The following is a 57,671-nucleotide window of genomic DNA, read 5'->3' on the forward strand; positions in this document are numbered from 1 at the left end:
CGCTCCATCGCTGCCCGGCCTTTGTGGATGGTTTCACCAAACTCCAGTAACGTCCCGTGCAGGGCATTAATTTGTGCGGTCCGGAACTTCACCAGTTGCATGCGGGTACGGTGCAGAACCAGTACCGACTGCTGTTCTTCTGTTTTTACGGCGATTTCTTTACCCGGCTGCTGAACCGCCATCCAGATAGCCCGGGCATCCATCACATCATTCTTATTGCCCATGACGAATGCCTTAACGAAGCGGGCCTGCAACAACCGGACTTTATGACCAAGTTTTGTCAGTTCCCGTGCCCAGTGCTGAGAACCTCCACAGGCCTCCATACCAATCAGGCATGGCTCACGGTTGCCGAAGAACGTCAGAAAATCCTGTCTACGCAACTGTTTATCAACCACTTCACCTGTGTGCTCATTGATGAAGTGAATCTGAATGACATGTTTTGCGATATCAACGCCAACCGGTGTATATTTCATTTGTGGAGTCTCCAGTCTGAGGGAGCTTTATGCATCCCGTATTGGGCACTATGATGCCGGAAATCTGCGAGGCTCCACACCTGCCAGTTTCACCCTTTTAACCATCATACTGCTCCGTGTTTAATTGTGTGGGATGCGTTCATTACATTTTCACTGGCTTCCGTCAGTGCCGAAAGGCGATGGGCACTGATGATTACCGTTCTTCCCTGTCCCCACTGACGCAGGTTATGCAGGATCTGGTGCTCTGTGCGTCCGTCCACCGCCGAAAGCGCATCATCAAGGATGAGGATTTCCGCGTTGACTAATAACGCTCGAGCAATGGAGATACGCTGTTTTTGCCCACCGGAAAGCATCACGCCGCGCTCGCCCACTTCTGTATCGTAACCTTGCGGTAGACGCAAAATATCGTCATGTACGCTGGCTAACCGCGCGACATGCTCAATCTCTTGCTGGGTGGCATTCGGGCAACCCAACGCGATGTTGTTCGCTACGGTGTCGGAAAAAAGGAACGGTGTCTGGCTAACTACCGCCAGGCGGCTACGCCAGCTATCGAGTTGTAACTTCGTCAGAGGAATATCATGAAAGCGAATATCCCCCTCGCTGACGTCGAAATGACGCTGAATGAGCGACAACAGGGTACTTTTGCCGGAACCAGTCGGCCCGCAGATACCCAGCATCTGACCGGGTTTCAGGGCGAAATTGACGTTTTCCAGCGCAGGATGGTCAGTCTGCGGATACGTGAACTGGTGAATATTTACATCCAGTTCGCCACGCCCTTCCGGCACGGGTTCGCTACCATCGTTCACCACCGGCGCTTCCGCCAGCATCGCGCGAATACGGCTGTATGCAGCACTACCACGTTCCACAATGTTAAACATCCATGCCAGCGCCAGCATTGGCCAAATCATCAGACCTAAATACATCATAAAACTGGTGAGCTGGCCCAGCGTTAAACTGCCCTGCACCACCATCCAACTACCGCCGCCAATCGCCAGCAAGTTCGCCATACCAATCGCGATATAGATGGTCGGGTCGAAACGAGCATCAATACGCGCCACCCGCATGTTTTTTTTGCCGGTATCTTCGGCATCCGCGGCAAATAACGCCGACTGGCGATCTTCCAGACCAAAGGCTTTGATCATGCGGATACTGGTGAGGCTTTCCTAGGTGCGGTCATTAAGACTAGAAAACGCCGCCTGTGCCAGCTTAAAGCGTTCATGCAAGGCATCGCCGTTGCGCTTGATCATGATCGCCATCACTGGCATCGGCAACAGGGCAAATAAGGTCAACTGCCAGCTAATTTGCGTAGACATCATAATCAACACAGCGCAGCCCATCACCAGTGAATCCACCAGCGTCAGCACCCCTTCTCCGGCTGCAAACACGACGCGAACGACGTCATTGGTCGCACGAGCCATGAGGTCACCCGTGCGATGACGCAGGTAAAACTCAGGATGCTGCCGGCTTAGCTGACGGTAATAATCTTCACGCAGTTCAACAGCCAGTTGATAAGACGCACCAAACAGCAATACCCGCCAGACGTAACGCAGGAAATAAACCACAACGGCAATCAGCACCATGGTGGCGATCCACATCAGGATCTGCCCGGTAGTAAAGTGTTGTTCTGTCACGCCATCGACAACAATACCAACCACTTTTGGCGGAACCAGTTGCAGCATCGCGATAATGACAAGCAAGGCGACAGCCCCGAGATAGCGACGCCATTCCCGACGGAAATACCAGCTTAATTGAGCAAATAATCGCACGCGTTGTGTCCTGACCTGATTCTGGATATTTATTCGATGGGTAAAGAAGTGGTGTATTTAATCTGTTCCATCGCGAAGCTGGAAGTGACGTCCGACAGCCCCGGCACGCTGTTTACCAGACGCTTATAAAACTCGTCGTAGCGTTTCATGTCGGCAACCTGGACGCGCATCAGATAATCGTATTCACCAGCCATGCGCCAGAACCCCAGCACTTCTGGCATTTCGGTAACCACCGTGACAAAGCGGCAATACCATTCGCTACTGTGATGTTGCGTTTTTATCAGCACAAAGGCGGTCAGGCCGAGGCCTATTTTTTCCGGATCCAGCAGGGCGACTTTGCCGATAAGGATACCGTCGTCCTCCAGCCGTTTCAGGCGCTTCCAGCAAGGGGTGGTTGTCAGATTAACGGCTTCAGCCAGTGCCTGCAAAGAGAGGGTGCAATCCTGCTGCAGTAAGGCCAGCAGCTTACGGTCAATTTTATCTAACATAGCCCTTCCACAGAGAATTTTTTTCTCTTTTAATTCTATTTTAAAGGTGAAATCACGACAATTTATTCTGTGCGGTTTAAACACCACGGCACAAAATGACAAATTCAACGCAAAAAAAACCGGGCAATTGCCCGGTGCTGGAAGGGATCTCATTATTCGGGGGAATAAGGTAGATGTGGATAGTCCAGTCAGTGCGTCAAATAGTGAGAGACAGCCTGATTTCGGCAATGTCCAATCACCGGTAAATGCGGGAGCTCCGCGCGCAGTTGCGGCATCGCATTGCCCATAATAAACCCGCTACCGACGCTGCCTAACATTTCGCGATCGTTCATCGCATCACCAAAGGCCATGCAATCGCGCAACGATAAACCTAGATGTTGGGTCAGCACCGTCAATGCAGCGCCTTTATTGCAGCCCACCGGCAGCACTTCGAGGCAATCCGTGGCGGAAAAACACAAATGTGCACGCTCGCCTAATGCTTCGTATAGCTGGATCTGCAAGCGTGTAAGATCGTCGTGATCGCCACAGAAGCAGATCTTGGTGACGCTGCCGAGTGGCATTTTTTTGACATCGATTATCTGATAACGAAAACCGCTATAGACAAATGCCTGCAACAACGCAGGGATCTCTTTCCCGGTAAACCAACCGTCGTCATTGAAGATATGCATGCTGGCTCGGGTATCCCATTGCTGATACAGCACCAGCTCCGCGACATCCGCAGGTAAATCATCACGATGTAAAAGTTCACCTTCCAGAGAATGCACGAGCGTTCCGTTGCCGGTAATCAAATATGCATCCAGCGATAGCGCCCCGAGAATATGCTGCATCTCCAGCGCATGACGCCCCGTGGCAAAAGTGAGGGTAATGTCGCGTTCACGCAGTCGCGCCAAAGTAGAGAGGGTTTTCTCACCTAAATGATGGTCAGGCATCAATAAAGTGCCATCCATATCAAATGCTGCCAGACGAGCCATTTCTTTCTCCACTCTGTGACACGGTTAATGGAGATTGAGTATCACCTGATATATACGGAAGTAATAGTGAATAGTTAAATAATATTGTTCCGGGTTTATATGCGATTGCTCAACCGTCTTAACCAGTATCAACGTCTGTGGCAACCTTCAGCCGGAAAGCCGCAAACCGTCACCGTCAGCGAACTGGCCGAACGCTGTTTTTGCAGCGAACGCCATGTTCGTACGCTGTTGCGTCAGGCACAGGAGGCGGGATGGCTGGAGTGGCAGGCGCAGTCAGGACGCGGAAAGCGCGGACATATTACGCTTTCTGGTCACGCCGGAATCGCTACGCAATGCGATGATGGAACAGGCACTGGAAACCGGAAAGCAGCAAGATGTGCTGGAGCTGGCGCAACTGGCCCCAGGTGAGCTACGCACTCTGTTACAGCCGTTTATGGGCGGACAATGGCAAAACGATACACCCACGTTGCGTATTCCCTACTATCGCCCGCTCGAACCGCTACAACCAGGCTTTTTGCCCGGCCGTGCCGAGCAGCATCTCGCCGGGCAGATATTTTCCGGCCTGACCCGCTTCGATAATAATACTCAGCGCCCGATTGGCGATTTAGCGCATCACTGGGAAACCTCTACTGACGGGTTACGCTGGGACTTTTATCTTCGTTCAACCCTACACTGGCATAACGGCGATGCAGTAAAAGCCTCACACTTACACCAGCGATTATTGATGCTGTTACAACTGCCAGCACTGGATCAATTATTTATTAGCGTGAAGCGTATTGAAGTCACCCATCCGCAGTGTCTGACCTTCTTTTTACATCGCCCCGATTACTGGCTTGCGCACCGGCTGGCGAGCTATTGCAGCCATCTGGCGCATCCGCAATTCCCACTGATCGGCACTGGTCCTTTTCGCTTAACACAATTCACAGCGGAGCTGGTGCGCCTGGAGAGCCATGATTATTACCATTTGCGTCATCCGCTGCTTAAAGCGGTTGAGTACTGGATAACTCCGCCGCTTTTCGAAAAAGATTTGGGAACCAGTTGTCGGCATCCCGTGCAAATCACCATCGGCAAACCGGAGGAGCTGCAACGGGTCAGCCAGGTCAGTAGTGGCATCAGTTTAGGTTTTTGCTATTTAACGTTGCGCAAAAGTCCCCGACTCTCCCTCTGGCAGGCGCGAAAAGTGATCTCCATTATTCATCAATCCGGTTTATTACAAACGTTAGAAGTCGGAGAAAACCTGATCACCGCCAGTCATGCATTACTGCCAGGCTGGACTATTCCGCACTGGCAAGTACCGGATGAAGTCAAACTACCGAAAACCTTGACGCTGGTTTATCACCTACCGATAGAACTTCATACCATGGCAGAACGCCTACAGGCGACACTGGCAGCGGAAGGCTGTGAACTCACAATTATTTTTCATAACGCAAAAAACTGGGACGACACGACCCTACTGGCACACGCAGACCTCATGATGGGCGACAGATTAATTGGCGAAGCACCGGAATATACTCTGGAGCAATGGCTACGTTGCGATCCACTATGGCCACATGTTTTCGACGCTCCAGCATATGCACATCTGCAATCGACGCTGGACGCGGTGCAAGTAATGCCTGATGAGGAAAACCGATTTAATGCCCTGAAAGCGGTTTTTAGCCAGTTAATGGCAGACGCGACGCTGACGCCGCTGTTCAACTATCACTATCGCATTAGTGCCCCTCCCGGCGTGAACGGTGTGCGACTGACACCGCGCGGCTGGTTTGAATTTACCGAAGCCTGGCTTCCCGCGCCGTCGCAATGAATAGCTGGTCCGGGTTAATCGCAGGCGTTACCATAACGCTTTTATTGTTCAAGCAGGATTATCTATGAAACGTGCTGTCGTTGTGTTCAGTGGAGGCCAGGATTCCACCACCTGTCTGGTGCAGGCATTACAACAATATGATGAAGTCCATTGCGTGACGTTCGATTACGGTCAGCGACATCGCGCAGAAATCGACGTGGCACGCGAACTGGCGCTGAAACTGGGAGCACGCGCGCATAAGGTTCTTGATGTAACGCTGCTCAACGAGCTGGCGGTCAGCAGCCTGACACGTGACAGCATTCCGGTGCCTGATTATGAACCTGAAGCCGATGGCATCCCGAATACGTTTGTCCCAGGGCGTAATATTTTGTTCCTGACGCTGGCGGCAATATATGCGTATCAGGTAAAAGCAGAAGCCGTAATTACCGGCGTCTGTGAAACGGATTTCTCCGGCTACCCGGATTGCCGCGATGAGTTTGTGAAAGCACTAAACCATGCCGTCAGTTTGGGCATGGCGAAAGATATTCGTTTTGAAACGCCGCTGATGTGGATTGATAAAGCGGAAACCTGGGCGCTGGCAGATTATTACGGCAAACTGGATTTAGTCCGTAACGAAACGTTGACCTGCTATAACGGCATTAAAGGCGACGGTTGCGGTCATTGTGCGGCATGTAATTTACGCGCCAACGGTTTGAATCATTATCTGGCCGATAAACCGACGGTGATGGCAGCGATGAAGCAGAAAACCGGGTTGAGGTAATTATTCCGGGTGTCGCCGGATGCGGCTTGAGCATCCGGCACCACAAAACGTTTACTTAACCATCTGCTCCAGCTTTTCGCGCAATTCCCCTTCCAGAGCTAATGCTTTCTGCGTTTTAAGATCAATACAAACAAACGTAATAAGCGCATCCGCTACCACCTGCCCTTCCGGCTCCAGTGTAATGACCTGGCTTAAGATGCCGCTTTTACCGTTTAATTGCTGCAACTGACTGGTAATAGTTAACAGGTCACTTAATACCGCTGGGCGACGATAGTTAATATTGATATTGACCACGACGAAGGCGATGTTATGGGCCGTCATCCACTGAAAACTGTCGCTATTTTCCAACCCATCCCAGCGGGCTTCTTCGAGAAATTCAAGGTAGCGGGCGTTGTTGACGTGCTGGTAAACGTCGAGATGATATCCACGAACTTTTATTTGTGTTTGCATAGCGCAATAACCTTACGTTGTTGTTATAAGTACAGAGGTCATAACTGGTATGACCTCTTCAGTCTGGCAAAAAATTGCCACTATGCAAATTAATTACAGGGTTAATACCGCCAGATTACGTTCCACCAGCGAATTGCCCATCCCCGGCACCTGCTTTAGATCCTCCACTGTTTTAAACGGACCGTACTCTTCGCGATAACTGACAATCGCCTGCGCTTTCTTCAGGCCAACGCCATTCATCGCGCGGGCTAGCTCTTCCGCGCTGGCATTATTAATGCTGACCCGGGTGCCTTCTTCGTCACTGGCTTTCGCCGGTACTGCTGCTTTACTTTGTGCTGCAGGAGCTTCCGCTTTGGTTTCTACCGCCGTCGGTTTCGCCACAGAAGCTGCCGCCAGCGCGCTATGAGACATTCCGGCACAGGCCAGGGACAGGGTAATGAGCAGTGCTTTAATTCCGTGTTTCATACTGTTTTCTCCTTGTTTGTTAACAGTGGAATCACCTTAACGGCAGTGAAAACAGTAAACAAATGGCAATGTTCAGAAATGGAAAAGGCCGCGAAAGCGACCTTTTTCTTGTTACAGCTGCAACGCATTTTTTTGCGAGGCGGCTTCAGGATTATTGCTGTTCCAGCGCATCGCCAATTTTGATTTTCGCCTCTTTACGCAGGTTACTCATCAGAGCTTCAAAGACGATTTGTGCGTTGTTCTGGGTGATACCCTGCACCATCGCTTTTTTCTGATCTTCCGGCATTGAACCTTGTTTCACTTCATCCAGCGCCAGCAGAACCACATTACCTTGCATATCGGTCGCCATACCGTAGCTCGGTTTGTCTTTCGCTGGCAGTGGCAGTGCAAACGCCGCCTGGCTAATCGGGTCACGACCGGAACGGCTTAAGGTTTTCGGCTCGCCAAATTTCAGACCGGCAGCCTGCATAGCTTCCGCACCTTTGCCGGCTTTCAAATCAACCAGCAGTTTCTCAGCATCCACTTTCGCCTGTTGTTCAGCTTTGTTGTGCTGAACCAGTGCCTTAACTTGTTCCTGAACATCTGCCAACGGTTTCACCGCTTCCGGTTTGTGCTCGCTGATGCGCAGCACGAATGCACGGTCGCCGTCTACGGTGATGATGTCAGAGTTGATGCCCGGCGCGCCGTTTTCACCTACCAGACCGCCGTTAAAGATAGCGTCGGCAACCGGCTTGAAGTTCAACTCTTCCGGCAGGTTATCTTTGCTGAACCAACCCGTCTGAGTGGCTTTAACGCCGGCAGCTTGCTCTGCACCGGCCAGAGACTCTGTGTCGTTGCTTGCCGCATCGCTCACTTTCTGCTGCAGCGCATAGTACGCATCGAGGGCTTTTTCGTGTTTCACTTTCGCCGCAATGTCGTCACGTACTTCGTCTAACGATTTCACTTTCGCTGGCTGAATGTCGTCCAGACGTACAATCAGGAAACCGACCGAAGATTTGATGACACCAGACAGTTGGCCTTTTTCTTTCAGACCAGCATTTTTCAGTTCGTCGGGGATAGTGGCATCTTCTAACCAACCCATATCGCCGCCGTTACGGGCAGAGATAATATCGGCAGATTTTTCTTTGGCTAATGCAGCAAAATCACCGCCTTTATTCAGCTCATCAAGTACCGCTTTCGCTTCATCTTCAGTTTTGGTCTGGATGATGCTGTAGCGGGTACGCTGCGGCTGGGTGAATTGATCCTGATGCTGATCGTAGTAGCTCTGGATATCCGCATCGCTAACCGGTTGCTGCATCGTTGCGGCATCCAGCTTGATGTAACTCACGCGGAATTGTTCCGGCGTCATGAAATTGTTTTTGTTTTGTTCGTAGTAGCTGGCAATCTCCTGTTCGGTCACAGGCTGCTTCGCCGCCAGCGCGTTAACATCGATAGTCGCCTCACGCACCACGCGTTGTTGCGCGACCAGTGCCGCCAGCTCGTCGGTTTCACCTTTCAGCATAAAATCGGTACCGGCAACACCGTTAATCAGCTGTTGGGTAGTGAGCTGGTTACGCAGCGCCTGGGCGTACTGATCGGCGGTCATCCCCATCTGGTTGAGGATACCGTTATAGCGGCTGTTATCAAATTTGCCGTCAACCTGGAAGGCTGGGGTCGCGAAAATCGCCTGTTTAACCTGCTCATCACTGATACCCAGTTTCAGCTCACGAGCGTACTGATCCAACAGCGCCTCGTCGATCAGACGATTCAGCACCTGTTGACGCAGGGTTTTCATATAGCCTTCATTCGCTGCCAGCTCGGAGTATTGATCGCCCAGCTGTTGCTGCATGCGATTACGCTCGCTGTTAAAGGCGTTCTCGAACTGCCCACGGCTGATTTCCTGGTCATTCACTTTTGCGGCGTAGTTATTGCCTCCGCCAATCAGGTAACCACTCACGCCGGTCAATATGAACGACACGATAATGATACCGAAAATAATCTTGAGCACGAGACTGTTTGCAGCCGTGCGTAAGCTGTCCATCATGGTGTAACAACACTCCGCTGTAGATGACTGTGTACCTCACGCAACGTATCGATGCGCGCAAAGGCCTATTGTGACAAGAAACGGGGGCAATTGTCAGCCCACAAGACGCAGAAAGTCACCGAATACAAATAAAAAAGGCACATCAGTAGATGCGCCCTTGAACTTCGTCACATCCCCACCGGGGACAACGCTTAGTTTACCGCGTCTTTCAGTGCTTTACCTGCACGGAAGCTCGGTACTTTAGCAGCAGCGATGGTGATCTCTTTACCGGTCTGCGGGTTGCGGCCAGTACGGGCAGCACGCTCTTTAACGGCAAAAGTACCAAAACCTACCAGTGCTACATCATCCCCTTCTTTCAGAGATTCAGTTACGGAAGCAATAATAGCATCTAACGCACGGCCAGCCGCAGCTTTAGAGATATCAGCCCCTGCAGCAATCTTGTCGATCAATTGAGATTTATTCACTCTTCTCTTCCTCTTTATAATTTATATCGCACTTGAATCCTTCAAGGTACGAACGCGCAGCAGTTATATCAGGCCAGCCATCCCCTTACAACACCCCTTAATAAGGGCAAGCCCGATCCGCCATCTAACTTAGCGAGACAAAAAAAGGCTGGCAAGCCCGAATTAGCCTGCCAGCCCTGTTTTTATTAGTGCATTTTGCGCGAGGTCACTATTTTGCAGTCACAACCTGCATGCCAGACGGTTCATTTTGCAGCGCCAGAGTCAGAACTTCCTCAATGCGCTTCACAGGATGAATGTCCAGATCGGCAATTACGTTGTCAGGAATCTCTTCCAGATCGCGTTTATTTTCGAACGGAATTAGCACTGTTTTAATCCCGCCGCGATGCGCTGCCAGGAGTTTTTCTTTCAAACCACCGATCGGCAGTACCTGACCACGCAGAGTGATCTCACCGGTCATTGCCACATCGGCACGAACCGGGTTACCGGTCAGGCAAGAAACCAGCGCGGTGCACATAGCAATACCGGCACTCGGACCATCTTTCGGCGTCGCACCTTCCGGTACGTGGACGTGGATGTCACGTTTTTCGTAAAAATCAGGGTTGATCCCCAGTTTTTCCGCACGCGCACGAACCACCGTTAACGCCGCCTGAATAGACTCCTGCATCACTTCGCCGAGCGAACCGGTATAGGTCAGTTTGCCTTTACCCGGAACACATGCGGTTTCAATGGTCAGCAAGTCACCGCCCACTTCCGTCCACGCCAGACCGGTTACCTGACCGACACAGTTTTCGTTATCAGCGCGACCATAGTCGAAACGCTGAACACCGAGGTAGTCATGCAGGTTATCGCCGTTAATTTCGATATGTTTTAATGACTTATCGAGCAGTAACTGCTTAACCGCTTTGCGGCACAGTTTGGAGATTTCACGCTCCAGACCACGCACGCCCGCCTCACGGGTGTAGTAACGAATAATGCCGATAATGGCGCTATCGTCGACGGTCAGCTCACCTTTTTTCAGTGCATTACGTTCAATCTGCTTCGGCAGCAGGTGACGTTTGGCGATGTTCAGTTTTTCATCTTCGGTATAACCGGAGAGGCGAATCACTTCCATACGATCCAGCAGCGGTGCCGGAATGTTCATGGAGTTCGACGTCGCGACAAACATCACGTCGCTGAGATCGTAATCCACTTCCAGGTAGTGGTCGCTGAACGCTACGTTCTGCTCTGGATCCAGCACTTCAAGCAGTGCAGAGGCCGGATCGCCTCGCATGTCAGAAGACATTTTGTCGATCTCATCGAGCAGGAACAGCGGGTTTTTCACGCCCACTTTCGCCATTTTCTGGATCAGTTTACCCGGCATAGAACCGATGTAAGTACGGCGGTGACCACGGATTTCCGCTTCATCACGCACGCCGCCCAGCGCCATACGGACATATTTACGCCCGGTGGCTTTGGCAATGGACTGACCAAGAGAGGTTTTACCTACCCCCGGCGGCCCTACCAGGCAGAGGATCGGTCCCTTGATTTTGTTGACACGGCTTTGAACCGCAAGGTACTCAAGGATGCGATCTTTCACGCGCTCCAGACCATAATGGTCGGTATCAAGGATTTCCTGCGCCTGACGCAGTCTTTTTTGACCTTGCTGCGCGCATTCCACGGTACCTGTACCATCCAGTCGATATAACCACGCACTACGGTCGCTTCTGCCGACATCGGAGACATCATTTTCAGCTTCTGCAACTCTGCTTCCGCTTTCTCTTTTGCCTCTTTCGGCATCTTCGCCGCGTCGATTTTGCGCTTCAGGGCTTCGTTTTCGTCCGGCGCGTCGTCCATTTCACCGAGTTCTTTCTGAATAGCTTTCATTTGCTCGTTCAGATAGTACTCACGCTGGGATTTCTCCATCTGCTTTTTAACGCGGTTGCGAATGCGTTTCTCAACCTGCAGCAGATCGATTTCCGATTCCATCATTGCCATCAGATATTCCAGACGTTCGTTAACGTCGGACATCTCCAGAACGGACTGTTTGTCAGCCAGTTTCAGTGGCATATGTGCAGCAATGGTATCCGCCAGACGCGCCGGATCGTCGATGCTATTCAGCGACGTCAGCACTTCTGGTGGGATTTTTTTGTTCAGCTTGATGTAGCCTTCGAACTGGCTGATTGCAGTACGCACCAGCACTTCCTGTTCCCGCTCATCAATGGTCGGCGACTCCAGATACTCCGCCTTCGCAGAAAAGTGTTCGCCATTGTCAGAGAGCGCAGAAATACGCGCGCGCTGTAACCCCTCGACCAGCACTTTGACGGTGCCGTCAGGCAGTTTCAGCATCTGCAATATAGAGGCCACGGTCCCGACGGTGAAAAGATCGTTTACACCCGGCTCATCCGTTGAAGCTTCTTTCTGCGCGACCAGCATAATTTTTTTATCATGGTCCATCGCCGCTTCCAGACAACGGATAGATTTTTCCCGCCCGACAAATAAGGGAATGACCATGTGCGGATAAACCACCACATCGCGCAGCGGCAATACGGGGATTTCAATGCGTTCAGAACGCTCAGGATTCATAGAGCTCTCTCTTAGTTTAATTTCCGCCAGGTAATCAGATGACACGACTGTGCTTCACGCCATCTATTAACATGTACGTCAGTATATGGGGATGTTTCCCCCACATTCAACGCCGAGAATAGAGGAAAAATTAAAGGGGAGATAAAATCCCCCCTTTTTGGTTAACTAATTGTATGGGAATGGTTAATTATTCACCAGATGCCTGTTGCGCTTCCGGCTTACCATAAATCAGCAACGGTTTGCTTTGACCATCAATTACCGACTCGTCGATAACCACTTTTTCGACATCTTCCATGGACGGCAGATCGTACATGGTATCGAGCAGTGCGGCTTCTACGATGGAACGCAGGCCACGGGCACCGGTTTTACGCGCCATCGCTTTCTTAGCGATAGCATCCAGCGCCTCGTCACGGAATTCCAGATCCACGCCTTCCAGATTAAACAGCGCCTGATACTGCTTGGTCAGGGCGTTTTTCGGCTCTTTGAGGATCTGAATCAGAGCTTCTTCGCTCAGTTCATTCAACGTTGCGACAACCGGCAGACGACCAATAAACTCAGGGATAAGACCAAACTTGATCAGATCTTCCGGTTCAACCTGCGCCAGCAGCTCGCCTTCGCTTGCTTTGTCGGACTTCGCTTTTACCGTCGCGCCAAAACCAATGCCGGAGCCGGTTTCTACACGGTGGGAAATCACTTTATCCAGACCGGCAAACGCACCGCCACAAATAAACAGGATCTTGGAGGTATCAACCTGCAAAAATTCCTGCTGCGGATGCTTACGCCCGCCCTGCGGTGGAACGGCAGCAACAGTACCTTCGATCAGTTTCAACAGTGCCTGCTGTACGCCTTCACCGGAAACGTCACGGGTAATAGACGGGTTGTCCGACTTACGAGAAATCTTGTCGATTTCATCGATGTAGACAATACCACGCTGTGCTTTCTGGACATCGTAGTCGCATTTCTGCAACAGCTTCTGAATGATGTTTTCAACGTCTTCACCCACATAACCGGCTTCGGTCAGTGTAGTCGCGTCGGCCATGGTGAACGGAACATCCAGCAGGCGCGCCAGCGTTTCAGCCAGCAGCGTTTTACCGGAACCGGTCGGACCGATCAGCAGAATGTTACTTTTGCCCAACTCGACACCATTGCTGGTATCGCCGTTGCGCAGACGTTTGTAATGGTTGTATACCGCGACCGCCAGCACTTTTTTCGCCTGTTCCTGGCCGATAACGTAATCGTCCAGGTGGTTGCGAATTTCATGCGGCGTCGGTAGCGCACTGCGTTCACGATGCGGTGCAACTTCTTTAATCTCTTCGCGAATGATGTCGTTACATAAATCAACACATTCGTCGCAGATATACACGGATGGACCGGCAATCAGCTTGCGCACTTCATGCTGGCTTTTGCCGCAAAAAGAGCAATACAGCAATTTGCCTGAGCCATCTTTGCGTTTATCTGTCATGGGTCAAAACCTCTTCTTTGTTCTTTGTGCCGCACACGACGACGCAAATGCCATTCTCAGGCGCAAGCCGCTTACAGCGTTGTGCCGCCCTGGATAAGTATAGCGGCACAGTTGCGCCTCTGGCATCAATTACGATGGGTCAGAATCGAATCGACCAGACCGTATTCCACCGCTTCAGGGGCGGAAAGGAAGCGATCGCGCTCGGTATCACGTTCAATCTGTTCTAATGATTGACCCGTATGAAGCGCCATAAGTTCATTCATGCGCCCTTTAACTTTCAGAATTTCACGGGCATGAATTTCGATATCGGTCGCCTGGCCCTGGTAGCCGCCCAACGGTTGGTGAATCATCACGCGCGAATTCGGCAGGCAAAAACGTTTACCTTTTGCCCCTGCGGTCAGCAAGAAAGCGCCCATCGAGGCCGCCTGGCCCATACAGATGGTGCTGACATCAGGCTTGATAAACTGCATGGTGTCATAGATAGACATCCCGGCAGTGATCACCCCGCCTGGGGAGTTAATGTACAGATAGATATCTTTTTCTGGGTTTTCCGCTTCCAGGAACAGCATCTGCGCCACAATCAGGTTAGCCATGTGGTCTTCAACCTGGCCAGTCAGAAAAATGACGCGTTCCTTAAGTAGACGAGAATAGATATCAAAAGAGCGCTCACCGCGTGAGGTCTGTTCAATGACCATCGGCACCAGCGCCATATGGGGTGCAAAGTTATCTCGTTCGCCGCTGTATGACATTTCCGTCTCCTGGATAAAATTGAAAAAACCTGCTGTACCGATTGTAACCTTATGGACGGATTATCAGCTAGTCCCTGTGTTATGGGTACGGCATCACCATATTTCAAGCATAACAATCTTTTGTTGTTACGCTAACACCGAAAGAGGCTTTTCGCACGGTTCCATGCAAAATTCATGACAAAAAAAGCCCACCACCTGGCGGTGACGGGCCTTTGTGCGAATTTAGCGCGTTATGCTGCGTAAATTACGCCTGCTGGTTCATCAGCTCGTTGAAAGTGGTTTCTTTTTCAGTCACTTTCGCTTTCGCCAGTACAGCTTCAACAGCCTGTTCTTCCAGAGCAACATTGCGCATGTTGTCCATCAGTTCTTTGTTTTTGCTGTAGAACTCGATAACTTCTTTCGGATCTTCGTACGCAGAAGCCATCTCTTCGATCAGGCCTTTCACGCGCTCTTCGTCAGCTTTCAGCTCGTTGGTGCGGATAACTTCGCCCAGCAGCAGGCCAACAACTACGCGGCGTTTAGCCTGTTCTTCGAACAGTTCGCGCGGCAGTTCCAGAGCTTGTTTTTCGTTGCCACCGAAACGCTGTGCAGCCTGGCGACGCAGAACGTCGATTTCGCTGTCGATCAGCGCAGCCGGTACGTCGATGTCGTTAGCTTTTACCAGACCTTCGATCGCCTGAGACTTAACGCGGTTACGGATGGCGCTCTTCAGCTCGCGCTCCATGTTTTTACGCACTTCAGCGCGCAGACCTTCTACGGAACCATCTTCAACGCCGAAACGTTTGATGAATTCTGCAGTCAGTTCCGGCAGTTCACGCTCTTCAACTTTCTTCAGGTTGATAGCGAATTTCGCTGCTTTACCTTTCAGGTTTTCTGCGTGGTATTCTTCCGGGAAGGTCACGTCGATGGTGAACTCTTCGCCAGCTTTGTGGCCTTTGATACCGTCTTCAAAGCCCGGGATCATACGACCCTGGCCCATCGCCAGTACGAAATCAGACGCTTTACCGCCTTCGAACTCTTCGCTGTCTACAGAACCGGTGAAGTCGATGGTTACGCGGTCTTCTGCTTCAACAGCGCTGTCTTTTTCTTTCCAGGTCGCCTGCTGTTTACGCAGAGTATCCAGCATGCCGTCAACGTCAGCGTCGGTCACTTCAACGATCGGTTTTTCAACTTCGATCGCTTCCAGACCCTGCAGTTCAACTTCCGGATAAACTTCAAACTCTACAGAGTAAGTGAAGTCTTCACCCAGCTTGTATTCGCCCGGAACATAAGTCGGTGCGCCAGCCGGATTGATTTTTTCTTTAATGATGGCGTCAATGAAGTTACGGCTCATCAGGTCACCCAGAACGTCCTGGCGTACAGACGCGCCATAACGCTGAGCAACGATATTCATTGGCACTTTGCCTTTGCGGAAGCCGTCAATACGTACTTTTTTCGCAACGTTGACCAGCTCGCTTTTAACAGCGGTCTCGATGCTGTCAGCAGCGATAGTAATCGTTACACGGCGGCCAAGGCCTTGAGTGGTTTCAACTGAAACTTGCATCTTGTTACCTCAAAAAATCACAGTGCTCGGTCAACTCTTACCCCGCAAGCACAGGTTGTTGGCTTCGCGGAACCGGGATGTTCTTATAATCAATCACATTCCCTGTTACCAGAATCATCCCGAAAGCATTCAAATAGGACGCGGCATTATAGCGGCATCACTTTTATGAGTCGAGAACGGTTATTGCGCGCTGTCGCGTATTTTTTCACAATTCCCGGGCAATTTTCGTCTGAATGCTGGGCAAAAAGCGCAAAATCCAGACAAAACAAAACGGCCCGCAGGCCGTTTTTCATAAAATCTTTAGCAACATACTGAAAAAGCGCCGACAGTTGCAAATGCGTTTTTACGCGATGCTTCCTGCTCCACGACAGGGAGGAGAGGCAAAGACGGTGTCCTGCAACCCTTCCCACTCCTTAATAGTGTAAGTATGCAGAGCCAGCGCATGAACGGTAGTAGAGAGTTCCTCCGCTAAAGTACTGTAAATCATTCGATGACGATTCAGAAAACGTTCACCCGTAAAACGATCGCTGACCAGCACAACTTTAAAATGGCTTTCAGAGCCGGCTGGGACATTGTGACGATAGCTTTCATCCACTACTTCGAGGAATACGGGTTGGAACGCCGCCCTTAATTTTTCTTCTATCCGCTCACGTATCATCATGAAATATCTCCTCCGACAACGCTGAGATGTCATCCATCCCTTTAAATACTAGCCGCTTTTACCGTTTCCATTGCAGCTTAACAACAAATATTTAGGTTTCGTCCTGGTTTTTCCGTCAAGCGTATGAAGTTTACTGATTTAAAGATTGAAACACAGGCCTCGCATCAGCGTTTCTTTTACCAGGGGTGATTATTTCGTCAACATGATGAATTTACATGCCTTACCCACTTCCCCTCGCCGTTGGCAATGTTATGATGGCGGGAATTTTTACCAAACACGCTTAAGAGTCTCTGAGAGCCCGAACATGTTCAAAAAAATCCTCTTCCCGTTAGTTGCTCTGTTTATGCTTGCAGGATGCGCAAAACCGCCAACAACTATTGAAGTTTCCCCGACGATTACACTGCCACAGCAGGATCCAAGCCTGATGGGCGTCACCGTAAGCATTAATGGTGCCGATCAGCGTACCGATCAGGCGCTGGCAAAAGTCACCCGCGATAATCAAATCGTTACCCTGGCCGCCTCCCGCGATCTGCGTTTCCTGCTGCAAGAAGTGCTGGAAAAACAGATGACCGCGCGTGGTTACATGGTTGGTCCGAATGGCCCGGTTAATCTGCAAATCATCGTTAGCCAACTGTATGCTGACGTGTCCCAGGGCAACGTGCGCTACAACATCGCTACCAAAGCGGATATCGCCATCATCGCTACCGCGCAGAATGGCAACAAAATAACCAAAAACTATCGTGCCAGCTACAACGTTGAAGGTGCGTTCCAGGCCTCCAACAAAAATATCGCCGATGCGGTTAACAGTGTGCTGACCGATACCATCGCTGATATGTCTCAGGACACCAGCATTCACGAATTCATCAAGCAGAACGCGCGTTAATTTCTGCCCTCTGGCCCGGTGCAAACCGGGCCTGTAGACGCCCATGTCCAGTCAATATTTACGTATTTTTCAACAGCCGCGTTCAGCCATATTGCTGATCCTGGGTTTTGCTTCCGGGCTACCGCTCGCCCTGACATCCGGTACCTTACAGGCCTGGATGACGGTCGAGAATATTGATCTCAAAACCATTGGTTTCTTCTCTCTGGTAGGCCAGGCTTACGTTTTTAAATTCCTCTGGTCACCGCTGATGGACCGCTACACGCCCCCATTTTTTGGGCGGCGGCGCGGTTGGCTGCTCGCCACGCAAATCCTGTTATTAGTCGCCATTGCGGCGATGGGTTTTCTCGAACCTGGCACCCAACTCCGCTGGATGGCGGCACTGGCGGTGGTGATCGCTTTTTGCTCGGCCTCCCAGGATATTGTCTTCGATGCGTGGAAAACCGATGTGCTCCCGGCAGAAGAACGTGGTGCGGGCGCGGCAATCAGCGTGCTGGGTTACCGTTTAGGGATGCTGGTTTCCGGCGGCTTAGCCCTGTGGCTGGCAGATAAATGGCTGGGCTGGCAGGGCATGTACTGGTTGATGGCGGCGCTGTTGATCCCTTGTATTATCGCGACGTTGCTTGCACCAGAACCGACCGACACCATTCCTGTGCCAAAAACGCTGGAACAAGCGGTTGTTGCACCTCTGCGAGATTTCTTTGGTCGCAATAATGCCTGGCTTATTTTGCTTCTTATCGTGCTGTATAAGCTGGGCGACGCATTCGCCATGAGCCTGACAACCACGTTTTTGATTCGCGGCGTCGGGTTTGATGCGGGTGAAGTAGGCGTGGTTAACAAAACGCTTGGCTTACTGGCGACCATTGTGGGCGCATTGTACGGTGGGATTTTGATGCAGCGCCTGTCGCTGTTCCGGGCGCTGCTGATTTTCGGCATTTTACAAGGTGCGTCTAACGCTGGTTACTGGCTGCTGTCGATTACTGATAAGCATCTCTACAGCATGGGCGCAGCCGTCTTTTTCGAAAACCTCTGTGGCGGGATGGGCACATCAGCCTTTGTCGCGCTGTTAATGACGCTGTGTAATAAGTCATTTTCCGCTACTCAATTTGCCCTGCTCTCAGCGCTTTCCGCTGTAGGACGAGTTTATGTCGGCCCCGTGGCGGGTTGGTTTGTTGAAGCACACGGCTGGTCGACATTCTATCTATTCTCCGTCGCCGCTGCCGTACCGGGGCTTATTTTGCTGCTGGTTTGCCGCCAGACGCTTGAATATACACGAGTAAATGACAACTTTATCTCCCGTACCGAATATCCGGCAGGTTATGCCTTTGCCATGTGGACACTGGCGGCGGGCGTCAGCCTGTTGGCCGTGTGGTTACTGCTGTTGACGATGGACGCGCTGGATTTGACGCACTTCTCTTTCCTGCCTGCTCTGCTGGAAGTCGGGGTTTTAGTCGCCCTTTCTGGCGTCGTGCTTGGTGGTTTGCTGGATTATCTGGCTCTACGAAAAACGCATCTGACGTAATCTGTAAATATTATTTAGCTGTAGTAATCACTCGCCGTAATTATTACGGCTAAATAAACATCAGTATCGCTTAATAATATTTGTTCTTTTGTGCGGCTTAGCGTTTGGAAATTATTGACGCAATTTATGAATTCTATTTTTTCTTACACGATTCAGCTAACGAGTCTTTATTTTCCCCCCACCCAATTGTCACCATAATGATAATTATTTGTTAAACAATTATTTTATTCCAGATTGGTTATACCAATTGCCCGTCCAAACTCCTTCTGCACTCCCCTTTCGTTATAACGCCCTTTTGCAACAGCTTCTTAAAATCAACTTGATATGTTTTGCAACATATGTGACCTGACAGTCAAATCCAAGTAACAGGAATTTAATCATGTTTACAGTAATGTAACCTTCCCATAAAATGCCCACACACTTTAAACGCCACCAGATCCCGTGGAATTGAGGTCGTTAAATGAGACTCAGGAAATACAATAAAAGTTTGGGATGGTTGTCATTATTTGCAGGCACTGTATTGCTCAGTGGCTGTAATTCTGCGCTGTTAGATCCCAAAGGACAGATTGGTCTGGAGCAACGTTCACTGATACTGACGGCATTTGGCCTGATGTTGATTGTCGTTATTCCCGCAATCTTGATGGCTGTTGGTTTCGCCTGGAAGTATCGTGCGAGCAATAAAGATGCTAAGTACAGCCCGAACTGGTCACACTCCAATAAAGTGGAAGCTGTGGTCTGGACGGTACCTATCTTAATCATCATCTTCCTTGCGGTACTGACCTGGAAAACCACTCACGCTCTTGAGCCTAGCAAGCCGCTGGCACACGACGAGAAGCCCATTACCATCGAAGTGGTTTCCATGGACTGGAAATGGTTCTTCATCTACCCGGAACAGGGCATTGCTACCGTGAATGAAATCGCTTTCCCGGCGAACACTCCGGTGTACTTCAAAGTGACCTCCAACTCCGTGATGAACTCCTTCTTCATTCCGCGTCTGGGTAGCCAGATTTATGCCATGGCTGGTATGCAGACTCGCCTGCATCTGATCGCCAACGAACCCGGTACTTATGACGGTATCTCCGCCAGCTACAGCGGCCCGGGCTTCTCAGGCATGAAGTTCAAAGCTATTGCAACACCGGATCGCGCCGAATTCGACCAGTGGGTCGCAAAAGCGAAGCAGTCGCCGAACACCATGTCTGACATGGCTGCGTTCGAAAAACTGGCCGCGCCTAGCGAATACAACCAGGTGGAATATTTCTCCAACGTGAAACCAGACTTGTTTGCTGATGTGATTAACAAGTTTATGGCTCACGGTAAGAGCATGGACATGACCCAGCCAGAAGGTGAGCACAGCGCACACGAAGGTATGGAAGGCATGGACATGAGCCACGCGGAATCCGCCCATTAAAGGGGTTGAGGAAGAATAAAGATGTTCGGAAAATTATCACTTGATGCAGTCCCGTTCCATGAACCTATCGTCATGGTTACGATCGCTGGCATTATTTTGGGAGGTCTGGCGCTCGTTGGCCTGATCACTTACTTCGGTAAGTGGACCTACCTGTGGAAAGAGTGGCTGACCTCCGTCGACCATAAACGCCTCGGTATCATGTATATCATCGTGGCGATTGTGATGTTGCTGCGTGGTTTTGCTGACGCCATTATGATGCGTAGCCAGCAGGCTCTTGCCTCGGCGGGCGAAGCGGGCTTCCTGCCACCTCACCACTACGATCAGATCTTCACCGCGCACGGCGTGATTATGATCTTCTTCGTGGCGATGCCTTTCGTTATCGGTCTGATGAACCTGGTGGTTCCGCTGCAGATCGGCGCGCGTGACGTTGCGTTCCCGTTCCTCAACAACTTAAGCTTCTGGTTTACTGTTGTTGGTGTGATTCTGGTTAACGTTTCTCTCGGCGTGGGCGAATTTGCGCAGACCGGCTGGCTGGCCTATCCACCGCTATCGGGAATAGAGTACAGTCCGGGAGTCGGTGTTGATTACTGGATATGGAGTCTCCAGCTATCCGGTATAGGTACGACGCTTACCGGTATCAACTTCTTCGTTACCATTCTGAAGATGCGCGCACCGGGCATGACCATGTTCAAGATGCCAGTATTTACCTGGGCATCACTGTGCGCGAACGTACTGATTATTGCTTCCTTCCCAATTCTGACGGTTACCGTCGCGTTGTTGACCCTGGATCGCTATCTGGGCACCCATTTCTTTACCAACGATATGGGTGGCAACATGATGATGTACATCAACCTGATTTGGGCCTGGGGCCACCCGGAAGTTTACATCCTGATCCTGCCTGTTTTCGGTGTGTTCTCCGAAATTGCGGCAACCTTCTCGCGTAAACGTCTGTTTGGTTATACCTCGCTGGTATGGGCAACCGTCTGTATCACCGTGCTGTCGTTCATCGTTTGGCTGCACCACTTCTTTACGATGGGTGCGGGCGCGAACGTAAACGCCTTCTTTGGTATCACCACAATGATTATCGCCATCCCGACCGGGGTGAAGATCTTCAACTGGCTGTTCACCATGTATCAGGGCCGTATCGTGTTCCATTCTGCGATGCTGTGGACCATCGGTTTTATCGTCACTTTCTCGGTGGGCGGGATGACTGGCGTGCTGCTGGCAGTACCGGGCGCGGACTTCGTTCTGCATAACAGCCTGTTCCTGATTGCGCACTTCCATAACGTTATCATCGGCGGCGTGGTCTTCGGCTGCTTCGCAGGGATGATCTACTGGTGGCCTAAAGCGTTCGGTTTCAAACTGAATGAAACCTGGGGTAAACGCGCGTTCTGGTTCTGGATCATCGGCTTCTTCGTTGCCTTTATGCCGCTGTATGCACTGGGCTTCATGGGCATGACCCGTCGTTTGAGCCAGCAGATTGACCCGCAGTTCCACACCATGCTGATGATTGCAGCTAGCGGTGCAGTACTGATTGCGCTGGGTATTCTCTGCCTCGTTATTCAGATGTACGTTTCTATTCGCGACCGCGACCAGAACCGTGACCTGACTGGCGACCCGTGGGGTGGCCGTACGCTGGAGTGGGCAAACTCTTCCCCGCCTCCGTTCTATAACTTTGCCGTTGTGCCGCACGTTCACGAGCGTGATGCATTCTGGGAAATGAAAGAGAAAGGCGAAGCGTATAAAAAGCCTGACCACTATGAAGAAATTCATATGCCGAAAAACAGCGGTGCAGGTATCGTCATTGCAGCTTTCTCCACCATCTTCGGTTTCGCCATGATCTGGCATATCTGGTGGCTGGCGATTGTTGGCTTCGCAGGCATGATCATCACCTGGATCGTGAAAAGCTTCGACGAGGACGTGGATTACTACGTGCCGGTGGCAGAAATCGAAAAACTGGAAAACCAGCATTTCGATGAGATTACTAAGGCAGGGCTGAAAAATGGCAACTGATACTTTGACGCACGCGACTGCCCACGCGCACGAACACGGGCACCACGATGCAGGCGGAACCAAAATCTTCGGATTTTGGATCTACCTGATGAGCGACTGCATTCTGTTCTCAATCTTGTTTGCTACCTATGCCGTTCTGGTGAACGGCACCGCAAGCGGCCCGACAGGTAAGGACATTTTCGAACTGCCGTTCGTTCTGGTTGAAACTTTCTTGCTGTTGTTCAGCTCCATCACCTACGGCATGGCGGCTATCGCCATGTACAAAAACAACAAAAGCCAGGTTATCTCCTGGCTGGCGTTGACCTGTTTGTTTGGTGCCGGATTTATCGGGATGGAAATCTACGAATTCCATCACCTGATTGTTAACGGCATGGGTCCGGATCGCAGCGGCTTCCTGTCAGCGTTCTTTGCGCTGGTCGGCACGCACGGTCTGCACGTCACTTCCGGTCTTATCTGGATGGCGGTGCTGATGGTACAAATCGCTCGTCGCGGCCTGACCAGCACTAACCGTACCCGCATCATGTGCCTGAGCCTGTTCTGGCACTTCCTGGATGTGGTTTGGATCTGTGTGTTCACTGTTGTTTATCTGATGGGGGCGATGTAATGAGTCATTCTACCGATCACAGCGGCGCGTCCCATGGCAGCGTAAAAACCTACATGACAGGCTTTATCCTGTCGATCATTCTGACGGTGATTCCGTTCTGGATGGTGATGACAGGGGCTGCCTCTCCGGCCGTAATTCTGGGAACAATCCTGGCAATGGCAGTGGTACAGGTTCTGGTGCATCTGGTGTGCTTCCTGCACATGAATACCAAATCAGATGAAGGCTGGAACATGACGGCGTTTGTCTTCACCGTGCTAATCATCGCTATCCTGGTTGTAGGCTCCATCTGGATTATGTGGAACCTCAACTACAACATGATGATGCACTAAGAGCGGCGGTTATGATGTTTAAGCAATACCTGCAAGTAACGAAACCAGGCATCATCTTTGGCAACCTGATCTCGGTGATTGGGGGATTCCTGCTGGCCTCAAAGGGCAGCATTGATTATCCCCTGTTTATCTACACGCTGGTTGGGGTGTCACTGGTTGTGGCGTCGGGTTGTGTGTTTAACAACTACATCGACAGGGATATCGACAGAAAGATGGAAAGGACGAAGAATCGGGTGCTGGTTAAAGGCCTGATCTCTCCTGCTGTCTCGCTGGTGTACGCCACCTTGCTGGGTATTGCTGGCTTTATGCTGCTGTGGTTTGGCGCGAATCCGCTGGCCTGCTGGCTGGGGGTGATGGGCTTTGTGGTTTATGTCGGCGTCTATAGCCTGTACATGAAACGCCACTCAGTCTACGGCACATTGATTGGTTCGCTCTCCGGCGCTGCGCCGCCGGTGATTGGCTACTGTGCAGTAACCGGCGAGTTCGATAGCGGCGCAGCGATCCTGCTGGCTATCTTCAGCCTGTGGCAGATGCCTCACTCCTATGCCATCGCCATTTTCCGCTTTAAGGATTACCAGGCGGCAAACATTCCGGTATTGCCAGTGGTAAAAGGCATTTCGGTGGCGAAGAATCACATCACGCTGTATATCATCGCCTTTGCCGTTGCCACGCTGATGCTCTCTCTTGGCGGTTACGCTGGATATAAATATCTGGTGGTCGCCGCGGCGGTTAGCGTCTGGTGGTTAGGTATGGCTCTGCGCGGTTATAAAGTTGCTGATGACAGAATCTGGGCGCGCAAGCTGTTCGGCTTCTCTATCATCGCCATCACTGCCCTCTCGGTGATGATGTCCGTTGATTTTATGGTACCGGACTCGCATACGCTGCTGGCTGCTGTGTGGTAACAAAACCTCTCTATTAAAAAGGTGCTACGGCACCTTTTTTCTTAGCATTAGAAACATATCCCTCTCGAAATATTTACTAAAAAATCCGCATGTTTACCCCATTCGTTTGCCGCTTTACACTAGTCGCGAATTTAAAACAGAGGTGGTAATGAACGATTATAAAATGACGCCAGGTGAGAGGCGCGCGACCTGGGGTTTAGGGACCGTATTCTCGTTGCGCATGCTGGGCATGTTTATGGTTCTGCCGGTTCTGACCACGTATGGCATGGCTCTGCAAGGTGCCAGCGAAGCATTAATCGGTATTGCCATTGGTATTTATGGTCTGACTCAGGCCGTTTTTCAGATTCCGTTTGGCCTGCTTTCCGACCGTATTGGTCGCAAACCATTAATTGTCGGTGGGCTGGCGGTGTTTGCCGCCGGTAGCGTTATCGCTGCGCTCTCTGACTCCATCTGGGGAATTATTCTAGGCCGGGCGCTACAAGGCTCCGGTGCGATTGCCGCTGCCGTTATGGCGCTGCTTTCCGATCTCACGCGCGAACAAAACCGCACCAAAGCAATGGCGTTTATCGGCGTGAGCTTTGGCATTACCTTTGCCATTGCGATGGTGCTTGGCCCGATCATCACTCACAAACTTGGGCTGCACGCGCTGTTCTGGATGATCGCTATTCTGGCAACGACCGGCATTGCGTTGACCATTTGGGTTGTGCCCAACAGTAGCACTCACGTACTTAATCGTGAGTCCGGAATGGTGAAAGGCAGTTTCAGTAAAGTGCTGGCGGAACCGCGGCTGCTGAAACTCAACTTTGGCATTATGTGTCTGCATATTTTGCTGATGTCGACGTTTGTTGCCCTGCCCGGACAACTGGCTGATGCAGGGTTCCCGGCGGCTGAACACTGGAAGGTCTATCTGGCGACAATGCTAATCGCCTTTGGCTCGGTCGTGCCTTTCATTATCTACGCTGAAGTTAAGCGCAAAATGAAGCAAGTCTTTGTCTTCTGCGTCGGATTGATCGTGGTTGCGGAAATTGTGTTGTGGAACGCGCAAACGCAGTTCTGGCAACTGGTGGTCGGCGTGCAGCTTTTCTTTGTAGCGTTTAATTTGATGGAAGCCCTTCTGCCTTCACTTATCAGTAAAGAGTCGCCAGCAGGTTACAAAGGTACAGCGATGGGTGTTTACTCCACCAGCCAGTTTCTTGGCGTGGCGATTGGCGGTTCACTGGGCGGCTGGATTGACGGCATGTTTGACGGTCAGGGCGTATTTCTCGCTGGCGCAATGCTGGCCGCAGTGTGGCTGGCAGTCGCCAGTACCATGAAAGAACCGGCGTATGTCAGCAGTTTGCGCATTGAAATCCCGGCGAACATTGCCGCAAACGAGGCGTTAAAAGTGCGTTTGCTAGAAACTGAAGGCATCAAAGAAGTGTTGATTGCAGAAGAAGAACATTCAGCTTATGTGAAAATCGACAGCAAAGTGACGAATCGCTTTGATGTTGAACAGGCAATTCGCCAGGCATAAAAGCGAGGCGAAATTGCCTGCTGCGCTACGCTCATCAGGCCTACTAAGCTCCTGATTTACAAGCCTTTGTAGGCCGAACCAGGCGTTCATGCCGCATCTGACATGAACAAAGCGCAGGTTGTCGCGATTAATCGCGGAAGTTTTTGAACTGGAACGGCTGACCCAGATCGCCACCGCGCACCATCGCCATGACAGCCTGCAAATCATCACGAGATTTGCCAGTCACGCGGATCTCATCGCCCTGAATTTGCGCCTGCACTTTCAGTTTGCTGTCTTTGATCATCTTGACGATTTTTTTCTGGGTCGCGCTCTCAATGCCCTGCTTCAGTTTCGCTTCCACAAACCAGGTTTTACCGCTATGAACGATATTTTCCGGTACATCCAGTGAACTGCCTTCAATGCCGCGCTTCAGCAGCTTGGCACGCAGAATATCCAGCAACTGATTGACCTGGAAATCGGACTCGCTCAACACTTTGATGGTTTTGCTGGCGTCGTTCAGCTCAAATGAGGCTTCAACGTTACGGAAGTCAAAACGGGACTCCACTTCGCGGCTCGCGTTATCGACCGCGTTACGTGCTTCCTGAAGATCAACTTCAGAGACAATATCGAAAGATGGCATCTTTTCCTCTCCCTTCATTTTTGATGCGAAGCATAATACCCGCAAAGTTAAATAACCGACAGTCCTGCACCAGGACGTATCCCTTAATTGTGCATAGTCGCAACAGCATGCACAATTAAGGGATAGCCTTATTGAACACCCGGAGTGGTTGCGGGTGAGGAGGAACAATGAAAATTACCGTATTGGGATGCGGTGCCTTAGGGCAATTATGGCTTACAGCACTTTGCAAACAGGGTCATGAAGTTCAGGGCTGGCTGCGCGTACCGCAACCTTATTGTAGTGCGAATCTGGTTGAGACAGATGGTTCGATATTTAACGAATCGCTGACCGCCAACGATCCCGATTTTCTCGCCACCAGCGATCTGCTCCTGGTGACGCTGAAAGCATGGCAGGTTTCCGATGCCGTCAAAAGCCTCGCGTCCACACTGCCTGTAACCACGCCAATACTGTTAATTCACAACGGCATGGGCACCATCGAAGAGTTGCAAAATATTCAGCAGCCATTACTGATGGGCACCACCACCCATGCCGCCCGCCGCGACGGCAATGTCATTATTCATGTGGCAAACGGTATCACGCATATTGGTCCGGCACGGCAACAGGATGGCGATTACAGTTATCTGGCGGATATTTTACAAACCGTGTTGCCTGACGTTGCCTGGCATAACAATATTCGCGCCGAGCTGTGGCGCAAGCTGGCAGTCAACTGCGTGATTAATCCACTGACCGCCATCTGGAATTGCCCGAACGGTGAATTACGTCATCATCCGCAAGAAATTATGCAAATATGCGAAGAAGTCGCGGCAGTGATCGAACGCGAAGGGCATCATACTTCAGCGGAAGATTTGCGTGATTACGTGATGCAGGTGATTGATGCCACAGCGGAAAATATCTCGTCGATGTTGCAGGATATCCGCGCGCTGCGCCACACCGAAATCGACTATATCAATGGTTTTCTCTTACGCCGCGCCCGCGCGCATGGGATTGCCGTACCGGAAAACACCCGCCTGTTTGAAATGGTAAAAAGAAAGGAGAGTGAATATGAGCGCATCGGCACTGGTTTGCCTCGCCCCTGGTAGTGAAGAGACTGAAGCCGTCACCACGATCGACCTCTTGGTTCGCGGCGGTATCAAAGTCACCACTGCCAGCGTAGCCAGCGATGGCAACCTGGCAATTACCTGCTCGCGCGGCGTGAAGCTGCTGGCGGATGCGCCGCTGGTCGAGGTGGCTGATGGCGAATATGACGTGATCGTACTGCCTGGTGGCATTAAAGGCGCAGAGTGTTTTCGCGATAGCACTCTGCTGGTTGAAACCGTTAAACAGTTCCACCGTTCCGGGCGTATCGTCGCGGCTATTTGCGCCGCGCCAGCCACCGTGCTGGTGCCGCACGATATCTTCCCGATTGGTAATATGACCGGCTTCCCGACGCTGAAAGACAAAATTCCCGCTGAACAATGGCAGGACAAGCGCGTCGTCTGGGATGCACGGGTAAAATTGCTGACCAGCCAGGGGCCGGGGACAGCTATCGACTTTGGTCTGAAAATTATCGACCTGCAGGTTGGGCGCGAGAAAGCCCATGAAGTGGCATCACAACTGGTGATGGCGGCAGGGATTTATAATTATTACGAGTAGTGTCGGATGCGGTAAGCGTCGCATCTGACCAGATGCGACGTTACAACCACAAATTACGGGCGATATACCTTCACATTGTTAAAGCCCTGCTCGCGCAGATAGAGCGCCTGCAGACGGCTCATCACCCCGCGCTCACACCACAGTAGCCAGGTTCTGTTCTGGTCGAGATCGCCAAACTTGGTGCTCAGTTTATAGAACGGCAGAGAAACTACATCAATCCCTTCGACTTTCAGTGGCTTATCTTCCTGTTCATCGATAGAACGGATATCGAGGATCACGTCGTTCGGGCCGAAGCCATTGACGGTTTCCACTTCCACCACTTCCTGCTCGGTCTGCAGGGCGATTTCGCGGATATCAACGTTATTCGCTTCTTCAACCACTTTATCGAGAATGCTGAAGTCGAATTTCTCTTCTTCCGCTTCAATCTTCGACTTAACCGCTTTCACCGTCGGGCTTTTGGAGATAACACCGCAATATTCCGGCATCGTGCGAGCAAAGTCTTCGGTGCCAATCTGGCGAGCCAGGTTGATGATGTGCTCTTTGTCGTAAGAAATCAGCGGACGCAGGATCAGCGTATCGGAGACGTTATCAATCAGGCGCAGGTTGGTCAGCGTCTGACTGGACACCTGGCCGAGCGCTTCGCCGGTGACCAGCGCCTGTACGCCGTAACGTTCAGCCACTTTAGACGCGGCACGCACCATCATACGTTTGAGGATAACGCCCATCTGACCGTCGTCGATTTTCTCGAGAATTTCCCCGACGACCGGTTCGAAATTAATAGCGACAAAACGCACGCGGTGGGAGCTGCCAAAACGGTTCCACAGATAATGCGCCACCTGACGCACGCCAATTTCATGCGCCGCGCCGCCAAGGTTAAAGAAACAGTAATGCACGCGGCAGCCGCGACGCATCAACATATAACTGGAAACACCGGAGTCGAAACCACCGGAAATGAGCGACAGCACATCTTCCTGGGTGCCGATCGGGAAACCGCCAATACCTTCGTAGCGGCCTTTAATCAGCAGGAGACGATCGTCTTCCACTTCCAGATGGACAGTCACTTCCGGATTGGTCAGCTTCACGCGCGCGACTCAATATGCTGATTTAAACCGCCGCCGACGTAACGTTCCACATCAATCGAGCTAAAATCATGTTTGCCACGGCGCTTCACGCGTACGCAGAAGGTTTTGCCTTCCAGCTGATCGCGATACTGAACCAACGCTTTCTCAAAAATATCGTGCATGTCGGTAAACGGCACGTCTTCGACTTCGAGAATATGGTGGATACCCGGAATACGGGTCAGGGCGTCGCGAATAGCCAGACGCTGGTTTTCATCTTTTGCACGAACTTCGATGTTATCCCAGTGGCGGACGACAGCGAGCGTCTCATCATAGTGCTTTAAAACGTTACGAATGTTCCCGGTAAGGATTTTTATAAAGCGCAAGCGCACAGATTGGCTTTTGATGGTGATTTCCGGGAACAATTTAATGATAAACTTCATGGCGGCAATGGTTCGTTGGCAAGCCTTAAGCGACTTGTATAGGGAAAAATACAGCAGCCCACACCTGCGGCTGCATCCAGGCGCGGAAGTATACCACTAACATCGCTTTGCTGCGCACATCACCTTACCATTGCGCGTTATTTGCTATTTGCCCTGAGTCCGTTACCATGACGGGGCGAAAAATATTGAGAGTCAGACATTCATTATGCCGAAGAAAAATGAGGCTCCCGCCAGCTTTGAAAAGGCGCTGAGCGAGCTGGAACAGATTGTAACCCGTCTGGAAAGTGGCGACCTGCCGCTGGAAGAGGCGCTGAACGAGTTCGAACGCGGCGTGCAGCTGGCACGTCAGGGGCAGGCCAAATTACAACAAGCCGAACAGCGCGTACAAATTCTGCTGTCTGACAATGAAGACGCCTCTCTAACCCCTTTTACACCGGACAATGAGTAATGGACTTTCCGCAGCAACTCGAAGCCTGCGTTAAGCAGGCCAACCAGGCGCTGAGCCGTTTTATCGCCCCACTGCCCTTTCAGAACACTCCCGTGGTCGAAACCATGCAGTATGGTGCATTATTAGGTGGTAAGCGTCTGCGACCCTTCCTGGTTTATGCCACCGGTCATATGTTTGGCGTTAGCACAAACACGCTGGACGCACCCGCTGCCGCCGTAGAGTGTATCCACGCTTACTCATTAATTCATGATGATTTACCGGCGATGGATGATGACGATCTGCGTCGCGGTTTGCCGACCTGCCATGTGAAGTTTGGCGAAGCAAACGCGATTCTCGCTGGCGACGCTTTACAAACGCTGGCGTTCTCGATTTTAAGCGATGCTGATATGCCGGAAGTGTCGGATCGCGACAGAATTTCGATGATTTCTGAACTGGCGAGCGCCAGCGGTATTGCCGGAATGTGCGGTGGTCAGGCATTAGATTTAGACGCGGAAGGCAAACACGTACCTCTGGACGCGCTTGAGCGTATTCATCGTCATAAAACCGGCGCATTGATTCGCGCCGCCGTTCGCCTTGGTGCATTAAGCGCCGGAGATAAAGGGCGTCGTGCTCTGCCAGTACTCGACAAGTACGCAGAGAGCATCGGCCTTGCCTTCCAGGTTCAGGATGACATCCTGGATGTGGTAGGAGATACTGCAACGTTGGGAAAACGCCAGGGTGCCGACCAGCAACTTGGTAAAAGTACCTACCCTGCACTTCTGGGTCTTGAGCAAGCCCGGAAGAAAGCCCGGGATCTGATCGACGATGCCCGTCAGTCGCTGAAACAACTGGCTGAACAGTCACCCGATACCTCGGCACTGGAAGCGCTAGCGGACTACATCATCCAGCGTAATAAATAAACAATAAGTATTAATAGGCCCCTGATGAGTTTTGATATTGCCAAATACCCGACCCTGGCACTGGTCGACTCCACCCAGGAGTTACGACTGTTGCCGAAAGAGAGTTTACCGAAACTCTGCGACGAACTGCGCCGCTATTTACTCGACAGCGTGAGCCGTTCCAGCGGGCACTTCGCCTCCGGGCTGGGCACGGTCGAACTGACCGTGGCGCTGCACTATGTCTACAACACCCCGTTTGACCAATTGATTTGGGATGTGGGGCATCAGGCTTATCCGCATAAAATTTTGACCGGACGCCGCGACAAAATCGGCACCATCCGTCAGAAAGGCGGCCTGCACCCGTTCCCGTGGCGCGGCGAAAGCGAATATGACGTATTAAGCGTCGGGCATTCATCAACCTCCATCAGTGCCGGAATTGGTATTGCGGTTGCTGCCGAGAAAGAAGGCAAAAATCGCCGTACCGTCTGTGTAATCGGCGATGGCGCGATTACCGCAGGCATGGCGTTTGAAGCGATGAATCACGCGGGCGATATCCGTCCTGATATGCTGGTGGTCCTCAACGACAACGAAATGTCGATTTCCGAAAATGTCGGCGCGCTCAACAACCATCTGGCGCAGCTGCTTTCCGGTAAGCTTTACTCTTCACTGCGCGAAGGCGGGAAAAAAGTTTTCTCTGGCGTGCCACCCATTAAAGAGCTGCTCAAACGTACCGAAGAACATATTAAAGGCATGGTAGTCCCTGGCACGTTGTTTGAAGAGCTGGGCTTTAACTACATCGGCCCGGTTGACGGTCACGATGTGCTGGGGCTTATCACCACGCTGAAGAACATGCGTGACCTGAAAGGCCCGCAGTTCCTGCATATCATGACCAAAAAAGGTCGTGGTTATGAACCGGCAGAAAAAGACCCAATCACTTTCCACGCCGTGCCTAAATTTGATCCCTCCAGCGGTTGTTTGCCGAAAAGTAGCGGCGGTTTACCGAGCTATTCAAAAATCTTTGGCGACTGGTTGTGCGAAACGGCGGCGAAAGATAACAAGCTGATGGCGATTACTCCGGCGATGCGTGAAGGTTCCGGCATGGTCGAGTTTTCTCGTAAATTCCCGGATCGCTACTTCGACGTGGCAATTGCCGAGCAACACGCAGTGACCTTTGCCGCCGGTCTGGCGATTGGTGGGTACAAACCCATTGTCGCGATCTACTCCACTTTCCTGCAACGCGCCTATGATCAGGTGCTGCATGACGTGGCAATTCAAAAGCTTCCGGTCCTGTTCGCCATCGACCGCGCGGGCATTGTTGGTGCTGACGGTCAAACCCATCAGGGTGCTTTTGATCTCTCTTACCTGCGCTGCATACCGGAAATGGTCATTATGACCCCGAGCGATGAAAACGAATGTCGCCAGATGCTCTATACCGGCTATCACTATAACGATGGCCCGTCAGCGGTGCGCTACCCGCGTGGCAACGCGGTCGGCGTGGAACTGACGCCGCTGGAAAAACTACCAATTGGCAAAGGCATTGTGAAGCGTCGTGGCGAGAAACTGGCGATCCTTAACTTTGGTACGCTGATGCCAGAAGCGGCGAAAGTCGCCGAATCGCTGAACGCCACGCTGGTCGATATGCGTTTTGTGAAACCGCTTGATGAAGCGTTAATTCTGGAAATGGCCGCCAGTCATGAAGCACTGGTTACCGTAGAAGAAAACGCCATTATGGGCGGTGCAGGCAGCGGAGTGAACGAAGTGCTAATGGCCCATCGTAAACCAGTCCCCGTGCTGAACATTGGCCTGCCTGACTTCTTTATTCCGCAAGGAACGCAGGAAGAAATGCGCGCCGAACTCGGCCTCGATGCCGCCGGTATGGAAGCCAAAATCAAGGCCTGGCTGGCATAATCCCTACTCCACTCCTGCTATGCTTAAGAAATTATTCATGGCAGGAGTGGCAGCATGCAATACAACCCCTTAGGAAAAACCGACCTTCGCGTTTCCCGACTTTGCCTCGGCTGTATGACCTTTGGCGAGCCAGATCGTGGTAATCACGCATGGACACTGCCGGAAGAGAGCAGCCGTCCCATAATTAAACGCGCACTGGAAGGCGGCATAAATTTCTTTGATACCGCCAATAGCTATTCCGATGGTAGCAGCGAAGAGATCGTTGGTCGCGCACTGCGGGATTTCGCCCGTCGTGAAGACGTGGTCGTTGCCACCAAAGTGTTCCATCGCGTTGGTGATTTACCGGAAGGATTATCCCGTGCACAAATTTTGCGCTCTATCGACGACAGCCTGCGACGTCTCGGCATGGATTATGTCGATATCCTGCAAATTCATCGCTGGGATTACAACACGCCGATCGAAGAGACGCTGGAAGCCCTGAACGACGTGGTAAAAGCCGGGAAAGCGCGTTATATCGGCGCGTCATCAATGCACGCTTCGCAGTTTGCTCAGGCACTGGAACTCCAAAAACAGCACGGCTGGGCGCAGTTTGTCAGTATGCAGGATCACTACAATCTGATTTATCGCGAAGAAGAGCGCGAGATGCTGCCACTGTTTTATCAGGAGGGCGTGGCGGTGATTCCGTGGAGCCCGCTGGCGCGGGGGCGACTGACGCGTCCGTGGGGAGAAACTACCGCACGACTGGTGTCTGATGAGGTGGGGAAAAATCTCTATAAAGAAAGCGATGAAAATGACGCGCAGATCGCAGAGCGGTTAACGGGCGTCAGTGAAGAACTCGGTGCAACACGAGCACAAGTTGCGCTGGCTTGGTTGTTGAGTAAACCGGGCATTGCCGCACCGATTATCGGTACATCGCGGGAAGAACAGCTTGATGAGCTATTGAACGCGGTGGATATCACTTTGAAGCCGGAACAGATTGCCGAACTGGAAACGCCGTATAAACCGCATCCGGTAGTAGGATTTAAATAAGAGTCCAGGCCTGATGAGACGCAACAAGCGTCACATCAGGCATCGGTGCACAACTACGACAGAATGCCCAGCGGCCAGTGATGACCAATAAAGTACAGGATGCCAGCGGAGATCACCCCGGCGACAATATCATCTATCATGATCCCCATGCCGCCATGCACATTGCGATCAAACCAGCGGATCGGCCACGGTTTCCACATATCCAGAATACGGAAAATCACAAACCCGGCGGCAACCCACTGCCAGTCATTGGTCGGCAGCGCCATGAGCGTGATCCACATACCAATAAATTCGTCCCAGACAATGCTGCCGTGATCGTGCACGCCCATATCTTTTGCGGTCTGATGACAAAGATAGACGCCGATACAGATCCCCAGCATCACCACCAGCGAGTAGAGCTGCCAGGGCAAAAAGGTCATCAGATACCAGAACGGAATCGCTGCCAGCGAGCCCATCGTCCCAGGAACGATCGGGCTTAATCCACTTCCGAATCCGACAGCAAGTAGATGCCACGGATTACTCATCTTCAGGCGACTTTTCGCGACATCTTTATGGCGTGGCAAAATGGTCATATCCTTTCCAGTCTAACGTAACAGGTTCACCGTCACGAATAAAACAAAGCCCTTCGATATCGGCGGTCATTTGCCCGATACAGGTAAACGGTACGCCCAGGTGTCCGAGAGCCACATCCAGCGCTCCACGGTTCAGTTCCGGCACCGTGAAACACAACTCGTAATCTTCACCGCCAGAGAGCGCCCAGCGCAGCGCCTGTTCCGGTTCAACATGGCGAGAAAGCGCATCAGAAAACGGCAGCAATGCCAGGTCAATACGTACGCCGCAGTCGCTGGCTTTCACGATATGCCCGAGATCGGAAATCAGACCGTCAGAGAGATCGATAGCTGAATTTGCCAGATCGCGCAGTGCCTGCCCCTGTAAAATACGCGGCGATGGACGGAGATGACGTTTGATCAAGTAGTCCGCATCTTTAGCATCGGCAACCTGCAAACGGTTTTGCAAAATCGCCAGCCCGGCGGCGCTATCGCCCGGTGTACCGGTCACATAGATCCAGTCACCCGGTTTCGCCCCAGAGCGCGTTAAGGCTCGTCCCATCGGAACAAAGCCGTGGATACCCAACGTCATTGATAATGGCCCACGCGTGGTATCGCCGCCAATGAGTTGCATATCGTAATAATTGAGAAGATCAAACAAACTGTCGCTGAAGGACTCAAGCCACGCTTCGTCTACGTCCGGCAAGGTTAATGCCAGCGTCAGCCAGGCCGGATCGGCCCCCATCGCTGCCAGATCGCTTAGGTTCACCGCCAGTGCTTTATACGCCAGATCAGCAGGATCGATATCAGGGAGGAAGTGGTTGCCCGCCACCAGCGTATCAGTGCTGATCGCCAGGGTCTGTTTCTCGGGGATATTGAGAAGTGCGCAATCGTCGCCGATGCCCAGTTCGACATCAAGACGAGAACTTCTTACACGGTCAAAATAACGGGCAATCAGGGAGAACTCGCCACATGCCATACGTTATGCCTCAGCAGGTAAAAAAGAAAAGGCCGGCGATCATGGAACGGTCTTCCGTGAATCTACCGGCCTGGATATTACTTTTTGTTAGGGCGAATCACAGGTGCTGCTTTATCGAGTACACCGTTGACGAACTTATGGCTGTCTTCTGCGCCGAACGATTTCGCCAGTTCGATCGCTTCGTTAATGGCCACTTTGTATGGCACATCGCTACGTTTAGACAGTTCGTACAGCGCAATGCGCAGTACTGCTTTTTCTACCTGTCCCAGTTCTTCCAGCAGACGGGACAGGTATGGCTTCATCAGTCCGTCGAGGTATGCGGTATTAGTCGCCACCCCGGCCAGCAGCTCACGGAAGTACAGGACGTCAACGTCTTTTACATCCTGTTCAGCCAGGAACTGGTATTCAACATCAGCGATGTCGTTCTGGGACAACTGCCAGGAGTAGAGCGCCTGGACGGCACACTCACGAGCGCGGCGACGAGCAGCAGGTTTCACGGATTTCCCCTTACTAATTTCAGGCCTTGATGGCTTTCAATACATTAATCATTTCAAGCGCGGTCAGTGCAGCTTCTGCACCTTTGTTGCCAGCTTTGGTGCCAGCACGTTCGATCGCTTGTTCAATGCTTTCAGTGGTCAGAACCCCAAAAGCAACCGGAATTTCGCTGTCCTGGGCAACATGCGCCAGGCCGTTGCTTGCACCACCAGCGACATATTCAAAATGGGCAGTGCCACCACGAATAACCGTACCCAGCGCAATCACCGCGTCGTATTTACCGGTTTTAGCCAGTGCACCCGCCGCCAGCGGCAGCTCATAGGCACCAGGCACCCAAACAACGGTAATGTTTTCATCTTTTACCTGACCGATACGTTTCAGTGCGTCAATTGCACCTTCCAGCAGGCTGTCATTGATAAAGTTGTTGAAACGCGCGATGGTGATGGCGACGCGAGCGTCCGGGGTAGCAACGTTAGCTTCAATAATGTTCATTTTCTTCCTTCGGGTTCGAGTATGGCCCCGCAGGGGGGCGGATTTTAGCATAATATTTCGTGCGCTGCTTCCCTTTCGAGCCGGGAGATCATGCACCCACTAAATGCAGGCAAACATCCGGGCCTACATGACGTATCTCTTTGAATTTAAATTGGGGGGCGTCGGCTAATTTCTCAAGCCCTGGCAGGGTGCATAATCCACGGGCGTCGCTGCCTAATAGTTTAGGTGCGATATAGACAATCAGCTCATCGACTAAACCCGCCTGCAGCAATGCGCCAGCGAGCGTTGGCCCCGCTTCCCCCCAGATGCTGTTAATCTGCTGTTTACCCAGTTGCATCATCAGTACAACCAGATCCAGATGACCTTTATGCTCTGGAATCAGCAAGGTACGCACCGTTTCCGGCCACTCACGAGAATCTTCCTGCGTACGCGCGAACCAGGTTTCGCCGGGCTGCTGCACAATGTGATGTTCCGGCGTCACGCGATTTTGGCTATCAATCACAATACGTACCGGCTGGCGGAGATTTTGTTGCGGGTAGAGCGCCTGAGTTTGTTCATCCAGTTCGGACCAACGCACCGTTAAGGCAGGATCATCCGCCAGCACCGTGGCGCTGCTGGTTAAAATGGCATGACTTTGCGCGCGCAGTCGTTGTACATCACGCCGCGCCTGGGGCGAAGTGATCCACTGGCTTTCGCCGCTCGCCATCGCCGTGCGACCATCAAGCGATGCGCCAAGTTTTAACTGAATATAAGGAAAGCCGGTGCGCATCCGCTTGAGAAAGCCTTTATTCAATTGCTCGGCTTCACTCATCATCAGGCCGTGGCTGACGTCAATGCCAGCCTGTTGCAGACGGTAAAGTCCACGCCCAGCGACCTGCGGGTTAGGATCTTGCATCGAGGCAACCACGCGCGCCACACCTGCGGCAATTAAAGCATCACAGCAAGGCGGCGTACGGCCGTGATGGCTGCAAGGTTCGAGTGTCACATACGCCGTTGCACCTTTGGCTTTTTCACCCGCCATACGCAACGCGTGTACTTCGGCATGTGGTTCACCCGCTCGTTGATGGTAACCTTCACCGACAATTTCGCCATCTTTGACAATGACGCACCCGACATTTGGGTTGGGGTGGGTGGTAAAACGTCCTCGTTGCGCCAGCTTTAGCGCCCGCGCCATGTAATACTCGTCCTGCACGGCTTAGTCCTCCAGGCGCGCGATCTCTTCGCCAAATTCTTTGATATCTTCGAAACTGCGGTAGACAGAGGCAAAACGGATATAGGCGACTTTATCGAGCTTTTTCAATTGCTCCATCACCAGATTGCCAATCATCTTGCTCGGTACTTCGCGCTCACCGGTGGCGCGCAGCTGCGATTTAATATGATTGATTGCCATTTCAACGTCATCGGAACTCACCGGACGTTTTTCCAGCGCCCGCAGCATTCCGCTACGCAATTTCTCTTCATTAAACGGTTCACGCACGTCGTTGCTTTTTACAACACGCGGCATAACCAGCTCCGCCACTTCAAAGGTGGTGAAACGTTCATTACACACCAGACACTGCCGACGGCGGCGTACGGATGAACCCTCGCCCACGAGACGAGAGTCAATTACCTTAGTGTCCACGGCGAAACAGAATGGGCAATGCATACGGCGTCCTGACCAGGTGGTTAACGGAAATCTATTTTACCCTGAACTGACGATACAACAAAGGCGCAACGCTTTTGAGATAAAGGATCGATGCTTTCGCTGCTTTTACCCTCTACCATTAGGCTAATTGCGACGAGAAAGGGACGACCTATGAATACTAACGTTTTTCGACTGCTCCTGCTGGGAAGCCTGTTCAGCCTTAGCGCCTGTGTGCAGCAAAGTGAAGTGCGACAGATGAAACACAGCGTCAGCACGCTGAACCAGGAGATGACGCAACTCAATCAAGAAACAGTCAAAATCACTCAGCAAAACAGACTGAATGCAAAATCCAGCAGTGGGGGTTACCTTCTGCCTGGAGCGAAAACACCGGCAAGACTGGAAAGCCAGATCGGTACTTTACGTATGTCGCTGGTGAATATTACGCCTGATACAGATGGCACCACCCTTACACTACGTATTCAGGGTGAGTCGAATGATCCCTTGCCCGCATTCAGCGGAACTGTTGAATATGGGCAAATTCAGGGAACAATAGACAACTTTCAGGAAATCAATGTGCAGAATCAATTGATTAATGCCCCTGCCAGCGTCCTCGCCCCCAGCGATGTTGATATTCCGTTACAATTAAAGGGGATTTCTGTGGATCAGTTAGGCTTTGTACGTATCCACGACATTCAACCTGTTATGCAGTAAACGTATTTCGGGACGATTTTGTGCGTCCCGCAACATCTTTCCCCGTCATTTTGTTACTCTGCTTACATCACCTGGATTGATAGTAAAAGTTTGCAACAAGGGCGAAAGTCAGTACAATCCCCGCCCGAATGTGTGTAAACGTGAACGCAATCGATTACGTAAATGATAGAACTGTGAAACGAAACATATTTTTGTGAGCAATGATTTTTATAATAGGCTCCTCTGTATACGAAATATTTAGAAACGCAATTTGCGCCTTTTTCACTCCCGCAAGGGATTTTCAAACAGTGGCATACATATGAAAAAAACATTACTGGCAGCCGGTGCGGTACTGGCGCTCTCTTCGTCTTTTACTGTCAACGCAGCTGAAAACGACAAACCGCAGTATCTTTCCGACTGGTGGCACCAGAGCGTTAACGTTGTCGGAAGCTATCACACCCGTTTCGGACCGCAGATCCGCAACGATACCTACCTTGAGTACGAAGCATTCGCTAAAAAAGACTGGTTCGACTTCTATGGTTATGCGGATGCGCCGGTATTCTTCGGCGGTAACTCCGATGCTAAAGGTATCTGGAACCACGGTTCTCCGCTGTTTATGGAAATCGAACCACGTTTCTCCATCGACAAGCTGACCAATACTGACCTTAACTTCGGTCCGTTCAAAGAGTGGTACTTCGCGAACAACTACATTTACGACATGGGTCGTAATAAAAATGGTCGCCAGAGCACCTGGTACATGGGTCTGGGTACCGACATCGATACTGGTCTGCCGATGAGCCTGTCCATGAACGTCTATGCGAAATACCAGTGGCAGAACTATGGCGCAGCGAACGAAAACGAGTGGGACGGTTACCGTTTCAAAATTAAATACTTTGTGCCGATTACCGATCTGTGGGGCGGTCAGCTGAGCTACATCGGCTTCACCAACTTCGACTGGGGTTCCGATTTAGGGGATGACAGCGGTAACGCAATCAACGGTATTAAGACCCGTACTAATAACTCTATCGCTTCCAGCCATATTCTGGCTCTGAACTACGATCACTGGCACTACTCTGTCGTAGCTCGTTACTGGCACGACGGTGGTCAGTGGAACGACGATGCAGAACTGAACTTCGGCAACGGCAACTTCAACGTTCGCTCTACCGGCTGGGGTGGTTACCTGGTAGTAGGTTACAACTTCTGATTATGAAAATGCCGGGATTTATTCCCGGCATTTCTGATTGTTAACAACGTGAGCTTTGTTCATGCCGGATGCGGCGTAAACGCTTTGTCCGGCCCACAAAAGCACGTAAATTCAATATATTGCTGAAATAACGTAGGCCTGATAAGCGTAGCGCATCAGGCAATTTTACGTTTTAATCACTTCTTCTTGTTCATCATCGCTTTCAGGTCAGCGAATGGGTTGTACTTCGCTTCACCGACATCTTTCTGCGCATCTTCCCCTGCGATAACGGTCGTACCATACTGATCCGCTTCGGTATATTTCGAATGCTCATGATCGTGGCAATAGAGACAAAGCAATTCCCAGTTACTGCCATCTTCCGGGTTATTGGTATGGTCGTGATCAATGTGGTGAACGGTAAGTTCACGCAGGTTGGAATAAACAAACTCGCGGGAACAGCGACCGCAGACCCACGGATATATTTTTAATGCTTTTTCGCGATAGCCGCTTTCTAACCGCGCATAGTTTTTTGGGATGATAGCCATGAAGAGTTACCTGGATGAAATGTAGGGTTACGCGCAGTTTCCCAAGATGCGGGGATTTTCGCAATCTCCATACATCAAAAAAAATCCCGATCTTCTGACCGGGATTTTCAACATCAACGGGAACTTGATTACGGCAGAATTGACGGCTGATCCGCCCCTTCTTTTTCCACTTTCTGCTGCAACATGTGTTCGCGCTTCATACCCAGTTTCAGAGCCAACGCAGATGCCACATAGATGGAAGATGCAGTACCGATGGAAACACCGATAAGCATGGTCAGCGAGAAGCCTTCCAGTACCGGACCACCGAAGAGGTACAGCATCAGGATAACCATCAAGGTAGTACCGGATGTGATCAAGGTACGGTGCAGCGTCTGGGTCAAGGACACGTTAAAGATTTCGTAAGGCGTACCGCGACGGATCTTGCGGAAGTTTTCACGAATACGGTCCGATACCACGATACTGTCGTTAAGCGAGTAACCGATAACCGACATCAACGATGCCACAATGGTCAGGTCAATCTCGATATGGAATAACGACAAAATACCCAGCGTAATGATAACGTCGTGCGCCAGCGCAATAACAACCCCTGCCGCCAGTCGCCACTCAAAGCGAAAACCTACGTACACAAGGATAGACAGCAGCGCCGCCATCAACGCCATCGCACCGGTTTGCGTAAGGTCTGCCCCCACGCTCGGACCGACGAACTCAATACGCTTCACTGCTGCATTCTGATTGGTGGATTCGTTAATCACCTTCAGAACCTGGCTGCCCAGCACCTGACCGCCGGTTTCGCCTTCAGCAGGCGGCATACGGACCATGATGTCGTGGCTGCTACCAAAGTTTTGCAGCATTGGCTCTTCAAAACCGGCTTTTTGCAATGCATCACGCATTACGTCAATTTCAGCCGGTTTTTCGAGCGTAATTTCGATAACCGTACCACCGGTGAAATCCAGCCCCCAGTTAAAGCCGCGCACGCCCATAATAACGATAGCGGCGATTAACAGCAGACCAGAGATGCCGAAAGCCCAGTAGTCCCAGCGCATAAAGTCATAGACTTTACGGCCGTGGTTTAGTTGTTCAACAGTATATTCCTGTGCCACATCGCACTCCTCAGATTGACAGCTTCTTGACGCGCTTGCCGCCATATAGCAGGTTTACGATGGCACGCGTACCGACAATCGCGGTAAACATCGACGTCGCCACACCGATACCGGTAGTAATCGCGAACCCTTTAATTGCCCCGGTACCCACTGCGTACAGGATGATGACTTTAATCAGCGTGGTGATGTTCGCATCGAAGATAGAACTGAATGCGCCACGATAACCTTCATCAATTGCCTGTTGAACAGTACGTCCGTTGCTCAACTCTTCTTTAATACGTTCGTTGATCAGTACGTTCGCATCGACCGCCACCGCAAGGGTTAAGACGATACCCGCGATACCTGGCATACTCAGCGTTGCGCCTGGCAACAGCGACATAATGCCGACGATTAAGATCAAGTTGGCAATCAGAGCACTGGTCGCAATCAGACCAAACTTCTTATAGAAGATGATCATGAACAGAATAGAAACCAGCAGACCGGCAAGGCAAGCCTCCAGCCCCTGTTCAATGTTCTGCATACCCAGGGTTGGGCCAATGGTACGTTCTTCAACAATCTGAATCGGCGCGATCAACGCACCGGCACGCAGCAGCAGTGACAGCTGACGGGCTTCGTTCGGGTTGTTGATGCCGGTGATACGGAAGCTGTTACCCAGACGAGACTGGATGTTGGCGATGTTAATCACCTCTTCCTGTTTCACCAGAACCGCACGACCATTTGCATCTTTCTTACCGCTGTCTTTGTACTCCACAAACAGGGTTGCCATCGGTTTGCCGATGTTGTCCTTAGTGAAGTTAGACATGATGTTACCACCAGCGCTATCGAGCGAGATGTTAACCTGCGGTTGGTTGTATTCGTCCTGGCTGGAAGTGGAGTCGGTGATATGGTCACCGGTCAGAATTACGCGTTTGTACAGCACAACTGGCTGACCTTCGCGGGTCTGTTTCACTTCAGAGTCGCCCGGTACGCGACCGGATGCCGCAGCGGCCTGGTCAACGTTGGTGTTTACCAGACGGAATTCCAGCGTTGCCGTCGCACCCAGAATCTCTTTCGCACGCGCAGTGTCCTGAATACCTGGCAGTTCAACAACGATACGGTCAGCACCCTGACGCTGAACCACCGGCTCCGCTACGCCAAGTTGGTTTACACGGTTACGCAGGATATTGATGTTCTGCTGCACCGCATATTCACGCGCTTCACTCAGACGAGCATCGCTCATTACCGCACGCAGCTGGTTGCTGCCCTGGCTACTAATCACCAGGTCCGGATGGCGCTTGCTCAGATACGCAATGGCTTCATCACGAGCTTTAGCATCGCGGAAAGTAATGCTCAGGCCGTAGTTGTTTTCTTTACGAACGGTGGTATACGGGATGCCCTTTTCACGCAGATCGCTGCGCAGGCTATCGATATTTTGTTCCTGGAGTTTGCCAAGCGCGGTGTCCATATCCACTTCCATCAGGAAGTGAACGCCGCCACGCAGGTCAAGGCCGAGCTTCATCGGCTCAGCGTGAATAGCTGCCAGCCAGCGCGGCGTTGCCGGGGCAAGGTTAAGCGCCACGACGTATTTGTCACCCATAACGCCCATTAATGCTTCACGAGCGCGCAGCTGGGTGTCAGTGGAGTCGAAGCGCGCAAGAATAGCGCCCTCTTCCAGTGCCACAGACTTAGCAGTTATTTTTTCTTCTTGTAACGTTTTCTGGACCTGGATCAGCGTTTGCTCACTGGCGGCGACTCCGCGCGCACCAGTGATCTGAACAGCCGGATCCTCACCAAACAGGTTGGGAAGCGCATACAGCAGACCGATGACAATCACCACGATCAGCATGACGTACTTCCACAAAGGATAACGGTTTAACACGGCAATTCCCTTAGGGAAAAATTTTAATTACAGCGCCTTCATGGTGCCTTTCGGCAGGACGGCAGCTACGAAGTCACGTTTAATAACTACTTCAGTGGTGTCATTCAGCGCGATAGCAATGTAGCCGTTTTCCGCTACTTTGGTTACGCGACCAACCAGGCCACCGTTCGTCAGAACTTCATCACCTTTGGCAATGGAGTCCATCAGCTTTTTGTGTTCTTTGGTGCGCTTCTGCTGTGGACGCAGGATCATGAAATAGAAAATCAGACCGAATACCACCAGCATCAAAATCAAAGACATCGGGCTACCTTGCGCCGGTGCACCCGTTGCCGCTACCGCATCAGAAATAAAAAAGCTCATTAAATTTCCCTCATTATTAATATTAATCAACGTTCAAAGGTGGTACTTCTCGCCCCTGACGCTGGTAAAAATCAGTTACGAAGCTCTCTAATTTACCCTCTTCAATAGCCTTGCGTAAACCCGCCATCAAACGCTGGTAGTAACGAAGGTTATGAATGGTGTTGAGTCGCGCGCCTAATATTTCGTTGCAACGGTCAAGATGATGCAAGTAAGCGCGTGAATAATTGCGACAGGTGTAGCAATCACACTCAGGATCGAGTGGGCCAGTATCGCTCTTATACTTCGCATTGCGGATTTTCACCACGCCATCGGTCACGAACAAATGACCATTTCGGGCGTTGCGGGTTGGCATTACGCAGTCAAACATATCGATACCACGACGTACGCCTTCAACCAGGTCTTCTGGTTTACCAACGCCCATCAGGTAACGCGGTTTGTCTGCCGGAATTTGCGGGCATACATGCTCCAGAATGCGGTGCATATCTGCTTTCGGCTCACCCACAGCCAGACCGCCGACAGCGTAGCCATCAAAACCGATATCTACCAGACCTTTAACAGAAATATCACGTAAATCTTCGTAAACGCTGCCCTGAATGATACCAAACAGCGCATTTTTGTTTCCGAGACTGTCAAAACGCTCACGGCTACGCTTCGCCCAACGCAGAGACATCTCCATGGAGCGTTTTGCGTAATCCCAGTCAGCAGGATACGGCGTACACTCATCAAAGATCATGACGATATCCGAACCAAGATCGTACTGAATCTCCATTGATTTTTCAGGATCGAGGAAAATCGGATCGCCGTTGATCGGGTTACGGAAGTGCACGCCCTGTTCGGTGATTTTACGAATATCGCCAAGGCTGAAGACCTGGAAGCCCCCGGAGTCGGTGAGGATCGGCCCCTTCCACTGCATAAAATCGTGCAGATCGCCGTGCAGTTTCATGATTTCCTGGCCCGGGCGCAGCCACAGGTGGAAGGTGTTGCCGAGGATAATTTGCGCGCCAGTGGCTTCAACTTCTTCCGGCGTCATCCCTTTTACGGTGCCGTAGGTGCCAACAGGCATAAAACAAGGCGTTTCCACTACGCCACGATCAAAGACCAGGCGGCCACGGCGTGCGCGACCGTCGGTGGTGTCCAGTTCAAATTTCATTTTTTCTCCACTACGTCAGAAAAACAGTCCAACGTTTTAAACCAGCGCCGCGGAATTACTCCCCGACGCGCTCATTAATTGCCTGCGGATTGTACGTAATAAACATCGCATCACCGTAACTAAAAAAGCGATATTTCTCTTCTACCGCTGCTTTATAGGCGTTCATGGTGTGTTGATAACCGGCAAAGGCCGAAACCAGCATAATCAGCGTCGACTCTGGCAAGTGGAAGTTCGTCACCAGCGCATCGACCACTTTGTACTGGAAGCCCGGATAGATAAAGATTTGGGTATCGTCGAAGAACGGTTCAATGAGATCGTTTTTCGCTGCCTGAGCCGCGCTTTCCAGCGAACGTACTGAAGTGGTGCCAACCGCAATCACCCGGTTACCGCGCGCTTTCGCCGCCAGTACCGCGTCTACCACATCCTGCGGTACTTCAGCGTATTCCGAGTGCATGATGTGATCTTCAATGGTGTCGACGCGCACCGGCTGGAAGGTGCCCGCACCAACGTGCAACGTCACAAACGCCATCTCCACGCCTTTGGCGCGCAATTTTTCCAGCAAAGGCTCGTCAAAATGCAGACCAGCGGTCGGGGCTGCAACCGCGCCCGGTTTTTCGCTATAAACGGTTTGATAAAGTTCGCGGTCAGCGTCTTCGTCCGGACGGTCGATATACGGCGGCAGCGGCATATGCCCGATACTGTTGAGGATATCCAGTACCGAACGATCATCATTGAATTCGACTTCAAACAGTGCGCCGTGGCGCGCGGTCATTGTTGCGTTAATACTTTCGTCATCGCCCAGCAGCAGTTCTGCGCCAGGTTTTGGCGCTTTCGAGGCGCGAATATGCGCAAGAATGCGTTTGTCGTCGAGCATCCGCTCAACCAGCACTTCAATCTTGCCGCCGCTGGCTTTACGCCCAAACAGGCGCGCCGGGATCACGCGAGTATTATTAAAAACCAGAAGATCGCCGGGGTTGAGCTTATCGAGTAAATCGGTGAAAGTACCGTGCGTCAGCGCGCCCGTAGGCCCGTCCAGCGACAGTAAACGACAGCTACTGCGTTCAGGCATGGGGTAGTGGGCAATCAGGGATTCGGGCAATTCAAAGAAGAAATCGGTAACGCGCATGACACTGACTCAGACTAAAATAAGAGGCGGGTAGTCTAGTGCCGGGGCGCTCTCCCTGCAACCTTTACCCCCCTTTGGATAGAATATAATCGATGAATTTTTTAGCTCACCTGCATTTAGCCCATCTCGCGGAAAGCTCGCTTTCCGGCAATTTACTGGCTGATTTCGTACGCGGAAATCCTGAAGAAAGTTTTCCGCCCGACGTCGTGGCTGGCATTCATATGCATCGACGTATCGACGTATTGACTGACAATCTGCCGGAAGTCCGCGAAGCACGGGAGTGGTTTCGTCGTGAAACGCGCCGCGTTGCGCCTATTACGCTGGATGTCATGTGGGATCACTTTCTTTCCCGCCACTGGTCGCAGCTGTCGCCGGACTTTCCGCTACAGGAATTTATCTGTTATGCCCGCAAGCAAGTGATGACGATTTTGCCGGACTCACCGCCACGTTTTATCAATCTAAACAATTACTTGTGGTCAGAGCAGTGGCTGGTGCGCTATCGCGATATGGATTTCATCCAGAACGTGTTAAACGGCATGGCAAGCCGTCGCCCACGTCTGGATGCCCTGCGTGACTCCTGGTACGATTTAAACGCCCATTATACCGCCCTCGGAACCCGCTTCTGGCAGTTTTATCCGCGGATGATGGCGCAGGCGTCACACAAGGCGTTATAAAACGTTAGTTCATCCATACCGTAGCCGAAATGGCAGGCAAAGCCAGAATCCCGTCAGTCAGTTGCCCATGCCCTTCTTTGCATTGCCATTGCACGGCATTGAGAAACGGTGACGCGGGTAGCACCACTTCACAGGCCTCGCCACGGTTGATTGCCACCAGTACACGTTGCTGATTCAGCACGCGGACAAATACCACTACGTTATCTTCCGCATACAGCACCTGACAGCCGCCACGACGCAGCGCCTGACTTTTCTTACGCAGCACAATCATTCGCCGGTACAGCGCGAATAACGCCGTATCCTGCTTTTCCACCTGCCAGGGGAACGGTTTACGGCAAAACGGATCGTTTTTACCATCCAGTCCCACTTCATCACCGTAATAAATGCACGGTACACCAGGCCAGGTGAACAGCCAGACCACCGCCAGCGGCAGGCGCGCAATATCCCGACCGAGCAGCGTTTTAAATCGCGCAGTATCGTGGCTGTCGAGCTGATTAAACATACGTAATTGTTGTTGATGAGAAAGCCCTGCGCGGTAATTATCCATCCAGGCCATACAGGTTTGGGCATCAATTTGCTGCGGATCGTAAGAGATATCGGTATTGGCAAGAAATCCCCACAACGGGAATGTGAAGCCACGATAGTTCATGGCGGCATCTTCCACATCGGCCTGTAACCATTGCCGTGCATCGCCAAAATGTTCGCCGACAATATACGCTTCCGGCTGGGTTTCTTTCGCCGCTTCGGTGATCCCAGCAACGTGCTGCATATTATTGCGCGCCCCACCCGCCTCCCCCAGCATATGCACCACATCCAGCCGCCAGCCGTCCATACTCCACGGCGCTGTCAGCCAATGGCGGACAATACTGTCTTCCCCGCGATAAATTTCATTCACCAGACTTTCCGACTGATAATCCAGCTTCGGCAAGCTGGCATAGCCAAGCCAGTCGAGCGCCGTGCCATCATCACTAAACGAGTACCAGTCGCGCCAGGGCGATTCAGGGTTGTAACAAGCTCCCCCCGTGCCACGATTGTGCCTGTCAAACCAGGCATGGGAATCGCCACTGTGGTTAAACACGCCGTCCAGCACCAGCCGCATTCCCAGCTGCTGCGTATTGTGTCGCAAACGCAGCAACGCCCCATCACCGCCAAACTGCGGATCGACATGGCGATAATCCTCGGTATCGTATTGATGTACGCTGGGAGCTTTAAACACCGGATTGAGATACAGCGCTGTCACGCCAAGCTTTTTCAGATACGGCAGTTTTTCGCTTATCCCGTCCAGATCGCCGCCATAGAACGTTGATCCGCCCGCTTGCGCCGTGACCGGTTCATCCCAGTCACGCAAGATGATCTCTTGTCCGGCTGCATGATGGTAATAGACATGATCCTGTTCAGCTTCACGAGGAAGACTACGCGCAAAACGATCAGGGAAGATCTGATAAAAAATCTGATCCGCAGCCCATTGTGGGCCGATATCCGGTACATCGACGGCAAACTGCTCCAGTCGTGCCGGCGGCATTCGGCTGAAGCCCTGCGGTGACGCCTGGCTGCGGCTGACTGCGCTGCTTATGCATTGGTACTGACATTTCTTCGTTATCGTGTTCTGTACGCAGCATAATGCGCTGCGGTGGGTCTTCGCCCGTCAGCCACAGTGTAATGAGCAGTTGATCTTTGCTTTGTTTAACAAATGGGGGCACCGGCAGGTGCCATGCATTTAACATCATAATTCCCCTGTGATGAAAATCTGATCACCTTGCCATAGCCTAATGCAGGATCACTCATCATCTGAAGGATATTTGGGGGAGGAGGACGGGGGCGGATAACTTCGGAATAGCCGGATCAGGATTTCCTCCTGAACCGGCTTACAGAACGCAAGGATTACTGGTTTTCAGCCAGCTGACGATCGTGGCGACGCTTAAACATCCAGCCAATCAACAGCACAACAATCCACGCGAAACCGACATACAGCGAGATACGCGTATCCGGGTGATAACCAATCAACCCGATAATAAAGAGCAGGAAAATCAGCCCGCCGATGGTCGTTGCTACCCCACCCGGCACTTTAAATTTCAGCGCCTTAACTTCTTCTGGCGGCAAACGGCGACGGAAGGCGATTTGCGACAGCAGGATCATAATCCACACCCATACCGTGGCGAAGGTTGCCAGCGAAGCGATCACCAGGAAGACGTTTTCCGGCATGATGTAGTTCAGATACACCGCAAACAGCAGCGCGGTAGTCATCACCAGCACCGTAACCCACGGAATACCGCGACGCGACGTTTTGCTGAAAATTTTCGGTGCGCTGCCCTGCTCTGCCATACCGTGGAGCATACGGCCTACGCCAAATACGTCACTGTTAATTGCCGACAGCGAAGCGGTCAGCACAACAAAGTTAAGAATGCTGGCGGCAAAGGTAATGCCCATATGCTGGAACGTCAGCACGAACGGGCTACCGGCAGTGCCAACCTGATTCCACGGGTAGATAGACATAATGACGAACAGCGTACCGACGTAGAACACCAGAATACGCATCGGCACGGAGTTAATCGCACGCGGAATCGATTTCTCAGGATCTTTCGCTTCACCGGCGGTAATCCCGATAATTTCGATCCCACCGTAAGCAAACATCACCATTTGCAACGACATTACCATGCCAAGCCAGCCGTTACTGAAGAAGCCGCCGTTGCTCCACAGGTTATGAATACCGGTCGGTTGCCCGCCGTTGCCAATCCCCCAGATGATGATGCCGAAACCGGCGACAATCATGATGATGATGGTGGCGACTTTAAAGAACGAGAACCAGAATTCCAGCTCACCGAATACCTTCACGCTCATCAGGTTTACGGCGCAAATGATCAGCACCACGCTCAGTACCCAAATCCAGTGCGGCACCGTCGGGAACCAGACACCCATATAGATACCAAAAGCGGTCACATCGGCGATGGCGACAATTAGGATTTCAAAGCAGTAGGTCCAGCCGGTAATGTAACCTGCCAGCGGGCCGAGGTTTTCCTGCGCATAACGCGAGAAAGAGCTGGCGGCCGGGTTATGTACCGACATTTCCCCCAGCGCACGCATAATGATATACGCCGCGATACCACCGATAATATAGGCCAACAACACGCTCGGACCGGCCATTTTGATGGCGTCTGCCGAACCGTAAAACAGCCCGGTGCCAATTGCTGAACCCAGTGCCATAAAGCGTATGTGGCGGGTACTTAGCCCACGCTTTAGCTTGTTCTTACTTTCCATCAATTCCTAACCCATCAACACAATAAAAAACCACGGGGCATCGCAGCCCCGTGGTTAAAACAAATGTTCAGTGATTTAGTGAGCGCTGGAGGTCACCTGACGACCTGCCGCGCGATCCCAGATAATGGCCAGAACCACCATCACCACTGTTGGCATTAACCACGCCAGGCCTTGTTCGGCCAGCGGTAAACGCTGCGCCCAGGACGGTAAGATATCGCTGAATGCAGATGCTTTGATCCCGTCGAGAATACCAAAAAGCAGGCTGATAAACATCGGCGGGGCAATCACGCGGGACGAATTATGCCACCATGAGCGTGTAAAACTTAATACAACCAGTGCGATACACGGCGGATAAATAGCGGTCAGCACCGGTACGGAGATCTGGATCAGCTGGCTTAAGCCGAGGTTAGACACCACCATCGAGAAGCCGCCGAGGATAAACACCAGCGTACGATAAGAGAGCGGTACGTACTGGGCAAAGAATTCTGCACAAGCACAGGTCAGGCCAACTGCCGTTACCAGGCAGGCGATGAAGATTAACGCCGCCAGCAGGAAGCTACCGCCGCCGCCAAATGTGTGCTGAACGTAAGCATGCAGAATAGCAGCGCCGTTTGCAGACTGATCGACCAGCGACGCGCTGTCTGAACCCAGACGGAACAGCGCCAGGTACAGCAGAGTCAGACCAACACCCGCCATCAGGCCAGCCCAGACGGTATAACGGGTCAGCAGACGCGCTTCGGTAACGCCACGAGAACGCGCCGCGTTAACAATAACGATACCAAACACCATTGCGCCCAGCGTATCCATGGTCAGATAGCCGTTAACGAAGCCGTTAGAAAACGCAGCGTTTTGATAAGCCTCAGTCGCCGTGCTGATAGAACCCGCCGGCCAGACAATAGCGGCAACAGACAGGATGACCAGCGCGATAATTTTCAGCGGCGCAAGGAAGTTGCCCACGGTATCCAGCAGCTTGCCCGGATAGAGCGAAACCAGAATAACGATAGCGAAATAGACCAGGCTGTAGATAAACAGCGGCAGCGCGGAATCACCCGTCAGCGGCGCAATCCCCACTTCAAAGGAAACGGTAGCTGTACGCGGCGTAGCGAAAAGCGGCCCCACCGCCAAGTAACAAACCGTTGCCAGCAGCACGCCAGCGACTTTACCGATTGGCGTGCTGAGGCTGTCAACACCGCCGCCAACTTTTGCCAGCGCCACTACCGTTAATACCGGCAGGCCAACGGCAGTAATGAGGAAGCCGAATGCCGCAGTCCAGACGTGTTCGCCTGCCTGCAAGCCGACCATTGGAGGGAAAATAATGTTACCTGCGCCGACGAACAACGCAAATGTCATAAAGCCCAGAGCGATGATATCGCGCGATCTTAATTGATGGGTCATAAATCATACTGCCTGTGGATGTGGTGTTGTAACGTTAAATTTTTGTGCCAATCCCTGGGGATGATACAGCGGTATATTTAAACAATTTTAGCGGGAAATACTCCCAACCTGGCGCGGCGAAGAATAGTTTTTCGATTTACCGCGTTAATGCAGTCAGTATGACAGCACCTGAAGCGCAATTTAAACGCTTATAACGTTTTAAAGCAAGGAGGGATCTAAAAACCAGAGGTATATAGCGATAAGAAATCACCAACCAGTATAAAACACTATTTCCGTGAAAAAGACATGGCTAATCATGCGAACAAAAAATCACCAACCGTTGTAAAATCTAACGCCCGTATTTTGACTGCAAAGAAAATAAGCCAGCATCGACTGGCTTATGGCAATAAAAGATGACAAAGGCGGATTAATCGCTGTTTTTGGCAATTAAACGTTCCGGGATAACAAAACTGAAACGTGTTCCTTTTCCTACTGTACTCTCAATATTCAGGCGACTTTCGTGATGATTCACAGCATGTTTCACGATCGCTAACCCTAATCCGCTACCGCCGGTTTGCCGGGAACGCGCTTTATCAACGCGATAAAAACGCTCGGTCAGGCGCGGAATATGCTCCGGTGCAATGCCCGGTCCGTTATCTTCAACGCTAAATTCGGCACCGTGCGGCACTCGCTGCCAGCGTACGGTGATATGCGTGCCTTCTGGAGTATGATTCACGGCGTTATAGACCAGGTTCGAAATCGCACTGCGTAGCTGATCTTCGTTGCCAGACACTTTGAGGCCGTTATCTATCTCAAAGGTAAATGTCTGTTTTTTCTGACTCAGAGTCTGAGCCTCGCGCTCAACAACGCGCAGCATCATCGGCACATCAACCTTTTCATTGAGCAATTGCGTCGGCGCGGCTTCAATTTTCGACAGCGTTAGCAACTGCTTCACCAGCCCTTCCATCCGCTGGGTCTGCTCGCGCATGGTGTGCAACGCTTTTTCGCGTACCGCGCCTTCCAGCGGCTGCTCATCCATCATCTCCAGGTAACCCTGTAACACGGTCAATGGCGTACGTAACTCATGGCTCACGTTGGCAAAAAAGTTACGCCGCGCCCCTTCCAGTTGATGCATTTGCGTGACATCACGCGCCACCATCAGCAACTGTTTGTGGGTATAAGGCATGACGCGAATTTCCAGATGCCGCCCGGTGTTGAGCACCAGATTGAGCGGGCGAGAAAAATCACGCGTTTTCAGATATTGCGTAAACTCCGGGTAACGCAGTAGGTTAAGGATGTTCTGCCCGTTATCTTCCGGCCAGCGCAAACCAAGAATTTGTTGCGCCAGACCGTTACACCAGAAAATACCGCCCTCTTCCGTGGTCAGCACCACCGCGTCGGGCAGCGACTCCGCGCCGCTACGAAAGCGTTTAATCAGATTGCCCAGTTCACGGCGGCGTTTTTTATTTCGCAGCTGCATCTGGTGTAAGCCGTATAGTAGCGGTTCCCAGCTACCACGCCCCGGTGGCGGGGTCATACTGCGATCCACCCACAACCACCATGAAAGGCGCAATAAATTCCAGAAATGCCAGATAAGCAGTCCTGTTACCGATGCCAGCAAAAACCAGGGCAGGTAACCAAAAAATGCACCCAGGATGAAAGCCGGGAGGCAACAAAGTAGCAGCTCCAGCACCAGCCTTTTCCACGACAGCCGTTCCAGCACGTAAGATACTCCAGTTAAGAAATCATAAGCCCTGCTCTGCGTCCGATGAGCAAGGCGTTAAAAGCGGGTTGAAAAACGATATCCTGTACCGCGCACGGTCTGCACCATGCGGTCATGCCCGCCGGGCTCCAGTGCTTTACGCAGGCGACGAATGTGGACATCGACCGTGCGGTCTTCCACATACACGTTAGTTCCCCAGACGTGGTTTAACAGCTGCTCGCGGCTGTACACGCGCTCAGGATGCGTCATAAAAAAGTGCAGCAGTTTAAATTCTGTCGGCCCCATCTCCAGCGGCTCTTCGCCCGCCATCACTCGGTGAGATGTCGGGTCGAGACTTAATCCCTGCATCTCAATCACCTCTTCCACCGCCATTGGCGAAATACGGCGCATTACCGCTTTGATTCGCGCCACCAGCTCCTTCGGCGAAAACGGCTTGGTGATATAGTCATCCGCGCCGGTTTCAAGGCCGCGCACGCGATCTTCTTCTTCCCCTCTGGCGGTCAACATCACCACTGGAATATCCCGGGTCATCGACTCGCGCTTGAGGTGTTTGATGAACTGGATACCGGAGCCGCCAGGTAACATCCAGTCAAGGAGAATTAAATCCGGCCAGGGTTCATTCAGTTGATTCACAGCACTGTCATAATCTTCCGCTTCGACCGGCTGAAAGCCATTTTGTTCGAGCACGAAGCAGACCATTTCGCGAATTGGAGCTTCATCTTCTACGACCAGAATACGTCTCGCCATGATTTGCCCTGTTGTAATAAATAGGTTGCGATCATTAATGCGACGTCATTATGCGTCAGATTTATGACAGATTTATGAAAAGCTCGTCGCACATATCTTCAGGTTATTGATTTCCGTGGCGCAGAAAAAAGCAAATGGCACATCTGTTTGGGTATAATCGCGACCATGCTTTTTCGCCAGGGAACCGTTATGCGCATCCTTCACACCTCAGACTGGCATCTCGGCCAGAACTTCTACAGTAAAAGCCGCGAAGCTGAACATCAGGCTTTTCTTGACTGGCTGCTGGAGACAGCACAAACCCATCAGGTGGATGCGATTATTGTTGCTGGTGATGTTTTCGATACCGGCTCGCCGCCCAGTTACGCCCGCACGTTATACAACCGTTTTGTTGTCAATTTACAGCAAACTGGCTGTCATCTGGTGGTACTGGCAGGAAACCATGACTCGGTCGCCACGCTGAATGAATCGCGCGATATCATGGCGTTCCTCAATACAACCGTGGTCGCCAGCGCCGGACATGCGCCGCAAATCTTGCCTCGTCGCGACGGGACGCCAGGCGCAGTGCTGTGCCCCATTCCGTTTTTACGCCCGCGTGACATTATTTCCAGCCAGGCGGGGCTTAACGGTATTGAAAAACAGCAGCATTTACTGGCAGCGATTACCGATTATTACCAACAACACTATGCCGATGCCTGCAAACTGCGCGGCGATCAGCCTCTGCCCATCATCGCCACGGGACATTTAACGACCGTGGGTGCCAGTAAAAGTGACGCCGTGCGTGACATTTATATTGGCACGCTGGACGCGTTTCCGGCACAAAACTTTCCACCAGCCGACTACATCGCGCTCGGGCATATTCACCGCGCACAGATTATTGGCGGCATGGAACATGTTCGCTATTGCGGTTCCCCCATTCCACTGAGTTTTGATGAATGCGGTAAGAGTAAATATGTCCATCTGGTGACATTTTCAAACGGCAAATTAGAGAGCGTGGAAAACCTGAACGTACCGGTAACTCAACCCATGGCGGTGCTGAAAGGCGATCTGGCGTCGATTACCGCACAGCTGGAACAGTGGCGCGATGTATCGCAGGAGCCACCTGTCTGGCTGGATATCGAAATCACTACTGATGAGTATCTGCATGATATTCAGCGCAAAATCCAGGCATTAGCCGAATCATTGCCTGTCGAAGTATTGCTGGTACGTCGGAGTCGTGAACAGCGCGAGCGTGTATTAGCCAGCCAACAGCGTGAAACCCTCAGCGAACTCAGCGTCGAAGAGGTGTTCAATCGCCGTCTGGCACTGGAAGAACTGGATGAATCGCAGCAGCAACGTCTGCAGCATCTTTTCACCACGACGTTGCATACCCTCGCCGGAGAACACGAAGCATGAAAATTCTCAGCCTGCGCCTGAAAAACCTGAACTCATTAAAAGGCGAATGGAAGATTGATTTCACCCGCGAGCCGTTCGCCAGCAACGGGCTGTTTGCCATTACCGGCCCAACCGGTGCGGGGAAAACCACCCTGCTGGACGCCATTTGTCTGGCGCTGTATCACGAAACTCCGCGTCTCTCTAACGTTTCACAATCGCAAAATGATCTCATGACCCGCGATACCGCCGAATGTCTGGCGGAGGTGGAGTTTGAAGTGAAAGGTGAAGCGTACCGTGCATTCTGGAGCCAGAATCGGGCGCGTAACCAACCCGACGGTAATTTGCAGGTGCCACGCGTAGAGCTGGCGCGCTGCGCCGACGGCAAAATTCTCGCCGACAAAGTGAAAGATAAGCTGGAACTGACAGCGACGTTAACCGGGCTGGATTACGGGCGCTTCACCCGTTCGATGCTGCTTTCGCAGGGGCAATTTGCTGCCTTCCTGAATGCCAAACCCAAAGAACGCGCGGAATTGCTCGAGGAGTTAACCGGCACTGAAATCTACGGGCAAATCTCGGCGATGGTTTTTGAGCAGCACAAATCGCCCGCACAGAGCTGGAGAAGCTGCAAGCGCAGGCCAGCGGCGTCGCGTTGCTCACGCCGGAACAAGTGCAATCGCTGACAGCGAGTTTGCAGGTACTTACTGACGAAGAAAAACAGTTACTTACCGCGCAGCAGCAAGAACAACAATCACTAAACTGGTTAACGCGTCTGGACGAATTGCAGCAAGAAGCCAGCCGCCGTCAGCAGGCCTTGCAACAGGCGTTAGCCGAAGAAGAAAAAGCGCAACCTCAACTGGCGGCGCTCAGTCTGGCACAACCGGCACGAAATCTTCGTCCGCACTGGGAACGCATCGCAGAACACAGCGCGGCGCTGGCGCATACTCGCCAGCAGATTGAAGAAGTAAATACTCGCTTACAGAGCACAATGGCGCTTCGCGCGAGCATTCGCCACCACGCGGCGAAGCAGTCAGCAGAATTACAGCAGCAGCAACAAAGCCTGAATACCTGGTTACAGGAACACGACCGCTTCCGTCAGTGGAACAACGAACTGGCGGGTTGGCGTGCGCAGTTCTCCCAACAAACCAGCGATCGCGAGCATCTGCGGCAATGGCAGCAACAGTTAACCCATGCTGAGCAAAAACTTAATGCGCTTGCGGCGATCACGTTGACGTTAACCGCCGATGAAGTTGCTACCGCCCTGGCGCAACATGCTGAGCAACGCCCACTGCGTCAGCGCCTGGTCGCGCTGCATGGGCAGATTGTTCCCCAACAAAAACGTCTGGCGCAGTTAATGGTCACTATCCAGAATGGATCTCTGGAACAGACGCAACGTAATGTCGCACTTAACGAAATGCGCCAGCGTTATAAAGAAAAGACGCAGCAACTTGCCGATGTGAAAACCATTTGCGAGCAGGAAGCGCGCATCAAAACGCTGGAAGCCCAGCGTGCACAGTTACAGGCGGGTCAGCCTTGTCCACTTTGTGGTTCCACCAGCCACCCGGCGGTCAAGGCGTATCAGGCGCTGGAGCCTGGTGTTAATCAGTCTCGATTACTGGCGCTGGAAAACGAAGTTAAAAAGCTCGGCGAAGAAGGTGCGGCGCTGCGCGGGCAACTGGATGCATTAACGAAGCAGCTTCAGCGCGATGAAAACGAAGCGCAAAGCCTCCGACAAGATGAGCAAGCACTTACTCAACAATGGCAAGCCGTCACGGCCAGCCTCAATATCACCTTGCAGCCACAGGACGATATTCAACCGTGGCTGGATGCACAAGATGAGCACAAACGCCAGCTGCGGTTACTCAGCCAACGACATGAATTACAAGGGCAGATTGCCGCGCATAATCAGCAAATTATCCAGTATCAACAGCAAATTGAACAACGCCAGCAGCAGCTCTTAACGGCATTGGCGGGTTATGCACTGACATTGCCACAGGAAGATGAAGAAGAGAGCTGGTTGGCGACACGTCAGCAAGAAGCGCAGAGCTGGCAGCAACGCCAGAACGAATTAACCACGCTGCAAAACCGTATTCAGCAGCTGACGCCGATTCTGGAAACGTTGCCGCAAAGTGATGATCTCCCGCACAGCGAAGAAACTGTGGCGCTGGATAACTGGCGGCAGGTTCATGAACAATGTCTCGCATTACACAGCCAGCAGCAGACGTTACAGCAACAGGATGTTCTGGCGGCGCAAAGTCTGCAAAAAGCCCAGGCGCAGTTTGACACCGCGCTACAGGCCAGCGTCTTTGACGATCAGCAGGCGTTCCTTGCGGCGCTAATGGATGAACAAACACTAACGCAGCTGGAACAGCTCAAGCAGAATCTGGAAAACCAGCGCCGTCAGGCGCAAACGCTGGTCACTCAGACAGCAGAAACGCTGGCACAGCATCAACAACACCGACCTGACGGGTTGGCTCTCACTGTGACGGTGGAGCAGATTCAGCAAGAGTTAGCGCAAACTCACCAAAAGTTGCGTGAAAACACCACGAGTCAAGG

At 51.9% G+C, this 57,671-nt stretch carries 46 protein-coding genes and 7 pseudogenes (1 of these 53 running past the window's edge); 21 read left to right on the forward strand and 32 right to left on the reverse strand.

Annotated elements, in window-relative coordinates; all coding sequences use genetic code 11:
• The 4 genes and pseudogenes from BHE85_RS13630 to cof all read right to left on the reverse strand — a co-directional run.
• Positions 1 to 473, reverse strand: a pseudogene (locus BHE85_RS13630) (IS110-like element ISEc11 family transposase); the annotation flags it as partial.
• A 113-nt stretch (positions 474 to 586) separates the two neighbouring features.
• Positions 587 to 2,239 (reverse strand): annotated as a pseudogene (locus tag BHE85_RS13635) (SmdA family multidrug ABC transporter permease/ATP-binding protein); the annotation flags it as partial.
• Positions 2,240 to 2,268: 29 nt separating this feature from the next.
• Entirely contained in the window at positions 2,269 to 2,727 is a 459-nt protein-coding gene (decR, locus tag BHE85_RS13640; protein ID WP_000884589.1) for a DNA-binding transcriptional regulator DecR, read from the reverse strand.
• A gap of 188 nt (positions 2,728 to 2,915) precedes the next feature.
• Positions 2,916 to 3,698 carry an HMP-PP phosphatase gene (cof, locus tag BHE85_RS13645; RefSeq protein WP_039063990.1) on the reverse strand — a complete coding sequence of 261 codons (783 nt, stop codon included), beginning with the start codon at positions 3,696 to 3,698 and terminating at the stop codon, positions 2,916 to 2,918.
• A 99-nt stretch (positions 3,699 to 3,797) separates the two neighbouring features.
• Between cof and BHE85_RS13655 the strand changes: the two are divergent.
• A pseudogene (locus tag BHE85_RS13655) lies at positions 3,798 to 5,499 on the forward strand (SgrR family transcriptional regulator).
• Positions 5,500 to 5,563: 64 nt separating this feature from the next.
• Complete coding sequence (queC, locus tag BHE85_RS13660; RefSeq protein ID WP_000817229.1) at positions 5,564 to 6,259, forward strand: 7-cyano-7-deazaguanine synthase QueC; 696 nt, start codon at positions 5,564 to 5,566, stop codon at positions 6,257 to 6,259.
• A 51-nt stretch (positions 6,260 to 6,310) separates the two neighbouring features.
• Here queC and fadM read toward each other — a convergent pair whose 3' ends face one another.
• The 9 genes and pseudogenes from fadM to bolA form a co-directional block, all read right to left on the reverse strand.
• On the reverse strand, positions 6,311 to 6,709 hold the full coding sequence (gene fadM / locus BHE85_RS13665; RefSeq protein WP_001194534.1) for a long-chain acyl-CoA thioesterase FadM: 399 nt from the start codon (positions 6,707 to 6,709) through the stop codon (positions 6,311 to 6,313).
• A gap of 93 nt (positions 6,710 to 6,802) precedes the next feature.
• The gene (locus tag BHE85_RS13670) at positions 6,803 to 7,174 is read right to left on the reverse strand and encodes a helix-hairpin-helix domain-containing protein (protein ID WP_000680312.1); all 372 of its coding nucleotides are present in this window, start codon (positions 7,172 to 7,174) and stop codon (positions 6,803 to 6,805) included.
• A 151-nt stretch (positions 7,175 to 7,325) separates the two neighbouring features.
• The gene (ppiD, locus tag BHE85_RS13675; RefSeq protein ID WP_000969372.1) at positions 7,326 to 9,197 is read right to left on the reverse strand and encodes a peptidylprolyl isomerase; all 1,872 of its coding nucleotides are present in this window, start codon (positions 9,195 to 9,197) and stop codon (positions 7,326 to 7,328) included.
• Positions 9,198 to 9,388: 191 nt separating this feature from the next.
• Complete coding sequence (gene hupB, locus BHE85_RS13680) at positions 9,389 to 9,679, reverse strand: nucleoid-associated protein HU-beta (protein ID WP_254892905.1); 291 nt, start codon at positions 9,677 to 9,679, stop codon at positions 9,389 to 9,391.
• Between the two features lie 190 nt (positions 9,680 to 9,869).
• Positions 9,870 to 12,223: pseudogene (lon, locus tag BHE85_RS13685) on the reverse strand (endopeptidase La).
• Between the two features lie 187 nt (positions 12,224 to 12,410).
• Positions 12,411 to 13,685 (reverse strand): ATP-dependent protease ATP-binding subunit ClpX, encoded by a 1,275-nt coding sequence (gene clpX, locus BHE85_RS13690; RefSeq protein ID WP_000130305.1) that lies wholly within the window; start codon positions 13,683 to 13,685, stop codon positions 12,411 to 12,413.
• Between the two features lie 125 nt (positions 13,686 to 13,810).
• Positions 13,811 to 14,434 carry an ATP-dependent Clp endopeptidase proteolytic subunit ClpP gene (clpP, locus tag BHE85_RS13695; protein ID WP_000122253.1) on the reverse strand — a complete coding sequence of 208 codons (624 nt, stop codon included), beginning with the start codon at positions 14,432 to 14,434 and terminating at the stop codon, positions 13,811 to 13,813.
• Between the two features lie 244 nt (positions 14,435 to 14,678).
• A complete protein-coding gene (gene tig / locus BHE85_RS13700) occupies positions 14,679 to 15,977 on the reverse strand; it encodes a trigger factor (protein WP_001198394.1) in 1,299 nt (432 codons plus the stop codon).
• Positions 15,978 to 16,320: 343 nt separating this feature from the next.
• On the reverse strand, positions 16,321 to 16,638 hold the full coding sequence (bolA, locus tag BHE85_RS13705) for a transcriptional regulator BolA (RefSeq protein WP_000973448.1): 318 nt from the start codon (positions 16,636 to 16,638) through the stop codon (positions 16,321 to 16,323).
• A 304-nt stretch (positions 16,639 to 16,942) separates the two neighbouring features.
• Between bolA and BHE85_RS13710 the strand changes: the two genes are divergently transcribed.
• From BHE85_RS13710 to BHE85_RS13745, 8 genes are all read left to right on the forward strand, one after another.
• Positions 16,943 to 17,521, forward strand: a complete 579-nt coding sequence (locus BHE85_RS13710; RefSeq protein WP_004981059.1) for a lipoprotein — start codon at positions 16,943 to 16,945, stop codon at positions 17,519 to 17,521.
• Positions 17,522 to 17,564: 43 nt separating this feature from the next.
• A complete protein-coding gene (ampG, locus tag BHE85_RS13715; protein ID WP_000098438.1) occupies positions 17,565 to 19,040 on the forward strand; it encodes a muropeptide MFS transporter AmpG in 1,476 nt (491 codons plus the stop codon).
• A 460-nt stretch (positions 19,041 to 19,500) separates the two neighbouring features.
• On the forward strand, positions 19,501 to 20,448 hold the full coding sequence (cyoA, locus tag BHE85_RS13720) for a cytochrome o ubiquinol oxidase subunit II (protein ID WP_001239441.1): 948 nt from the start codon (positions 19,501 to 19,503) through the stop codon (positions 20,446 to 20,448).
• 21 nt (positions 20,449 to 20,469) lie between these two features.
• Entirely contained in the window at positions 20,470 to 22,461 is a 1,992-nt protein-coding gene (gene cyoB / locus BHE85_RS13725; protein ID WP_039063988.1) for a cytochrome o ubiquinol oxidase subunit I, read from the forward strand.
• On the forward strand, positions 22,451 to 23,065 hold the full coding sequence (locus BHE85_RS13730) for a cytochrome o ubiquinol oxidase subunit III (protein ID WP_039063987.1): 615 nt from the start codon (positions 22,451 to 22,453) through the stop codon (positions 23,063 to 23,065). The genes cyoB and BHE85_RS13730 overlap by 11 nt, the downstream gene beginning before the upstream one ends.
• Positions 23,065 to 23,394: a cytochrome o ubiquinol oxidase subunit IV gene (locus BHE85_RS13735; RefSeq protein WP_000019869.1), complete on the forward strand. Its 330-nt coding sequence runs from the start codon at positions 23,065 to 23,067 to the stop codon at positions 23,392 to 23,394. The genes BHE85_RS13730 and BHE85_RS13735 overlap by 1 nt, the downstream gene beginning before the upstream one ends.
• Before the next feature lie 11 nt (positions 23,395 to 23,405).
• Positions 23,406 to 24,296, forward strand: coding sequence for a heme o synthase (cyoE, locus tag BHE85_RS13740; RefSeq protein ID WP_000971336.1), 891 nt, complete (start codon positions 23,406 to 23,408; stop codon positions 24,294 to 24,296).
• Between the two features lie 148 nt (positions 24,297 to 24,444).
• Positions 24,445 to 25,809: an MFS transporter gene (locus BHE85_RS13745; protein WP_001000952.1), complete on the forward strand. Its 1,365-nt coding sequence runs from the start codon at positions 24,445 to 24,447 to the stop codon at positions 25,807 to 25,809.
• A 127-nt stretch (positions 25,810 to 25,936) separates the two neighbouring features.
• On the opposite strand, the gene yajQ is transcribed toward BHE85_RS13745, so the two are convergent.
• Positions 25,937 to 26,428, reverse strand: a complete 492-nt coding sequence (gene yajQ, locus BHE85_RS13750) for a nucleotide binding protein YajQ (RefSeq protein WP_001138904.1) — start codon at positions 26,426 to 26,428, stop codon at positions 25,937 to 25,939.
• Between the two features lie 167 nt (positions 26,429 to 26,595).
• Between yajQ and panE the strand changes: the two genes are divergently transcribed.
• Positions 26,596 to 27,507 carry a 2-dehydropantoate 2-reductase gene (panE, locus tag BHE85_RS13755; RefSeq protein ID WP_000705843.1) on the forward strand — a complete coding sequence of 304 codons (912 nt, stop codon included), beginning with the start codon at positions 26,596 to 26,598 and terminating at the stop codon, positions 27,505 to 27,507.
• Positions 27,470 to 28,060 (forward strand): protein deglycase YajL, encoded by a 591-nt coding sequence (gene yajL / locus BHE85_RS13760; protein ID WP_001276311.1) that lies wholly within the window; start codon positions 27,470 to 27,472, stop codon positions 28,058 to 28,060. The genes panE and yajL overlap by 38 nt, the downstream gene beginning before the upstream one ends.
• Before the next feature lie 53 nt (positions 28,061 to 28,113).
• On the opposite strand, the pseudogene thiI reads toward yajL, so the two are convergent.
• Positions 28,114 to 29,561: pseudogene (thiI, locus tag BHE85_RS13765) on the reverse strand (tRNA uracil 4-sulfurtransferase ThiI).
• 205 nt (positions 29,562 to 29,766) lie between these two features.
• Between thiI and xseB the strand changes: the two are divergent.
• Genes xseB through yajO form a run of 4 tightly spaced genes read left to right on the forward strand, consistent with a single transcriptional unit; the run spans position 29,767 to position 33,824 of the window.
• Positions 29,767 to 30,009: an exodeoxyribonuclease VII small subunit gene (xseB, locus tag BHE85_RS13770; RefSeq protein WP_001124935.1), complete on the forward strand. Its 243-nt coding sequence runs from the start codon at positions 29,767 to 29,769 to the stop codon at positions 30,007 to 30,009.
• Positions 30,009 to 30,908: a (2E,6E)-farnesyl diphosphate synthase gene (ispA, locus tag BHE85_RS13775; RefSeq protein ID WP_000347218.1), complete on the forward strand. Its 900-nt coding sequence runs from the start codon at positions 30,009 to 30,011 to the stop codon at positions 30,906 to 30,908. The genes xseB and ispA overlap by 1 nt, the downstream gene beginning before the upstream one ends.
• A gap of 24 nt (positions 30,909 to 30,932) precedes the next feature.
• The gene (dxs, locus tag BHE85_RS13780) at positions 30,933 to 32,795 is read left to right on the forward strand and encodes a 1-deoxy-D-xylulose-5-phosphate synthase (RefSeq protein WP_000006815.1); all 1,863 of its coding nucleotides are present in this window, start codon (positions 30,933 to 30,935) and stop codon (positions 32,793 to 32,795) included.
• A gap of 54 nt (positions 32,796 to 32,849) precedes the next feature.
• Positions 32,850 to 33,824: a 1-deoxyxylulose-5-phosphate synthase YajO gene (gene yajO / locus BHE85_RS13785; RefSeq protein ID WP_001199809.1), complete on the forward strand. Its 975-nt coding sequence runs from the start codon at positions 32,850 to 32,852 to the stop codon at positions 33,822 to 33,824.
• A gap of 53 nt (positions 33,825 to 33,877) precedes the next feature.
• Here the strand turns inward: yajO and pgpA are convergent, their stop codons facing one another.
• The 6 genes from pgpA to nrdR all read right to left on the reverse strand — a co-directional run bounded on the left by pgpA (position 33,878) and on the right by nrdR (position 37,983).
• A complete protein-coding gene (gene pgpA / locus BHE85_RS13790; protein ID WP_000154044.1) occupies positions 33,878 to 34,396 on the reverse strand; it encodes a phosphatidylglycerophosphatase A in 519 nt (172 codons plus the stop codon).
• Entirely contained in the window at positions 34,374 to 35,351 is a 978-nt protein-coding gene (thiL, locus tag BHE85_RS13795; RefSeq protein WP_000752116.1) for a thiamine-phosphate kinase, read from the reverse strand. Before thiL ends, pgpA begins: the two co-directional genes overlap by 23 nt.
• A gap of 77 nt (positions 35,352 to 35,428) precedes the next feature.
• Positions 35,429 to 35,848: a transcription antitermination factor NusB gene (nusB, locus tag BHE85_RS13800; RefSeq protein ID WP_000801125.1), complete on the reverse strand. Its 420-nt coding sequence runs from the start codon at positions 35,846 to 35,848 to the stop codon at positions 35,429 to 35,431.
• Positions 35,849 to 35,867: 19 nt separating this feature from the next.
• Complete coding sequence (ribH, locus tag BHE85_RS13805) at positions 35,868 to 36,338, reverse strand: 6,7-dimethyl-8-ribityllumazine synthase (RefSeq protein WP_001021161.1); 471 nt, start codon at positions 36,336 to 36,338, stop codon at positions 35,868 to 35,870.
• Positions 36,339 to 36,426: 88 nt separating this feature from the next.
• On the reverse strand, positions 36,427 to 37,530 hold the full coding sequence (gene ribD / locus BHE85_RS13810; RefSeq protein WP_001150460.1) for a bifunctional diaminohydroxyphosphoribosylaminopyrimidine deaminase/5-amino-6-(5-phosphoribosylamino)uracil reductase RibD: 1,104 nt from the start codon (positions 37,528 to 37,530) through the stop codon (positions 36,427 to 36,429).
• 3 nt (positions 37,531 to 37,533) lie between these two features.
• Entirely contained in the window at positions 37,534 to 37,983 is a 450-nt protein-coding gene (gene nrdR / locus BHE85_RS13815; RefSeq protein WP_000543535.1) for a transcriptional regulator NrdR, read from the reverse strand.
• A 150-nt stretch (positions 37,984 to 38,133) separates the two neighbouring features.
• On the opposite strand from nrdR, the gene BHE85_RS13820 reads away from it, so the two are divergent.
• Together BHE85_RS13820 and tsx are read left to right on the forward strand one after the other, a co-directional pair.
• Positions 38,134 to 38,673 carry a SadB/YajI family lipoprotein gene (locus BHE85_RS13820; protein ID WP_005004736.1) on the forward strand — a complete coding sequence of 180 codons (540 nt, stop codon included), beginning with the start codon at positions 38,134 to 38,136 and terminating at the stop codon, positions 38,671 to 38,673.
• Positions 38,674 to 38,971: 298 nt separating this feature from the next.
• Positions 38,972 to 39,856 carry a nucleoside-specific channel-forming protein Tsx gene (gene tsx / locus BHE85_RS13825; RefSeq protein WP_004981149.1) on the forward strand — a complete coding sequence of 295 codons (885 nt, stop codon included), beginning with the start codon at positions 38,972 to 38,974 and terminating at the stop codon, positions 39,854 to 39,856.
• A gap of 176 nt (positions 39,857 to 40,032) precedes the next feature.
• Here the strand turns inward: tsx and yajD are convergent, their stop codons facing one another.
• The 6 genes from yajD to queA all read right to left on the reverse strand — a co-directional run bounded on the left by yajD (position 40,033) and on the right by queA (position 45,974).
• Positions 40,033 to 40,380, reverse strand: a complete 348-nt coding sequence (yajD, locus tag BHE85_RS13830; RefSeq protein WP_000974813.1) for an HNH nuclease YajD — start codon at positions 40,378 to 40,380, stop codon at positions 40,033 to 40,035.
• A 128-nt stretch (positions 40,381 to 40,508) separates the two neighbouring features.
• Positions 40,509 to 41,480 carry a protein translocase subunit SecF gene (gene secF / locus BHE85_RS13835; protein WP_000046645.1) on the reverse strand — a complete coding sequence of 324 codons (972 nt, stop codon included), beginning with the start codon at positions 41,478 to 41,480 and terminating at the stop codon, positions 40,509 to 40,511.
• A gap of 10 nt (positions 41,481 to 41,490) precedes the next feature.
• Positions 41,491 to 43,338, reverse strand: a complete 1,848-nt coding sequence (gene secD / locus BHE85_RS13840; RefSeq protein WP_000934822.1) for a protein translocase subunit SecD — start codon at positions 43,336 to 43,338, stop codon at positions 41,491 to 41,493.
• 27 nt (positions 43,339 to 43,365) lie between these two features.
• Positions 43,366 to 43,698, reverse strand: coding sequence for a preprotein translocase subunit YajC (gene yajC / locus BHE85_RS13845; protein WP_000007629.1), 333 nt, complete (start codon positions 43,696 to 43,698; stop codon positions 43,366 to 43,368).
• A gap of 22 nt (positions 43,699 to 43,720) precedes the next feature.
• Positions 43,721 to 44,848 carry a tRNA guanosine(34) transglycosylase Tgt gene (gene tgt / locus BHE85_RS13850; protein ID WP_000667319.1) on the reverse strand — a complete coding sequence of 376 codons (1,128 nt, stop codon included), beginning with the start codon at positions 44,846 to 44,848 and terminating at the stop codon, positions 43,721 to 43,723.
• 55 nt (positions 44,849 to 44,903) lie between these two features.
• Positions 44,904 to 45,974 carry a tRNA preQ1(34) S-adenosylmethionine ribosyltransferase-isomerase QueA gene (gene queA, locus BHE85_RS13855; RefSeq protein ID WP_001266475.1) on the reverse strand — a complete coding sequence of 357 codons (1,071 nt, stop codon included), beginning with the start codon at positions 45,972 to 45,974 and terminating at the stop codon, positions 44,904 to 44,906.
• Between the two features lie 92 nt (positions 45,975 to 46,066).
• Between queA and acpH the strand changes: the two genes are divergently transcribed.
• Complete coding sequence (gene acpH, locus BHE85_RS13860; RefSeq protein ID WP_001009876.1) at positions 46,067 to 46,648, forward strand: ACP phosphodiesterase; 582 nt, start codon at positions 46,067 to 46,069, stop codon at positions 46,646 to 46,648.
• Positions 46,649 to 46,652: 4 nt separating this feature from the next.
• Here acpH and malZ read toward each other — a convergent pair.
• The 5 genes and pseudogenes from malZ to phoB form a co-directional block, all read right to left on the reverse strand.
• Positions 46,653 to 48,375 (reverse strand): annotated as a pseudogene (malZ, locus tag BHE85_RS13865) (maltodextrin glucosidase).
• A gap of 154 nt (positions 48,376 to 48,529) precedes the next feature.
• Positions 48,530 to 49,903 (reverse strand): proline-specific permease ProY, encoded by a 1,374-nt coding sequence (proY, locus tag BHE85_RS13870; protein WP_001295329.1) that lies wholly within the window; start codon positions 49,901 to 49,903, stop codon positions 48,530 to 48,532.
• Between the two features lie 75 nt (positions 49,904 to 49,978).
• Entirely contained in the window at positions 49,979 to 51,298 is a 1,320-nt protein-coding gene (gene brnQ, locus BHE85_RS13875; protein WP_000149639.1) for a branched-chain amino acid transporter carrier protein BrnQ, read from the reverse strand.
• A 406-nt stretch (positions 51,299 to 51,704) separates the two neighbouring features.
• Complete coding sequence (phoR, locus tag BHE85_RS13880) at positions 51,705 to 53,000, reverse strand: phosphate regulon sensor histidine kinase PhoR (RefSeq protein ID WP_000893611.1); 1,296 nt, start codon at positions 52,998 to 53,000, stop codon at positions 51,705 to 51,707.
• Positions 53,001 to 53,057: 57 nt separating this feature from the next.
• Positions 53,058 to 53,747 (reverse strand): phosphate response regulator transcription factor PhoB, encoded by a 690-nt coding sequence (gene phoB / locus BHE85_RS13885; protein ID WP_000113933.1) that lies wholly within the window; start codon positions 53,745 to 53,747, stop codon positions 53,058 to 53,060.
• 189 nt (positions 53,748 to 53,936) lie between these two features.
• On the opposite strand from phoB, the gene sbcD reads away from it, so the two are divergent.
• Complete coding sequence (gene sbcD, locus BHE85_RS13890) at positions 53,937 to 55,139, forward strand: exonuclease subunit SbcD (RefSeq protein WP_001221303.1); 1,203 nt, start codon at positions 53,937 to 53,939, stop codon at positions 55,137 to 55,139.
• A pseudogene (gene sbcC / locus BHE85_RS13895) lies at positions 55,136 to 57,671 on the forward strand (exonuclease subunit SbcC); it runs 607 nt beyond the window's last position. The gene sbcD and the pseudogene sbcC overlap by 4 nt, the downstream one beginning before the upstream one ends.

Origin of the sequence: Shigella sp. FC1567 (assembly GCF_001743015.1) — a bacterium.
In the GTDB taxonomy this organism is placed as follows: domain Bacteria; phylum Pseudomonadota; class Gammaproteobacteria; order Enterobacterales; family Enterobacteriaceae; genus Escherichia; species Escherichia coli.

Excerpts from the sequence above, each read along its gene's own strand:
- pgpA (WP_000154044.1), bottom strand. The coding sequence starts at position 34,396 with ATGACCATTTTGCCACGCCATAAAGATGTCGCGAAAAGTCGCCTGAAG.
- cyoE (WP_000971336.1), top strand. The coding sequence starts at position 23,406 with ATGATGTTTAAGCAATACCTGCAAGTAACGAAACCAGGCATCATCTTT.
- yajC (WP_000007629.1), bottom strand. The coding sequence starts at position 43,698 with ATGAGCTTTTTTATTTCTGATGCGGTAGCGGCAACGGGTGCACCGGCG.
- ppiD (WP_000969372.1), bottom strand. The coding sequence starts at position 9,197 with ATGATGGACAGCTTACGCACGGCTGCAAACAGTCTCGTGCTCAAGATT.
- thiL (WP_000752116.1), bottom strand. The coding sequence starts at position 35,351 with ATGGCATGTGGCGAGTTCTCCCTGATTGCCCGTTATTTTGACCGTGTA.
- yajD (WP_000974813.1), bottom strand. The coding sequence starts at position 40,380 with ATGGCTATCATCCCAAAAAACTATGCGCGGTTAGAAAGCGGCTATCGC.
- sbcD (WP_001221303.1), top strand. The coding sequence starts at position 53,937 with ATGCGCATCCTTCACACCTCAGACTGGCATCTCGGCCAGAACTTCTAC.
- clpX (WP_000130305.1), bottom strand. The coding sequence starts at position 13,685 with ATGACAGATAAACGCAAAGATGGCTCAGGCAAATTGCTGTATTGCTCT.
- dxs (WP_000006815.1), top strand. The coding sequence starts at position 30,933 with ATGAGTTTTGATATTGCCAAATACCCGACCCTGGCACTGGTCGACTCC.
- xseB (WP_001124935.1), top strand. The coding sequence starts at position 29,767 with ATGCCGAAGAAAAATGAGGCTCCCGCCAGCTTTGAAAAGGCGCTGAGC.
- cyoB (WP_039063988.1), top strand. The coding sequence starts at position 20,470 with ATGTTCGGAAAATTATCACTTGATGCAGTCCCGTTCCATGAACCTATC.
- yajQ (WP_001138904.1), bottom strand. The coding sequence starts at position 26,428 with ATGCCATCTTTCGATATTGTCTCTGAAGTTGATCTTCAGGAAGCACGT.
- BHE85_RS13820 (WP_005004736.1), top strand. The coding sequence starts at position 38,134 with ATGAATACTAACGTTTTTCGACTGCTCCTGCTGGGAAGCCTGTTCAGC.
- decR (WP_000884589.1), bottom strand. The coding sequence starts at position 2,727 with ATGTTAGATAAAATTGACCGTAAGCTGCTGGCCTTACTGCAGCAGGAT.
- brnQ (WP_000149639.1), bottom strand. The coding sequence starts at position 51,298 with ATGACCCATCAATTAAGATCGCGCGATATCATCGCTCTGGGCTTTATG.
- acpH (WP_001009876.1), top strand. The coding sequence starts at position 46,067 with ATGAATTTTTTAGCTCACCTGCATTTAGCCCATCTCGCGGAAAGCTCG.
- panE (WP_000705843.1), top strand. The coding sequence starts at position 26,596 with ATGAAAATTACCGTATTGGGATGCGGTGCCTTAGGGCAATTATGGCTT.
- clpP (WP_000122253.1), bottom strand. The coding sequence starts at position 14,434 with ATGTCATACAGCGGCGAACGAGATAACTTTGCACCCCATATGGCGCTG.
- ampG (WP_000098438.1), top strand. The coding sequence starts at position 17,565 with ATGTCCAGTCAATATTTACGTATTTTTCAACAGCCGCGTTCAGCCATA.
- tgt (WP_000667319.1), bottom strand. The coding sequence starts at position 44,848 with ATGAAATTTGAACTGGACACCACCGACGGTCGCGCACGCCGTGGCCGC.
- cyoA (WP_001239441.1), top strand. The coding sequence starts at position 19,501 with ATGAGACTCAGGAAATACAATAAAAGTTTGGGATGGTTGTCATTATTT.
- proY (WP_001295329.1), bottom strand. The coding sequence starts at position 49,903 with ATGGAAAGTAAGAACAAGCTAAAGCGTGGGCTAAGTACCCGCCACATA.
- fadM (WP_001194534.1), bottom strand. The coding sequence starts at position 6,709 with ATGCAAACACAAATAAAAGTTCGTGGATATCATCTCGACGTTTACCAG.
- queA (WP_001266475.1), bottom strand. The coding sequence starts at position 45,974 with ATGCGCGTTACCGATTTCTTCTTTGAATTGCCCGAATCCCTGATTGCC.
- yajL (WP_001276311.1), top strand. The coding sequence starts at position 27,470 with ATGAGCGCATCGGCACTGGTTTGCCTCGCCCCTGGTAGTGAAGAGACT.
- BHE85_RS13735 (WP_000019869.1), top strand. The coding sequence starts at position 23,065 with ATGAGTCATTCTACCGATCACAGCGGCGCGTCCCATGGCAGCGTAAAA.
- BHE85_RS13730 (WP_039063987.1), top strand. The coding sequence starts at position 22,451 with ATGGCAACTGATACTTTGACGCACGCGACTGCCCACGCGCACGAACAC.
- tsx (WP_004981149.1), top strand. The coding sequence starts at position 38,972 with ATGAAAAAAACATTACTGGCAGCCGGTGCGGTACTGGCGCTCTCTTCG.
- BHE85_RS13670 (WP_000680312.1), bottom strand. The coding sequence starts at position 7,174 with ATGAAACACGGAATTAAAGCACTGCTCATTACCCTGTCCCTGGCCTGT.
- tig (WP_001198394.1), bottom strand. The coding sequence starts at position 15,977 with ATGCAAGTTTCAGTTGAAACCACTCAAGGCCTTGGCCGCCGTGTAACG.
- nrdR (WP_000543535.1), bottom strand. The coding sequence starts at position 37,983 with ATGCATTGCCCATTCTGTTTCGCCGTGGACACTAAGGTAATTGACTCT.
- BHE85_RS13745 (WP_001000952.1), top strand. The coding sequence starts at position 24,445 with ATGAACGATTATAAAATGACGCCAGGTGAGAGGCGCGCGACCTGGGGT.
- yajO (WP_001199809.1), top strand. The coding sequence starts at position 32,850 with ATGCAATACAACCCCTTAGGAAAAACCGACCTTCGCGTTTCCCGACTT.
- ribH (WP_001021161.1), bottom strand. The coding sequence starts at position 36,338 with ATGAACATTATTGAAGCTAACGTTGCTACCCCGGACGCTCGCGTCGCC.
- queC (WP_000817229.1), top strand. The coding sequence starts at position 5,564 with ATGAAACGTGCTGTCGTTGTGTTCAGTGGAGGCCAGGATTCCACCACC.
- ispA (WP_000347218.1), top strand. The coding sequence starts at position 30,009 with ATGGACTTTCCGCAGCAACTCGAAGCCTGCGTTAAGCAGGCCAACCAG.
- cof (WP_039063990.1), bottom strand. The coding sequence starts at position 3,698 with ATGGCTCGTCTGGCAGCATTTGATATGGATGGCACTTTATTGATGCCT.
- bolA (WP_000973448.1), bottom strand. The coding sequence starts at position 16,638 with ATGATGATACGTGAGCGGATAGAAGAAAAATTAAGGGCGGCGTTCCAA.
- BHE85_RS13710 (WP_004981059.1), top strand. The coding sequence starts at position 16,943 with ATGTTCAAAAAAATCCTCTTCCCGTTAGTTGCTCTGTTTATGCTTGCA.
- phoB (WP_000113933.1), bottom strand. The coding sequence starts at position 53,747 with ATGGCGAGACGTATTCTGGTCGTAGAAGATGAAGCTCCAATTCGCGAA.